51 protein-coding genes (2 of these 51 cut by a window edge) are annotated in these 57069 nt (G+C 60.8%); 22 read left to right on the top strand and 29 right to left on the bottom strand.

Features of this window, described 5'->3' with window-relative positions:
• The 7 genes from ACQZ5G_RS22840 to aztA form a co-directional block, all read right to left on the bottom strand.
• Positions 1-660, bottom strand: partial view of an ABC transporter substrate-binding protein gene (locus ACQZ5G_RS22840; RefSeq protein WP_174036736.1) — the 5' portion only. 600 nt of this gene lie to the left of the window's left edge; 660 of the gene's 1260 nt are visible here — the first part of the coding sequence; the start codon lies at positions 658-660; the stop codon falls past the left edge of the window.
• Positions 661-698: 38 nt separating this feature from the next.
• A complete protein-coding gene (locus tag ACQZ5G_RS22835) occupies positions 699-1871 on the bottom strand; it encodes a PLP-dependent transferase (protein ID WP_448738596.1) in 1173 nt (390 codons plus the stop codon).
• Positions 1868-2560 (bottom strand): FadR/GntR family transcriptional regulator, encoded by a 693-nt coding sequence (locus tag ACQZ5G_RS22830; RefSeq protein ID WP_003525094.1) that lies wholly within the window; start codon positions 2558-2560, stop codon positions 1868-1870. The genes ACQZ5G_RS22835 and ACQZ5G_RS22830 overlap by 4 nt, the downstream gene beginning before the upstream one ends.
• Positions 2561-2789: 229 nt before the next feature.
• On the bottom strand, positions 2790-3263 hold the full coding sequence (locus ACQZ5G_RS22825) for a ribonuclease H family protein (protein ID WP_338809148.1): 474 nt from the start codon (positions 3261-3263) through the stop codon (positions 2790-2792).
• A 125-nt stretch (positions 3264-3388) separates the two neighbouring features.
• Complete coding sequence (gene aztC, locus ACQZ5G_RS22820) at positions 3389-4414, bottom strand: zinc ABC transporter substrate-binding protein AztC (protein WP_448732186.1); 1026 nt, start codon at positions 4412-4414, stop codon at positions 3389-3391.
• A 28-nt stretch (positions 4415-4442) separates the two neighbouring features.
• Positions 4443-5309 carry a zinc ABC transporter permease AztB gene (aztB, locus tag ACQZ5G_RS22815; protein ID WP_135399193.1) on the bottom strand — a complete coding sequence of 289 codons (867 nt, stop codon included), beginning with the start codon at positions 5307-5309 and terminating at the stop codon, positions 4443-4445.
• Positions 5302-6129, bottom strand: coding sequence for a zinc ABC transporter ATP-binding protein AztA (gene aztA / locus ACQZ5G_RS22810; RefSeq protein ID WP_448738595.1), 828 nt, complete (start codon positions 6127-6129; stop codon positions 5302-5304). The genes aztB and aztA overlap by 8 nt, the downstream gene beginning before the upstream one ends.
• A 297-nt stretch (positions 6130-6426) precedes the next feature.
• Between aztA and zigA the strand changes: the two genes are divergently transcribed.
• Positions 6427-7632: a zinc metallochaperone GTPase ZigA gene (zigA, locus tag ACQZ5G_RS22805; RefSeq protein ID WP_448738594.1), complete on the top strand. Its 1206-nt coding sequence runs from the start codon at positions 6427-6429 to the stop codon at positions 7630-7632.
• A 156-nt stretch (positions 7633-7788) separates the two neighbouring features.
• On the opposite strand, the gene ACQZ5G_RS22800 is transcribed toward zigA, so the two are convergent.
• The 3 genes from ACQZ5G_RS22800 to ACQZ5G_RS22790 all read right to left on the bottom strand — a co-directional run bounded on the left by ACQZ5G_RS22800 (position 7789) and on the right by ACQZ5G_RS22790 (position 9697).
• Positions 7789-8226, bottom strand: coding sequence for a YqaA family protein (locus tag ACQZ5G_RS22800; protein WP_003523340.1), 438 nt, complete (start codon positions 8224-8226; stop codon positions 7789-7791).
• Between the two features lie 89 nt (positions 8227-8315).
• A complete protein-coding gene (locus tag ACQZ5G_RS22795) occupies positions 8316-8594 on the bottom strand; it encodes a hypothetical protein (protein WP_304983434.1) in 279 nt (92 codons plus the stop codon).
• The gene (locus ACQZ5G_RS22790) at positions 8591-9697 is read right to left on the bottom strand and encodes a CobW family GTP-binding protein (RefSeq protein ID WP_448738593.1); all 1107 of its coding nucleotides are present in this window, start codon (positions 9695-9697) and stop codon (positions 8591-8593) included. Before ACQZ5G_RS22790 ends, ACQZ5G_RS22795 begins: the two co-directional genes overlap by 4 nt.
• A gap of 338 nt (positions 9698-10035) precedes the next feature.
• On the opposite strand from ACQZ5G_RS22790, the gene ugpB reads away from it, so the two are divergent.
• The 4 genes from ugpB (at position 10036) to ACQZ5G_RS22770 (ending at position 14217) form a co-directional block, all read left to right on the top strand.
• On the top strand, positions 10036-11346 hold the full coding sequence (gene ugpB / locus ACQZ5G_RS22785) for a sn-glycerol-3-phosphate ABC transporter substrate-binding protein UgpB (protein ID WP_003523344.1): 1311 nt from the start codon (positions 10036-10038) through the stop codon (positions 11344-11346).
• Between the two features lie 69 nt (positions 11347-11415).
• Positions 11416-12297: a sn-glycerol-3-phosphate ABC transporter permease UgpA gene (gene ugpA, locus ACQZ5G_RS22780; RefSeq protein WP_448738592.1), complete on the top strand. Its 882-nt coding sequence runs from the start codon at positions 11416-11418 to the stop codon at positions 12295-12297.
• Between the two features lie 10 nt (positions 12298-12307).
• A complete protein-coding gene (ugpE, locus tag ACQZ5G_RS22775; protein WP_059757249.1) occupies positions 12308-13156 on the top strand; it encodes a sn-glycerol-3-phosphate ABC transporter permease UgpE in 849 nt (282 codons plus the stop codon).
• Complete coding sequence (locus ACQZ5G_RS22770) at positions 13156-14217, top strand: sn-glycerol-3-phosphate import ATP-binding protein UgpC (RefSeq protein ID WP_448738591.1); 1062 nt, start codon at positions 13156-13158, stop codon at positions 14215-14217. Before ugpE ends, ACQZ5G_RS22770 begins: the two co-directional genes overlap by 1 nt.
• A 72-nt stretch (positions 14218-14289) precedes the next feature.
• Here the strand turns inward: ACQZ5G_RS22770 and ACQZ5G_RS22765 are convergent, their stop codons facing one another.
• From ACQZ5G_RS22765 to odc2, 6 genes are all read right to left on the bottom strand, one after another.
• Positions 14290-14733, bottom strand: a complete 444-nt coding sequence (locus ACQZ5G_RS22765; RefSeq protein WP_448738590.1) for a glyoxalase superfamily protein — start codon at positions 14731-14733, stop codon at positions 14290-14292.
• A 209-nt stretch (positions 14734-14942) separates the two neighbouring features.
• Entirely contained in the window at positions 14943-15641 is a 699-nt protein-coding gene (locus ACQZ5G_RS22760) for an OmpW/AlkL family protein (RefSeq protein ID WP_448738589.1), read from the bottom strand.
• Between the two features lie 312 nt (positions 15642-15953).
• Positions 15954-17249: an MFS transporter gene (locus ACQZ5G_RS22755; RefSeq protein WP_448738588.1), complete on the bottom strand. Its 1296-nt coding sequence runs from the start codon at positions 17247-17249 to the stop codon at positions 15954-15956.
• 89 nt (positions 17250-17338) lie between these two features.
• The gene (locus tag ACQZ5G_RS22750; RefSeq protein ID WP_020813347.1) at positions 17339-17740 is read right to left on the bottom strand and encodes a MarR family winged helix-turn-helix transcriptional regulator; all 402 of its coding nucleotides are present in this window, start codon (positions 17738-17740) and stop codon (positions 17339-17341) included.
• A gap of 147 nt (positions 17741-17887) precedes the next feature.
• On the bottom strand, positions 17888-18457 hold the full coding sequence (locus ACQZ5G_RS22745; RefSeq protein ID WP_174057694.1) for a GNAT family N-acetyltransferase: 570 nt from the start codon (positions 18455-18457) through the stop codon (positions 17888-17890).
• A gap of 309 nt (positions 18458-18766) precedes the next feature.
• On the bottom strand, positions 18767-19900 hold the full coding sequence (gene odc2 / locus ACQZ5G_RS22740) for an ornithine/lysine decarboxylase (protein ID WP_003523360.1): 1134 nt from the start codon (positions 19898-19900) through the stop codon (positions 18767-18769).
• Between the two features lie 537 nt (positions 19901-20437).
• Between odc2 and ACQZ5G_RS22735 the strand changes: the two genes are divergently transcribed.
• Positions 20438-21331 (top strand): LysR family transcriptional regulator, encoded by an 894-nt coding sequence (locus ACQZ5G_RS22735; RefSeq protein ID WP_065117027.1) that lies wholly within the window; start codon positions 20438-20440, stop codon positions 21329-21331.
• A gap of 56 nt (positions 21332-21387) precedes the next feature.
• On the opposite strand, the gene ACQZ5G_RS22730 is transcribed toward ACQZ5G_RS22735, so the two are convergent.
• The 9 genes from ACQZ5G_RS22730 to ACQZ5G_RS22690 form a co-directional block, all read right to left on the bottom strand.
• Complete coding sequence (locus ACQZ5G_RS22730) at positions 21388-22341, bottom strand: substrate-binding domain-containing protein (protein ID WP_020810860.1); 954 nt, start codon at positions 22339-22341, stop codon at positions 21388-21390.
• A 72-nt stretch (positions 22342-22413) separates the two neighbouring features.
• Positions 22414-23415: an ABC transporter permease gene (locus tag ACQZ5G_RS22725; protein WP_448738587.1), complete on the bottom strand. Its 1002-nt coding sequence runs from the start codon at positions 23413-23415 to the stop codon at positions 22414-22416.
• Between the two features lie 50 nt (positions 23416-23465).
• Positions 23466-24989 carry a sugar ABC transporter ATP-binding protein gene (locus ACQZ5G_RS22720; RefSeq protein ID WP_448738586.1) on the bottom strand — a complete coding sequence of 508 codons (1524 nt, stop codon included), beginning with the start codon at positions 24987-24989 and terminating at the stop codon, positions 23466-23468.
• A gap of 201 nt (positions 24990-25190) precedes the next feature.
• The gene (locus ACQZ5G_RS22715; protein ID WP_448738585.1) at positions 25191-25814 is read right to left on the bottom strand and encodes a TetR family transcriptional regulator; all 624 of its coding nucleotides are present in this window, start codon (positions 25812-25814) and stop codon (positions 25191-25193) included.
• A gap of 118 nt (positions 25815-25932) precedes the next feature.
• Positions 25933-29067 carry an efflux RND transporter permease subunit gene (locus tag ACQZ5G_RS22710; RefSeq protein ID WP_304983443.1) on the bottom strand — a complete coding sequence of 1045 codons (3135 nt, stop codon included), beginning with the start codon at positions 29065-29067 and terminating at the stop codon, positions 25933-25935.
• Positions 29068-29078: 11 nt separating this feature from the next.
• Positions 29079-30269 (bottom strand): efflux RND transporter periplasmic adaptor subunit, encoded by a 1191-nt coding sequence (locus tag ACQZ5G_RS22705; RefSeq protein ID WP_448738584.1) that lies wholly within the window; start codon positions 30267-30269, stop codon positions 29079-29081.
• A gap of 407 nt (positions 30270-30676) precedes the next feature.
• A complete protein-coding gene (locus ACQZ5G_RS22700; protein WP_448738583.1) occupies positions 30677-32182 on the bottom strand; it encodes a diguanylate cyclase domain-containing protein in 1506 nt (501 codons plus the stop codon).
• A 166-nt stretch (positions 32183-32348) separates the two neighbouring features.
• Positions 32349-33173 (bottom strand): bifunctional allantoicase/(S)-ureidoglycine aminohydrolase, encoded by an 825-nt coding sequence (locus ACQZ5G_RS22695; RefSeq protein ID WP_262532643.1) that lies wholly within the window; start codon positions 33171-33173, stop codon positions 32349-32351.
• A 92-nt stretch (positions 33174-33265) separates the two neighbouring features.
• A complete protein-coding gene (locus tag ACQZ5G_RS22690) occupies positions 33266-34312 on the bottom strand; it encodes a class I SAM-dependent methyltransferase (RefSeq protein ID WP_448738582.1) in 1047 nt (348 codons plus the stop codon).
• A 316-nt stretch (positions 34313-34628) separates the two neighbouring features.
• Between ACQZ5G_RS22690 and ACQZ5G_RS22685 the strand changes: the two genes are divergently transcribed.
• Complete coding sequence (locus tag ACQZ5G_RS22685) at positions 34629-36623, top strand: putative bifunctional diguanylate cyclase/phosphodiesterase (protein WP_448738581.1); 1995 nt, start codon at positions 34629-34631, stop codon at positions 36621-36623.
• Positions 36624-36665: 42 nt separating this feature from the next.
• Here ACQZ5G_RS22685 and ACQZ5G_RS22680 read toward each other — a convergent pair whose 3' ends face one another.
• Complete coding sequence (locus tag ACQZ5G_RS22680; protein WP_448738580.1) at positions 36666-37742, bottom strand: Ldh family oxidoreductase; 1077 nt, start codon at positions 37740-37742, stop codon at positions 36666-36668.
• A gap of 91 nt (positions 37743-37833) precedes the next feature.
• Positions 37834-40527, bottom strand: coding sequence for a DNA translocase FtsK (locus ACQZ5G_RS22675; RefSeq protein WP_448738579.1), 2694 nt, complete (start codon positions 40525-40527; stop codon positions 37834-37836).
• Positions 40528-40901: 374 nt separating this feature from the next.
• On the opposite strand from ACQZ5G_RS22675, the gene ACQZ5G_RS22670 reads away from it, so the two are divergent.
• The 10 genes from ACQZ5G_RS22670 (at position 40902) to ACQZ5G_RS22625 (ending at position 48629) form a co-directional block, all read left to right on the top strand.
• Entirely contained in the window at positions 40902-42512 is a 1611-nt protein-coding gene (locus ACQZ5G_RS22670) for an ABC transporter substrate-binding protein (protein WP_448738578.1), read from the top strand.
• Positions 42513-42521: 9 nt separating this feature from the next.
• Positions 42522-43511, top strand: a complete 990-nt coding sequence (locus ACQZ5G_RS22665; RefSeq protein WP_448738577.1) for an ABC transporter permease — start codon at positions 42522-42524, stop codon at positions 43509-43511.
• A complete protein-coding gene (locus ACQZ5G_RS22660) occupies positions 43508-44338 on the top strand; it encodes an ABC transporter permease (protein ID WP_448738576.1) in 831 nt (276 codons plus the stop codon). The genes ACQZ5G_RS22665 and ACQZ5G_RS22660 overlap by 4 nt, the downstream gene beginning before the upstream one ends.
• Positions 44335-45138: an ABC transporter ATP-binding protein gene (locus ACQZ5G_RS22655; RefSeq protein WP_448738575.1), complete on the top strand. Its 804-nt coding sequence runs from the start codon at positions 44335-44337 to the stop codon at positions 45136-45138. Before ACQZ5G_RS22660 ends, ACQZ5G_RS22655 begins: the two co-directional genes overlap by 4 nt.
• Complete coding sequence (locus tag ACQZ5G_RS22650) at positions 45135-45914, top strand: ABC transporter ATP-binding protein (RefSeq protein ID WP_448738574.1); 780 nt, start codon at positions 45135-45137, stop codon at positions 45912-45914. Before ACQZ5G_RS22655 ends, ACQZ5G_RS22650 begins: the two co-directional genes overlap by 4 nt.
• 9 nt (positions 45915-45923) lie before the next feature.
• Complete coding sequence (locus ACQZ5G_RS22645) at positions 45924-47042, top strand: pyridoxal-phosphate-dependent aminotransferase family protein (RefSeq protein ID WP_448738573.1); 1119 nt, start codon at positions 45924-45926, stop codon at positions 47040-47042.
• Positions 47043-47200: 158 nt separating this feature from the next.
• Entirely contained in the window at positions 47201-47395 is a 195-nt protein-coding gene (locus tag ACQZ5G_RS22640) for a hypothetical protein (RefSeq protein WP_003523745.1), read from the top strand.
• 66 nt (positions 47396-47461) lie between these two features.
• A complete protein-coding gene (locus tag ACQZ5G_RS22635) occupies positions 47462-47944 on the top strand; it encodes a helix-turn-helix domain-containing protein (protein WP_080854625.1) in 483 nt (160 codons plus the stop codon).
• 14 nt (positions 47945-47958) lie between these two features.
• The gene (locus ACQZ5G_RS22630; RefSeq protein ID WP_003523747.1) at positions 47959-48363 is read left to right on the top strand and encodes a VOC family protein; all 405 of its coding nucleotides are present in this window, start codon (positions 47959-47961) and stop codon (positions 48361-48363) included.
• Between the two features lie 56 nt (positions 48364-48419).
• Positions 48420-48629 (top strand): hypothetical protein, encoded by a 210-nt coding sequence (locus ACQZ5G_RS22625; protein ID WP_448738606.1) that lies wholly within the window; start codon positions 48420-48422, stop codon positions 48627-48629.
• Between the two features lie 139 nt (positions 48630-48768).
• Here ACQZ5G_RS22625 and ACQZ5G_RS22620 read toward each other — a convergent pair whose 3' ends face one another.
• Positions 48769-50580: an IlvD/Edd family dehydratase gene (locus ACQZ5G_RS22620; RefSeq protein WP_003523749.1), complete on the bottom strand. Its 1812-nt coding sequence runs from the start codon at positions 50578-50580 to the stop codon at positions 48769-48771.
• A gap of 521 nt (positions 50581-51101) precedes the next feature.
• Here ACQZ5G_RS22620 and ytfQ point away from each other — a divergent pair.
• The 5 genes from ytfQ (at position 51102) to ACQZ5G_RS22595 (ending at position 56433) form a co-directional block, all read left to right on the top strand.
• On the top strand, positions 51102-52061 hold the full coding sequence (gene ytfQ / locus ACQZ5G_RS22615) for a galactofuranose ABC transporter, galactofuranose-binding protein YtfQ (RefSeq protein ID WP_003523750.1): 960 nt from the start codon (positions 51102-51104) through the stop codon (positions 52059-52061).
• 75 nt (positions 52062-52136) lie between these two features.
• On the top strand, positions 52137-53660 hold the full coding sequence (locus tag ACQZ5G_RS22610) for a sugar ABC transporter ATP-binding protein (RefSeq protein ID WP_448738572.1): 1524 nt from the start codon (positions 52137-52139) through the stop codon (positions 53658-53660).
• On the top strand, positions 53660-54703 hold the full coding sequence (locus ACQZ5G_RS22605) for an ABC transporter permease (protein WP_448738605.1): 1044 nt from the start codon (positions 53660-53662) through the stop codon (positions 54701-54703). Before ACQZ5G_RS22610 ends, ACQZ5G_RS22605 begins: the two co-directional genes overlap by 1 nt.
• The gene (gene yjfF / locus ACQZ5G_RS22600) at positions 54700-55680 is read left to right on the top strand and encodes a galactofuranose ABC transporter, permease protein YjfF (RefSeq protein ID WP_174036759.1); all 981 of its coding nucleotides are present in this window, start codon (positions 54700-54702) and stop codon (positions 55678-55680) included. The genes ACQZ5G_RS22605 and yjfF overlap by 4 nt, the downstream gene beginning before the upstream one ends.
• Before the next feature lie 18 nt (positions 55681-55698).
• Positions 55699-56433, top strand: a complete 735-nt coding sequence (locus tag ACQZ5G_RS22595) for a FadR/GntR family transcriptional regulator (protein ID WP_448738571.1) — start codon at positions 55699-55701, stop codon at positions 56431-56433.
• Positions 56434-56480: 47 nt separating this feature from the next.
• Here ACQZ5G_RS22595 and ACQZ5G_RS22590 read toward each other — a convergent pair whose 3' ends face one another.
• Positions 56481-57069 carry the final stretch of an MFS transporter gene (locus ACQZ5G_RS22590; RefSeq protein ID WP_448738570.1) on the bottom strand. It continues 629 nt past the right edge of the window, so 589 of the gene's 1218 nt are visible here — the last part of the coding sequence; its start codon lies beyond the right edge, outside the window; its stop codon occupies positions 56481-56483.

The following is a 57069-nucleotide window of genomic DNA, read 5'->3' as shown; positions in this document are numbered from 1 at the left end:
CTTCACCCAGCCGGGACTGTCGAAGGTGGAGGTGCCGTCCTTGGTGAAGAACTCGTTCGAGCCCGCCATGGATGCGCCGAACATGACCCAGCCATTGAGGCCGCCCGGGCCGCCGCGCAGGCAATAGCCATATTTGCCGGGAAGGGCCGCGACCTTCTTCGAGGCGTCGGCGAATTCGTCGAGCGTCTTCGGTGGCTCCTTCACGCCCGCCTGTTCCAGCAGCTTCTTGTTGTAGAACATGGCGCGGAGATAAAAGCCGTAGGGCAGCATATAGGCCGTGTCCTTCACGTCGCGGCCGAGTTCCAGCGTGCGGTCGCTGAGGCCCGCGGTGTGTTCCCACTTTGCGAGATAGGGCTCAAGGCTTTCGAGCATGCCGTTATTGGCATAAAGCGACAGCCATGTGTCGGGCATTTCCATCACATCGGGAATATCGCCCGCAGAGACCATGGTGGCGAATTTCTGGAAGGCCTCGCTCCAGGGAAGCGAGATGATTTCCACCTTGGTGCCGGGATTGGCGGCCTCGAATTTCGAAACGATGCCCTTCAGCGTTTCGGTGCGTTCCGGGCTGGTGATGACTTCCACCAGCTTCAAGGTCGTGTCCGCCAGCGCCGTTCCGGTCATCAGGGCGGTGAAGATTGCTGCTGTTACCAGTTTTTTCATGTCGTTCTCCCCTTTTTTGTCGTCGGTTTAAAAATGCGTCAGGCGGCGGTGGCCGCCTTGATCGCGGGTTCGAGATCGTTCCAGAGGGCTTCCGTGCCCTCCAGCCCGACATGCAGGCGCACCGAACGCGGGCTGATGCCGAAGGTGTGGGCGGAGTTTGGCTGCGCCTTCTGTTCGAGCACCACTTCGCCGGGGACGATCAGGCTTTCATGCCCGCCCCAGGAAACACCCAGTTTGAAAAGCTTGAGGCGGTCGGCAAAAGCGCGCACATCCACCCCTTCCCTGAAGATGAAGGAAAACAGGCCCGATGTGCCGTTAAGGCCGGGCGGCAGGCGGTTCGCCAGCCCCGGATGGCAGACCTTCTCCACCACATCCAGCGCCTGCAGGCGGGTAGCGATCTCAAGCGCCGATGCCTGATGCGCCTTCATGCGCAGCGGCAGGGTGCGAAGCCCGCGAATGAGCAGCCAGGCATCGAAGGGTGACATCTTGCCGCCGAGATAGGGATAGGTTTCCGCCCGGATGCGGTCGATCATCGCCTTCGAACCGGCCACCACGCCGGAGACCACATCGCTATGGCCGCCCAGATATTTCGATGCCGAATGCACGACGAGATCAACGCCGAGCGAAATCGGCTGCTGGAAGACCGGGCTTGCCCAGGAATTATCGATGACGGTGACGGCGCCATGCCGCTTGCCGATGGCCGCCAGCGCCCCGACATCATGCGCCTCCATCACCCAGCTCGTCGGGCTTTCCATGTAGAACAGCTTCGCACCCGGCATCGCCTTTTCAACCGCCGCCTCATCGCGGCCGTCGACATAGGTTACCTCGATATTCATGCGCTGCATGAAGGTGCCGAACAGGCGGAACGCATCGGGATAGACATGGCGCACGGCGACGATCCGGTCGCCCGGCGAAACGAAGGAGAGCACGGTGGAGGAAATGGCCGACATGCCGCTTGCAAAACCGAGCGCATCTTCCGCCCCTTCGAGCTTCGCCAGCATCTCTTCGAACAGCCGCACCGTGGGGTTCAACCCGCGCGTATAGACCGGTCGCACCTTTTCGCCGCGATAGGTGGAGACCATCTCGTCATAGCTGGAAAAGGTGAAAAGCGAAGTCTGCACGATGGGCGGCACCACGGCCTCAAAGGCGTGGGCCTCGTCATGCGCAACGATAAATGAGGCGGGATCGAAGAGATCGTTGCCATGGTTCATTTCGACATGTCCTTGATATCTTCCTCGACGACAGCGAGGATTTTCAATGTTTCTTCACGGGCGGTCTCGGCATCACCGGCGGCGATGGCGTTGAACAGCGTGCGGTGAAAGGGAAAGGAGCGGCTGGCGAAATCCGGCCGGTCAAAGGGTTTCGACCAGAAGCGTTCGAAACCTTCACGCATCTGCTCCAATAGCTGCTTGAACAGCGAATTATGCGTGGCATCATAGATGGAGAGGTGAAAGGCGAGGTCCGCCTTGCCAGAGGTTCCCTCGGCCAGATGCACCCGCTCCATCTCATCGAGCCGCGCTTCCATGGTGGCGATATCCTCGGGCGTGCGACGGCGCGCAGCGGCCATGGAGGCCTCGACCTCGATGCCGCGCCGTACCTCCAGCGTCATCAGCAGCGCATCGCGCAGGCTTTCGGCATCGATGGAAATCGGCATATGCACGGTGGCAGCGGAAATCGGCTTCAGCAGATAATTGCCGCTGCCCTTGCGGCTGTCGATAACGCCGAGCGCCTGAAACTTGCGAATGACTTCACGGATGGTGGACCGGCCGACGCCCAGCGCCGCCATTAGTTCCCGCTCCGCCGGCAGCCGGTCTCCCGCCTTCAGCCCTGCCCGCTCCACATAGTCGGAAAGCGCAGCCTCGACTTGGCGCACGCGGTCGCTCGGCGGAATCGGCTGCATGAGTTCCCGGCTGGACCTGTCCAAGACGCACCCTCTAAATTGGTCTGACATCTTACCATTTCAAACGGGATGTCGATTGTCAACCGGCAGGCGGCCGTGGGTGCGCACCATTCGGCTGGAGTCACGAAAGAATACCGGCGCAACCGCTCGATACAGAAAAAGGTCGAGACGGGAGATGGCTGGAGTGAAGAGGTTAAAGCGCCGAATCACGACAACTGATGGCTGCCGGCTAAATCACCGTCGCATGGGAAACGCCACGCGCCAAAGCATCGGCATGCTCGTTGCCGACAGTGCCGGAATGCCCTTTGCACCATTCTACAACCACATGGGGATGCCGCTCCAGCAGGCTGTCGAGCTGCTGCCAGATGTCCCTGTCGGGGATCGGTCTTCGCCGGGTGCGCTGGTTGGGCGTGATCCGTTTCCAGCCGTTGTTGCGCCAGATCGCCCTATAGCGGCGGCAGCCTTCGATGACATGAACGGCATCCGTCCAGAGCGTGACTGCCCGCGTTGGCGCCTCGGCGGCGATCCAGGATAGTGCGTTGAGAACGGCGAGGACCTCGAACGTATTGTTCGATGTGCCGACAGTCCTGCCTGAAGCGGAATGCACTTGGTGGCCCGCTTCATGAACCACGAACGCCCATCCTCCGGAACTGGAAGCATCGTCGAAGGAACCGTCGGTGAAGATGTGAAGCGCATCGGACATGGGGAGGCTTTTTAGCACCAATATGGAAATCGCTAAGGGAAGAGTTCCAGGGCCATTGCACGAACAAAAAAGCAGAGAGGGCGGCACAAGCCACCCTCCCCGAACTCACAGCGATATGGTCGAACTTACTGGCCGAGCACGGCCGCCGTGATCGTCTCGATATTGTGGTTGATCATGTCGATATAGGTCGCGGCCGGGCCGTCGGCAGTCGAAAGCGCGTCGGAGTAGAGCGTGCCGCCAACCTTCAGGCCGGTTTCGCTGGCGATCTGGTCGATCAGCCGCTTGTCGGTGATGTTTTCGACGAAGATCGCCGAGGCCTTGTCGTGCTTCACCTGGTCCACAAGCTTGGCGACATCGGCGGCCGAGGCTTCGGATTCCGTCGATACGCCTTCAGGCGCGAGGAAATTCAGGCCATAGGCATGCTCGAAATAACCGAAGGCGTCGTGCGAGGTGATGATGACGCGCTTTTCCGGCGGGATGGCGGCGATCTCGGTCTTCACTTTCTCGTTCAGAGCGACAAGCTTGGCGATATAGGCGTCCGAATTGGCGGTGTAGGTCGCGCAACCGGCCTTGTCGACCTCGCAAAAGGCGCCGGCAATGTTCTTCACGTAGATTTCGGCGTTCTTGATCGACTGCCAGGCATGCGGGTCGAACTCGCCGTGATGGTGATGTCCCTCATGGCCGTGGTCGTGATCATGGGCCTCGGCGGTCTCATGGCTGTGGCCGGCTTTCTCTGCCTTGTGGTCGTGACCTTCCTCTTCCTCGGCTTCCGGATGGGCGTGACCGGCCGGCTCTTCGGAAAGCTTGAGCGGCTCCACGCCCTTGGTCAGTTCCACCACCGGCGCCTTGGTGCCGCTGGTGTCGATGAGCCGCTTCAGGAAGCCTTCGAATTCCAGACCGTTGACCAGCACCACATCCGCCTTGCTGACGGCGACGGCATCGGCCGGGCGGGGCTCATAGACATGGGCGTCGCCATCCGGCCCGACCAGCGTGGTGATTTCGACACGGTCGCCGCCGACGTTTTTCGCAAAATCGGCGATGATCGAGAAACTGGCAACGACCTTGAGTTCGGCGGCGGACGCCTGCGCCATCAGAACCGGGGAGAGGGAAAGAAGGCTGGCGCAGGTGGCCAGACGGAAGGTTTTGAACATGAAGGTTCTCCTTTTTCGAACGCTGTTTTCAGGCCGTCCTGTGACGGCCGGAACCGAGAAGATCGCTGAGCACGCCGCGCGTGCCGATGAGGATGGAGAGCGCATAGATGACGCCCGCGGAAAGTATGATCGCCGGGCCGGATGGCAGCGACGCGTGATAGGACAGAAGCAGGCCGGCGAAGCAGGACACCATGCCGATGCCGATGGAAATGAAGCACATGGGTGCGACACGGTTGGACCAGAAGCGGCTGGCGGCGGCGGGCAGCATCATCAGCCCGACCGAGAGCAGCGTCCCCAGCGCCTGAAAGCCGCCGACCAGATTGAGCACGACGATGGCAAGGAAGAGGAAATGCACCGGGCTGCCCCAATTGCTGACCGAGCGCAGAAACAGGGGATCGAGGCATTCCGCCAGCAGCGCCCGCCAGAAGGTTATCATCACCAGAAGCGTCACGATGCAGATGCCGCCGATCAGGCCGAGCGCCTCATTGTTCAGCGCCAGCACCGTGCCGAACAGCACATGCATGAGATCGACGCTGGAACCGCGCCATGAGACGAGCAGCACGCCGAGCGCCAGCGAGATGAGATAAAAGGCGGCAAGCGACGCATCTTCCTTCTGGATGGTGAAGCGTGACACAGCACCGGCACCCAGCGCGACCAGAAGGCCGACGGCCAGCCCGCCGATGGTCATGGGCAGGATTTCCAGCCCGTAGAACAGAAACCCGACCGCCGCTCCCGGCAGGATGGCGTGGGACATGGCGTCGCCCGTCAGGCTCATGCGGCGCAGCATCAGAAACACACCGACCGGGCCGCAGCTGACGGCAAGGATCAGCGCACCGGCAAGTGCGCGCTGCATGAAGACATATTGGACGAAGGGTTGGATGAAGATATCAGCCATGGACATTCGAATTCGCGTGGGAGTGGGCATGGGAATGGGCGGATGCCGCCTGCGGACTTGCCCCGACGATCTGCGGCGAAGGCGCCTCGGCCGGCTCGCACCAGGGCGCATTCTCCTCCCACGCCTCGTGGAAATGCCGCGCCTGCCGAATGTTCTCCGCCTGCAGGACCTCGGCCGTCGGACCCAGCCCGACAAGCTTTCGGGCAAGGAACAGGGTCTCCGGGAAATGCTGCCGCACGAGCTGGAAGTCATGAAGGACGGCCAGAACCGTGCGTCCCTCCGCCACCCATGATTTGATCAGGACCATAAGGTCGGAAACAGTGCGCTCGTCGACGGCGTTGAAGGGTTCGTCGAGCAGGATCAGCTGCGCATCCTGCAACATGGCGCGGGCAAACAGGGCGCGCTGCATCTGGCCGCCGGAGAGCGAGTCGATATTGCGCTTTTCAAAACCGGAAAGCCCGACCGCCTCCATCACGCGGCCCATCGCCGCCCGGTCTTCGGGACGGTGGCGGCCAAGCAGGCCGCGTTTCGGCCAGAGACCAAGCGCCACCAGATCCCGCACCTGCGCCGGAAAGGAGCGGTCGAGTTCCGATTGCTGCGGCAGATAAGCGACGGACAGATTTGGGCTTACCCGGCATTCGCCTCCGAGCGGCTTCAAAATGCCGGCAATGCCTTTCATCAGCGTCGATTTTCCAGAGCCATTGGCGCCGACCACCGCAGTGAGTGAGCCTCTGGCAATATCGCCATTCAGATGATGCACGGCCGCGCGGCCGGCATATCCAAGCGTCAGGTTTTTGAAGGCGAGGCACGGATCGCTCATCGATCCCTCCGGGGCAGGATGTCATTCGATGGCCCTTGATATGTAATGTTATTACATTCGTCAAACGAATATGTAATGAAATAACATTAACTATCGGAAAGATACGTTGCGCTTCGCATAAGCAGCAGCCTCCGCATTGCGGGGACGCTTTTTTTCTGTTGCCCGTTGACAGGCTGCCAGTATGTAATGTTATTACGTTACAAAGCCAAGACGGGGTAGCACTGAACCCGTCGTTTCCAGATCGTGCGCGTGGTCGCCATGAGGTCCGCGCGAGCGTTGCCAAAGAACGAGGTCCATATGTCGCAAAAACTTCCCGTCACCGTGCTTTCCGGCTTTCTCGGCGCCGGCAAGACGACGCTTCTCAACCATATTCTCGCCAATCGCGATGGTCTGCGCGTGGCGTTGATCGTCAACGACATGAGCGAGATCAATATCGACGCCGCACTGGTGCGCGATGGCGGCGCCAATCTCTCCCGTACGGAAGAGCAATTGGTGGAAATGACCAATGGCTGCATCTGTTGCACGCTGCGCGACGACCTCCTGACGGAGGTGCGGGCGCTGGCCGAACAGGGGCGTTTCGATTACCTGCTGATCGAATCCACCGGCATCGCCGAGCCGCTTCCGGTCGCCGCAACCTTCGATTTTCGCGATGAAAACGGCCGCAGCCTTTCCGATGTCGCGCGTCTCGACACCATGGTGACGGTGGTGGATGCCGCCAATCTTCTCAACGATTACGGTTCGTCCGATTTTCTGGCCGACCGGGGCGAAACGGCGGGCGATGGCGACAACCGCACCATCGTCGACCTTCTGGTGGAGCAGATCGAATTTGCCGATGTCGTCGTCCTCAACAAGATCGGCACCGCGACGCCACAGGAACGGGACGCCGCCCGAAAGATCATTGTCGGGCTGAACCCGGATGCGAAATTGATTGAAGCCGATTTCGGCAAGGTGGCGCTGAATGAGGTTCTGGGCACCGGCCGTTTCGATTTCGCCAGGGCTGAAGAACACCCCCTGTGGTTCAAGGAATTGCACGGCTTCAAGGATCACATTCCCGAAACCGAGGAATATGGCATCCGCTCCTTCGTCTATCGCGCCCAAAAACCCTTCGACCCCGTGCTGTTCCAGCGCTTCATCGATCGCGCCTGGCCCGGCGTGGTGCGCGCCAAGGGCTTTTTCTGGCTGGCGACGCGTCCGCGTTATGTCGGCGAGATCAGCCAGGCCGGCGCATTGGTGCGTACCGGCAAGATGGGCCTGTGGTGGTCCGCCGTGCCGAAGGAGCAATGGCCGCGCGAAAAGCAGTTCCTCGATATGATGAAGCCCTATCTCGATCCGGTCTTCGGCGACCGCCGGCAGGAAATCGTCTTCATCGGCTCCGATCCGATGAACGAGGCGCGCATCCGCGCGCAGCTCGACGCCTGCCTGATCGATACCGAGGCATTCACACCGGATGCATGGCGGCACCTGCCCGATCCTTTCGCAAGCTGGGACAGGCAGGCGGCTTGATCGATAGCTACCGATGCGAAGCATCTGTAAGCCGTCACCCCGGACTAGGTCCGGGGTCCAGCGCGATCAAGTCCTTGATCGCGAGAGACTCTTTTCACGGCGCAGACGCGCCGTGGCTGGATGCCGGATCTAGTCCGGCATGACGGAGGAGAGGCTTTATAGAAAATTCAGCGTCACCAGCGCCAGAACGAGATAACGCCCCACCTTGGCGATGGTGACCAGCAGCAGGAAGACCGGCAGCGGTTCCTTCATGATGCCGGCCGCGACCGTCAGCGGATCGCCGATCAGCGGCGCCCAGCTGATGAGCAGGGACCATTTGCCATAACGACGATACCAGTTCTGGGCGCGCTCCAGTGCCGCCTCCCCGACCGGAAACCAGCGTTCATGCCGAAAACGCTCGATGCCGCGGCCGAGCAGCCAGTTCGCAAAGGAGCCGGCGACATTGCCGGCGCTGGCCACGGCGACCAGCAGCCAGACGGGCTGTGATTTCAGAACAATGAGGCCGGCCAGTGCTGCCTCCGACTGCATGGGCAGAATGGTCGCCGCGATAAACGCCGTCAGGAACAAACCCGCATATACCGCCAGATCGGCCATTGCCCGCCCTTCATCATCCGCGAATCTCACGGTTTGCCGAAGTGCCGGAAGACGCTCACGCCGTCAAGCGGGCGATATTTCGCACGGCCTTACGGCACATCGGCGGCAATGGCCCCGACGATATCGTGACGGGCTACATCCAGCAGCGCCTTATGAACCGACAATTGCCGGGTGCTGCCGGATACGGACAGAATGAGGATCACGGTTTCCTTCGGCGGGCAATTCGGCAGCGCGCAGGAGATCTCGTGGACGGAAACAATGTCGTCTTCTGAAAGAAACAACAGTTCCCGCGTCCAGTCCTTCATGATGCGGGCCTGCGAGACGATCGCAGAGCCGCTGCGCGCAAGCGGATTCGTTTTTAACGTCATCGGAATACCTTTCGCCCCGTCTGCGCGGCCAATGTCTCGAAGAGAGCGCGGATCGGCTGTTGCGGCATATCCATGCCGATCAGCACGATGCGCGTGGAACGATTGCCATCCGGCCAACGCTCCAGGCGGGTCAATGGATAAAGCCGGTGCTGCACCGCATGGGCGACAACCGGCCGCTCCGGGTCATCCGTCGCGCCGAAAATTCCCTTGAGCCGCAGCAGGCCGGAATGCACATTGCTGGTGACGAGCTCCAGAAACGTGACGATCGCCTGCGGATCGAAAGCGCCGTCAAAGGTCAGATCGAAAGCCTCGACCCCGACGCCATGGCGGTTGATATCGTGCTGGTGGGCGGCATGAAGGCTCAGCCTGTCGGCCGCAAGCCACCCCGGCGCATCCTCCGGCTTGCCGCGCAGCGAATAATCCGAGGCTGCAAATAACGACATCAGATCGAAGTCGGCGGCATTGCGGTCATGAAACGAGGCCGCAGGATTGAGATCGGCGAGGCTTTCCCGGTCCACGGCTGCGGCATCGGCAAGATCGGTTTTCGTCAGAACGATATGGTCGGCAAAGGCCAGCTGTTTCCAGCCTTCGATAAAGCTGTCGAGCATCGCCGGACCAGAGACAACGTCGAAAGCCGTGACCACGCCTGAAAGGTGGAAATGCCGGGCCACGATGTGATCGCGCAGGCCAAGCGCCGGCGTGCCGCCGGCGATCAGGCTGTTGATGATCGGCGCGGGATCGGCAAGGCCGGTGGTTTCGATGACGACCCGCGATACTTCCGGCATCATCCCTTCCAGAAAGGCCTGATGCAGCTCGTAAAGCGAGGTGCGGATATCGCTGGTGGCCGTACAGCAGATGCAGCCCGTCGTCGTTCTGAAATATCGTTCAGAACCCGTTCGCACCAGACCGTGATCGATGGGCACCGAGCCGAATTCATTGACGATGACCGCGGCATCGCGCATTGACGGCTCAGTCAGAAGCGCGTTCAGCAACGTCGTCTTGCCCGCTCCCAGAAAACCGGTCAGCAGGGTAACCGGCACCGTGCGGACAGGTGGCGCGACGGCCGAATCGTCCCTGGAATCGACCACCTTTTTCCGCTTCATTCCGAACACATCCGCACCTTCGACATCCATAAATTCGCCGCACCATAATACGTAATGTAATAACATATCAATGACGATTATTGGATTTCCGGCGGGAGCTGATCCCGCGCCGGCATGCCCCTAACAGCCGGGCGCATGAAAAAACCATGGAACGAAGGAAATGGAATAATAAATCCGTTTCCTTCACTTTCGTTTTAATCGTTCCACGTTCTCTTGCATTTTCGTTAGAGTTCGCTTTTAATCAGATCGCTAGTACAGAAAAGATCGCCCGCAGCCGGATCGAGGAGGAACGACTGCAATAAGGGGCTGTATCTTTTACTGTTTTCATAACGGGAGGAATGACCTTGAAAAAACTCAGCTACCGCCTCGCCGCGGCATCCGCGCTTTCGTTTTTTGTCACATCGAATGCATATGCAGTAACGGACATTCAGTGGTGGCACGCCATGACCGGCGCCAACAACGAGGTCGTGGATACGCTTGCCAAAGAATTCAACGATAGCCAGAAAGAATACAAGATCACGCCCGTCTTCAAGGGCACCTATCCGGAAACGCTGAATGCCGGTATCGCGGCGTTCCGCGCCAAGCAGCCGCCGGCGATCATTCAGGTCTTCGACGCCGGTTCGGGCGTGATGATGGGTGCTGCCGGCGCCATCAAGCCGGTGGCGGATGTGCTAAAGGAAGGCGGCTACACTTTCAACAAGGCCGATTATCTGGCCGGCATCGTGGCCTATTATTCCAAGCCTGACGGCACCATGCTGTCCTTCCCTTACAATTCGTCCTCGCCGATCCTCTATTACAACAAGGATGTCTTCCAGAAGGCCGGCCTCGACGCCGCCAACCCGCCGAAGACCTGGCCGGAAGTTTTCGAAGCCGCCAAGAAGATCAAGACCAGCGGTGCGGCCCAATGCGGTTTCACCTCCACCTGGCTCACCTGGATTCAGACCGAAAACTTCGCCGCCTGGAACAACGTCTCCTATGGCAGCAATGAAAACGGCCTTGGCGGCACGGATGTGAAGCTTGCGGTCAATGCACCGCTCTTCGTCGAGCATTTCCAGGCCATTGCCGATCTCGCGAAGGACGGCACCTTCCGTTATGGCGGCCGCACCTCGGAAGCCAAGCAGCTGTTCATGTCCGGCGAATGCGGCATCCTGACCGAATCTTCCGGCGGCCTTGGCGATATCGTCAAGACCGGCATGAATTACGGCATCGGCCAGCTTCCCTATTATGAGGGCCATGGTCCGCAGAACACCATTCCCGGCGGCGCCAGCCTCTGGGTCTTCGGCGGCAAGAGCGACGCCGAATATAAGGGCGTGGCCGAGTTCTTCCACTTCCTCTCCCAGACCAAGATTCAGGCACGCCTGCATCAGGTCTCCGGCTATATGCCCGTGACCATCGCGGCCTATGAGGAAACCAAGAAATCCGGCTTCTATGACAAGAACCCCGCCCGTGAAACGCCGCTGCTGCAGATGATGGGCAAGCCGCCGACAGAAAACTCCAAGGGCGTGCGTCTCGTGAACCTGCCGCAGGTGCGTGACATCATGAATGAGGAGTTCGAGGCGATGCTGGCCGGCAAGCAGGACGCGAAAGCGGCACTCGACAAGATCGTAGAGCGCGGCGATGCGGCCATCAAACAGGCTGCCGGCAACTAAACGATCCCCTGCCCCGCCCGCATCCTCAAAAGGGTGTGGGCGGCATTCCCATCTCATCAGGAGATCGCCGTGCAAAGCGTCGTATTCCCCAACAAGATCCTGCCCTATCTGCTGGTCGCGCCGCAGATCATCCTCACGGTGATCTTTTTCTTCTGGCCGGCAAGCCAGGCGCTTTACCAGTCGACCATGCGCGAGGACGCCTTCGGGCTGAACAGCAATTTCGTCGGGCTGGCGAATTTTTCCGCCGTGCTCTCAGACGAAAGCTATCTGAACTCGCTGCAGGTCACCGTCATCTTCAGCATCCTGACCGCGCTCGTCTCCATGGGGCTGGCGCTGCTTCTGGCGACGGCGGCGGACCGCGTGGTGCGCGGCAAGGGCTTTTACCGCACCATGATGATCATGCCCTATGCCGTCGCCCCTGCGGTGGCCGGCATGTTGTGGCTCTTCATGTTCAACCCGGCCATGGGCACCTTCTCCTACATTCTGCGCCGCAACGGCATCATGTGGGACCCGCTGCTCCACGGCGATCAGGCCATGCTGCTCGTCGTCGCGGCGGCTGCGTGGAAGCAGATCAGCTACAATTTCCTGTTTTTTGTCGCAGGCTTGCAGGCAATTCCTAAATCATTGCTGGAAGCGGCCTCCATCGATGGTGCGCGCGGTTCGCGGCGCTTCTGGACCATCGTTTTCCCGCTGCTTGCGCCGACAACCTTCTTCCTTCTGGTCGTCAACACGGTCTACGCCTTCTTCGATACCTTCGGCATCATCCATGCCGTCACGGGCGGCGGCCCCGCCAAGGCGACGGAAACGCTGGTCTACAAGGTCTATAATGATGGTTTCGTGAACCTCAATCTCGGCTCTTCCGCCGCGCAATCCGTGATCCTGATGGTGATCGTCATCGCGCTCACCGCCTTCCAGTTCCGCTTCGTCGAGAAGCGCGTGCATTACGGCTGAGGATTTCACAATGATTGAAAATCGCCCGGTCGCCCGCGTGATCGCCCATCTGATGCTGGTTCTTGGCATCATCATCGTGGCCTTCCCGATCTATTACACCTTCGTCGCCTCCTCCATGACGTCGACGGATATTATCCGCCCGCCCATGTCGCTTTTGCCCGGCGACCATCTCGGTGAAAACTATACCGACGCTATGGTCGGCGGTGTCGAAAGAGTGGTGGGCGTCAGCCTCGAGCGGCTGCTGTTCAACAGCTTCGTCGTGGCGCTCGCCATCGCCATCGGCAAGATCGTCATCTCGTTCCTGTCGGCCTTCGCCATCGTCTTCTTCCGCTTTCCCTTCCGCATGGGCTTTTTCTGGATGATCTTCATCACGCTCATGCTGCCGGTGGAAGTGCGTATTCTGCCCACCTACAAGGTTATCGTCGATCTTGGGTTGATCGACACCTACGCGGGACTGACGCTGCCGCTGATGGCGTCGGCCACGGCAACCTTCCTGTTCCGGCAGTTCTTCCTGACCATTCCCGGCGAGCTGGTCGAGGCGGCACGCATCGACAATGCAGGGCCGTTCCGCTTCATGCGGGATATTCTGCTGCCGCTGTCGAGAACCAATATCGCCGCCCTTTTCGTGATCCTGTTCATCTATGGCTGGACCCAGTATCTCTGGCCGCTGCTCGTGACCAACGACGCCAAGATGAACACGATCATCATCGGCCTCAAGCGCATGGTGGATTTCACCGACGCTTCGACGCCCTGGAATTATGTGATGGTGACGGCGATCCTCGCCATCATCCCCCCGATTATCGTTGTGGTGCTGATGCAGCGCTGGTTCGTCAAAGGTTTGGTGGAGACCGAAAAGTAATGGCAAAAATTGCGCTGAAAGACGTCCGCAAGGTTTATGGCGGCAATGTCGAGGCCATCAAGGGCGTATCGATGGACATCGCCGACGGCGAAATGATCGTGCTCGTCGGCCCCTCCGGCTGCGGAAAATCCACCCTGCTGCGCATGATCGCCGGGCTGGAAGGCATTTCGGGCGGCCAGATCGTCATCGGCGACCGCGTCGTCAACGATCTCGAACCCTCCGACCGCGACATCGCCATGGTGTTCCAGAACTATGCGCTTTATCCGCATATGACGGTGCGCCAGAACCTTGCCTATGGCCTGAAGAACCGCAACACGCCGAAGGAGGAGATCGAACGGCGCATCACCGAGGCGGCCAAGGCGCTGGAGATCGAACAGTTCCTGGAGCGCAAGCCGCGCCAGCTTTCCGGCGGCCAGCGCCAGCGCGTGGCCATGGGCCGCGCCATCGTGCGCAAACCGGCAGCCTTCCTGTTCGACGAGCCGCTCTCCAACCTCGATGCCAAACTGCGCGTGCAGATGCGTGTCGAAATCCGCCGCCTGCAACGCTCGCTCGCCACCACCAGCGTCTACGTGACCCATGACCAGATGGAGGCTATGACGCTGGCCGACCGACTGGTGGTGTTGAATGCCGGCCGCATCGAGCAGATGGGCACGCCGATCGAGCTTTACGAAAAACCCGCGACCACCTTTGTCGCCACCTTTATCGGCTCGCCCTCCATGAACCTGCTGAGCCATGGCGCGACATCGGCAAATGGCTCTTCCGGCTGGTCGGTGCAGGGAACCGCGGCATTGCCGCAGGGCGTCGCCACGCTCGGCATCCGCCCCGAAGACATTACCCTTGCCGATGAAGCCCCCGCAGACGCCGCCTTCACCGGCACCGTGCAGGTGGATGCCGTTGAACTGGTGGGGGCGGAGAGCTACGTGCACGGCTCCTTCGCCGACGGCACAACAATCGTCTTCCGCGTCCACGGCCGCTCTCAGCTTCGCATCGGCGAAACGCTGAAGATTGCCGCCCAGGCGAAGGATTTTCACCTGTTCGATGCGGCGGGAAAGAGAAACTAAGCCTGCCGCCGAAAAAGGGACACCCGCCACTCGGCGGGTGCTCGCACTATTGCAAGAATCTCCGGCAGCTCTTTACCAGACGAGCTCCACCTGCGGCCGACCGTTGGAGGTTTTCTCCACCGTGCGGCCGGACGTATCGACGTTGCAATGAACGCGCTGCCGGAACGCGGAAAAGCTTTCGAAAGTCACCACATCCACGGGATCGTCGAGATGCAGGGTCAACCGGTAGCGTTCGGGATCGCCGCCGAGCGCCTGCACGCCCAGAACGGAGGCCACGAAGGGTTGGCCGAGGTAAAAACCTTCCACTCTTGAACCCAGAAGATAGGGGTTGAAGGCGGGGCGGTTGCCGGCCGATGCGTGGAGGGTGTTCCAGTCGCGGAAGCCATATTGCGCGGCGATGAGTTCCAGCGCCTTCGAATGGGTGATTACCTGCCCCTCACCTTCAAGGGCGGCGCGCAGGCGTTTTGCCTGTTCTTTCAGCCCCTCAAGTGCGGGAAGCGGTTTGGACACGTTCATAACGGTTCTCCAACATGCGCATGCCGACTATTCCGAAGGGGGTCCGCGTTGCCATCGACGACATGCAAAACATGGGATGACCGTTATTGAAGAAAGAGCTTCACCAGGGGCGCAAGCGCCTGCGGACGGCCGGGGCTCTTATGCCCGTGGCCGTCCCTATAGCCCAGAAAGCACCGCCCGTCAAAGGCGGCGCTTAACCGATCCCGCAATCAGAAGCGATAGGTGATACCCGCGCCGATCAGCCACGGATCGAGCTTCGCCTTGCCGCTGATCGGCGTGCCGCCGAGTTCCGCCGTCCAGTCGGTCTTGAGGAAGATCTTCTTCACGTCGAAGTTCACGCCCCAATGCTCGTCCAGCATATAGTCGAAACCGACCTGCACGGCTGCACCGACCTTGTTCTTGACATCGAGATTGCTGAAACCGGGCTTTTCCGTCTGGTCATAGAACAGCGAATAGTTCACGCCCGCGCCGATATAGGGCTTGAAAGCACCGAAATCGGTGAAGTGATATTGCAGCGTCAATGTCGGCGGCAGCAGCCACGTCTTGCCGACCGGCGTGCCGGCCAGCACACCCTCGCCATTGATCTTGGCATAGGTGGTGCCGAGGATAAGCTCTGCGGCGAAGTTTTCGGTGAAGAAATAGCTGATGTCGAGTTCCGGGATCACGGTGTCCGAATAGGACAGGCCCGCTCCCGGCAAACCGTCGACGCTGCCGCTGTCATGGGTGATGACGCCGAGACCGCGCACGCGCAGCATCCACGGGCTTGCCGCCGCAATCGCCTCTTCGGCGGTGGGGGCCGGCGCTGCCTGGGCCAGATCGGCAGCCATCGCATCGGCGGATACCAGCATGGCCGTGACACCAACTGCGACACTGGCAAGCAAGGCGGTTTTTTTGTTTCCGTTCGTCATTCCATCTCTCTCCTATAGCGCACCGCAGCCGGGCAAGTCCCCGGAACCGGCTGATGACGGCGGGCTTTCGCGAATCTTCGCCTGCCGCAACCGCTTGGGGCCACTATGACGAAGGGAGGGGCGGGCCGATTGAGATGGATCAAAGCGGAACGCCGATCATGGATCGGAACGATTAACCGGCAAGCATTGTGACAATTACGCAACAAGTGCCGTCCAGCGATCGTGGAGCTCGTGCAGAACGCGCCCGGCAGATGCCGGAAAAATACGAAAAAGGCCTGCAAATGCAGGCCTCCTTCCAGTGCATCACCTCTATCACGCGGCCTGCGGCGTCAGTGTTGCGGAGCCCGGCTTGCGCAAAAGCAGAACCGAGACGGCCGCGATCATGCACATCAGACCGGCAATCTGCAGCGCGGGCATATAGGTATCGAAGTCGCTCTTGAAGAAACCGGCGCCAAAGGCGGCGGTGGCGGCTCCCAGCTGGTGGCCCGCAAACACCCAGCCGAAAACGAGACCGGCCTTTTCGCGCCCGAAATTCTCGGCAGCGAGCTTCACCGTCGGCGGCACGGTCGCCACCCAGTCCAGACCGTAAAAGACGGCGAAGACCGAAAGCTCCACGAAGCTGAACCCCGAGAATGAGAGATAAAGCAGGGACAGCCCGCGCAGACCGTAGAACCAGAACAGCAGGAAACGATTGTCGAACCGGTCGGAAAGCCACCCGGCGAAGATGGTGCCGAAGAAATCGAAAATGCCGATCACCGCCAGCGTGCCTGCCGCCGTCACCGCAGCCATGCCGAAATCGCCGCAGATCGAAATCCAGTGTGTCTGGATGAGACCGTTGGTCGAAAGCCCGCAGACAAAGAAGGTGCCGAAAAGCACCCAGAAGACGGGGTTGCCCGATACGCTCTTCAGGGTCACCAGCGGTGATACCAGTGTGGCGAGAAGATTGTGATCCTGCTTGACCGGCTTTGCCACCGCTGTCTCGCCATAGGCCGGCAGGCCGACATCGGCAGGATGATCACGCATCAAAAGCAGGACGAGAACCATGGCGGTGGCGATCACGGCAACGGACAGGGTCAAGGCGGTTCGCCAGCCATAGGCTTCCGTCACCGCCGCCAGCAGCGGCAGGAAAACCAGCTGACCGGTAGCGTTGCTCGCCGTCATGAGGCCGATCACCAGTCCGCGGCGCTTGGAAAACCAGCGTGTCGCCACGGTGGCGCCCAACACCAGCGCGGTCATGCCCGTGCCGACGCCGATCACCACACCCCAAAGCAGCAGCAATTGCCATACCTCGGTCATGAAGAAGGAGGCGACAATGCCGCCCATGATCAGGGCAAGCGCGGTGGAAACCACCTGCCGGACGCCGAAATGATTCATGAAGGCAGCGGCAAAAGGCCCGAGCAGGCCAAAAAGCACCAGCCTGACGGCCATTGCGGAGGAAATATCGGCGATATCCCAGCCAAATTCCTGATGCAGCGGCTGGATCATCACCCCCGCGGACCCCATGGCACCGGCGGTGGCCAGCATGGTCAAAAAGGTGGTTGCGGCAACGAGCCAGCCATAATGCAGATTTCTGCCGGCCATCCAGCTGGCGAGGCGTGTGGAGAGCATGTTCAAATTCCCTTTCCAGCGGCCGCGGCCGATATTATACGGGTATATACCCTGTATTGCGGGCAGATACCCGCTTATGTCCCCAAAAATCACAGGGCTGCGAGCAGTTCCTGCAATTGTGCTGTCTTCTCAGGCCCAAGCCGGGCCTCGATTTCATCCTGCACCCCATCCCAGAGCGGCGCGCCCGCTTTCAGGATCGCGTGGCCTTCCTTCGTCACGGTCAGCATCGCTTCCCGCTGATCCTCGCCGTGACCGATGGCCACCAGACCCATGCGAGCCAGCACCTTGGCGTTGCGGCCGACGGTGGAACGATCCAGTTCCACCCGGGCGGCCAGATCGGTCAACGAAACCGGCGCCGTGCGGTTGATGTTCCGCAACAGGCTGAACTGACCGATATTCACGCCAAGCGGCGCCAAGGCCTCGTCATAATAGGACGAAACCTTGCGGGATGCTTTGCGCAACAGGATGCAATGGCAACTATCGTTTGGCATTTGTCTCGGGTATATACCCGTAAATTTCTGTGCGCAAGAGGCGCCCCGAGAAATTATCGGCGAGCAACGGCCGGCCCCATGGCCATAGAGCAGAAACAATAAACCCCGGCTTTGGGCCGGGGTTTGATATCAGCAGCGAGGCCAGTCTCAGGCCGAGAGCCTGCGGCCGCTTGCCACCAGCAGGCCGGCAGCGCCTTCAAGCCAGCCGGATTTCAGTTCCAGCGCCAGGAAACGGCTGCGCTCGAACGGGCCGGGCATGATGAGGTGCTGGGCCTTGTCGGCGAAAAAGCCGAAGCGCTCGTAATAAGGTGCATCGCCCACCAGAAGAACCGCGCCGTGGCCGCGTTTGGTGGCTTCGGCAATGGCGGCGCGCATCAGCGCCGAGCCGATGCCTTTGCCCTCATGGGCGGCATCGACGGCCAGCGGGCCGAGCAGCAGGGCTTCGACGGCGCGACCTTCTCGGGAGATGCCAGCCTCGACGTTCCACAGGCGCACCGTGCCGATGACATGGCCGTCCTCATCGCGGGCGACGAGCGCCAGGCCTTCGGCCGGAACGCGACCGGCGCGCAGCTTTTCGGAAGACTTGCGGCGGCGGCCGGCGCCCATGGCGCGGTCCAGCAGGTTCTCACGGGCGACGACATCGCCCGGATTTTCCTGATCGACATGAAATGTCTGCGGCGTGAAAAATGCCCGTACCGAATTCAAAAGAGCGGCCATCCTTGGCCTCCCGTCACACTACCGCCCACACGCGGCCCTTGATGAAAAATTGGTGGAGCCGTTCCGGCCCGCCGACACGCTTTCCTCGGCTGGAAGAGGTGCAGCAAGCAGGGATTTGCGCATCAGCACAATCGGCAAAGCCGGAACGGAAGCTTGGTCGAGACGCCGCCCTGCTCAGCGGATGGCGCTCGGACTTTTAAGGAGCATCGGATTTTCCGAAAACCGCGTAACGCTTTTCGGTTCGATGCTTCAGATCATTTTGTCACATTTCCGGGCGGAAAACCGGGGGCCACTTTTCCTGGAAATGCTTTAGATGACGTAGGCCTTCAGCGGCTCGAAACCGTTGAACGCGACCGCCGAATAGGTGGTCGTGTAAGCGCCCGTGCCTTCGATCAGAACTTCGTCGCCGATGGTCAGCGAGACCGGCAGCGGATACATGTTCTTTTCATACAGCACGTCGGCGCTGTCGCAGGTCGGGCCGGCCAGAACACAGGGCTCCATCTCGTCCTGATCGCGCTCGGTGCGGATCGGGTAACGGATAGCCTCGTCCATCGTCTCGGCGAGACCGCCGAACTTGCCGATGTCGAGGAACACCCAGCGGTGGTTGTCATTGTCGGACTTGCGCGACACGAGAACGACTTCCGCCTTGATGACGCCGGCATTGCCGACCATGCCGCGGCCCGGCTCGATGATCGTCTTCGGGATCTGGTTGCCGAAGTGCTTGCGCAGCGCCGTGTCGATCGCCTGGCCGTATTCTTCGGCAGCCGGAACGTCGCGCAGGTACTTGGTCGGGAAACCACCGCCCATGTTGACCATCTGCAGGTGGATGCCCTGCTTGGCGAGCGAAGCGAAGACGCGCTTGGCATCGGCCAGCGCCGCATCCCATGCGTCGAGATTCATCATCTGCGAACCGACATGGAAGGACACGCCATAGGACTCGAGGCCGAGCTGGTGTGCATAGACCAGAACGTCGACAGCCATCTGCGGCACGCAACCGAACTTGCGCGACAGCGGCCATTCGGCGCCTTCGCCATCCGTCAGCACGCGGCAGAAGACGCGCGCGCCGGGAGCGGCACGGGCAACCTTCTCGACTTCCTCATGGCTGTCCACGGCGAAGAGATCGATGCCGAGCGCATGGGCGCGTGCAACATCGCGTTCCTTCTTGATGGTGTTGCCGAAGGAGATACGGTCAGCCGTCGCACCGGCATCGAGCGCCATCTGGATTTCAGCCACGGAGGCGCAATCGAAGTTGGAGCCGAGCGAAGCGAGCAGCTTCAGGATTTCGGGAGCCGGGTTTGCCTTGACGGCGTAATAGATGGCGCTGTTCGGCAGGGAATGCCGGAAAGCGTTGAAATTGTCGCGCACGACGTCGAGATCAACCACGAGGCAAGGGCCTTCGGGACGTCGGGTCTTGATGAAGTCGAGAATGCGTGCAGTCGTCATCGATGTATTCCCTGTTAAACCGGCTCCGGAAAAATCCGGAGGACAAAGGACGCTCGAGATATGCATTCGAATCAGCCGGTGGAGGCGCAGAATCGATAGCATACGCTCAAGGCGCGAATGTGAACGATGCCCTGCCAGAGCATCATTCGGCTTTGTCTGCCATGGATTGGAGGGAATGACCCGACCGCACTTCAGGCAATGATGGTGTGCCTCTTTAGTACCCCGGCTGATGGAAAGCCGGCAGAGAACCAGAAAGGCCCGCACCGTCGTTGCTTCGTATGTCCTCGCATTTTCCGGTTGGCCGGAATAGCGACTGGAGGGGTTAGTTCCAGGTACCTTACCTAAATCCTCACCACATCGAGGAATCGGCGGACACACATGGGCACGTGCGACTTTGGGCAGCACGGGAAATAAGAATATTCGCAGTCATAATCAAGAGGATTTTTTCACCAAAGAGCGGATTTTTTCGGCAGTGAATTAAGGGTTGAACAGTCCGCCCTCGCCGTTCAATTATATGGAACGAACTGGAGGATTTTCATGGACACGCTCACCCGCATCCGCGCCTTTATCGATGTCGTCGAAGCGGAGGGTTTTTCCGCCGCGGCGCGCAAGACGGGGCGTTCCAAGGCGCTTCTGTCCAAATATGTGCGGGAACTGGAGGACGATCTCGGCGCGCTGCTCCTCAACCGCACCACCCGGCAGTTCTCTCTGACGGAAGCCGGGCACACCTATTACCGCACCGCTTCCGATATTTTGAAGGAGATCGATAACCTTGCCGATCTGGTGCGCGAAAAGAATGCCGATCTGAAGGGCAAGCTCAGGATTTCGGTTCCCCGCACCTTCATCGATGCCGATGTCGGCCAGAGCCTGATCGATTTCGCCAAGGAAAATCCGGAACTATCGCTGGAAATCGTCGCGGAAGACCGATTCGTCGACCTGATCGAGGAGGGTTTCGATCTTGCGGTTCGGATAACCCGGCTGGAGGATTCCGGTCTCATCGCCCGCAAGCTTTCCGATTTCCGGGTCTATGCGGTGGCGACGGCGGATTTCGTGGCGCAACACGGGCCGCTTGACGGGCCGCAGGACTTCTCCCGCGTTCCCTTCATCATCGACACCAATACGCGGTTTCACAATACGGTACGGTACCTGGAGCCGGATGGCGGTTCGAACTCCGTCACCATCAGCGGACCGATCGAGGTCAACAGCCCGCAGGCCACGCTGCGCGCCGCCCGCGCCGGGCTCGGCATTGCCATGGTGCCGGATTTCATCGCCAGACCCTATATCCAGTCCGGCGAGCTGGTGACGCTGTTCGACGATTATATTTCCAAGGACAGGGGTATCTATGCGGTCTATCCGCATCGCCGCTACCTGCCGGCCAAGGTGCGCAGCTTCGTGGATTATCTCTCGGCCTGGTTCAGGAAGAACGGGTGAGCCACGAAATGAAACGCCCGCCTTGCGGCGGGCGTCGGTGTTAGCGGAAAATCAGATCAGAACGGCGAATCCGGGAAGTAGAACTGCTCGGCATTGTCCTTGGTGATGAGCGTCGCATCGAGGATATATTCACCCGCGACCGGCACCTGATCGTAGAAATGCCCGGCTGTCAGCTGCATGGCGGTCGCCACCATTGCCGGCGGGTAGAGCACGTCGACCGGCACTAGCTTGTCGCCGTCCATGACCTTCTTGATCATGTCCTTGGAACCGGCGCCCGCGACGATATACTGGATATCGGTGCGTTTCGCCTGCTGGATGGCTTCCAGCACGCCGATAGCCATGTCGTCATCCTGACACCAGACCACGTCGATCTTCTTGTACTTGGTCAGATAGTCCTGCATCACGCGGAAGGCGTCGTCGCGGTTCCAGTTGCCGTACTGGCGGTCGAGAACCTTGACGCTGGAACCGGCGATGCCCTTGTCGAAACCGTCCTGACGCTGCTGATCGATCGGGATCGGCAGACCACGAATGACCACGACTTCGGCGTCAGGCGTGGTCTTCTTGATGTATTCGCCGGCCACCTGGCCAAGTGCGGGGTTGTTGCCGGCAACGTAGAGATCGCGGATCGAATTGTCGTTGACGCTCGGCGCGCGGTCGACCAGCGCGACGAAGGTGCCCTTGTCCTTGATCTCCTTGATGGCGTTGACCAGCGGATCGGGATCGGACGGCAACACGACCAGCGCATCGAGCCCCTGCACGGCAAGGTCCTGCAGCGCATTGGCCTGATTGGCGGCGTCCGGCGACGTCTTGACGATGACGTTGAGCCCCGGATGTTCCTGCATCAAAAGCTTCGCCACACGCTCGGCATGGTAGACGACGCCCGCCGTCCAGCCATGGTCCGCCGCTGGAATGGAAACGCCGATGGTGACCTTCTTGTCCTGCGCATGCGCTGAAGCGGCAAGCACCGTGGCCAGCGCGGCAAAGGCCACGCCGATGAATTTACTACGCATAGTCTCTTTCCTCCCAAGACCGGGGCGTTCCTCCTTCGACCGCGCCTGCCCCACATGGCGCGGCGTGATACGTCACCTGCGGCTGAGCGAACGCTGCACCAGCATGGCGATGATGATGATGGCCCCCTGAATGGCGCCGATCAGATATTCGCTGACGAAGTTCGACAGGATCATGATGTTGCCGACGATCTCCAGAATGAAGGCGCCGCAGATCGTCCCCCAGATGCGCCCTACCCCGCCCCTCAGCGCCGTGCCGCCGACGACGACGGCGGTGATGGCCTGCAACTCCCACAACATGCCTGTCGTGGCCGAAGTGGAGGCAAGACGCGGCACGTAAAGCAGCACCGCAACGGCGACGCAGAGCCCCTGCACCACATAAGCGATGGTGCGCACCCGCGCGACCGAGATGCCGGAATAACGCGCCACATCCTCGCTCGACCCTACTGCGGTCAGATGCCGCCCGTAACGGGTGCGGTAAAGCACGAAGGCGGCTATTGCCGCAGTGACGAAGATGACGATGACCGGCACCGGCACGCCAAGGACATTGCCGAAATAGACCGGACGATAAAGCGTCTGGATTTCCGGATTACGCAGCGTGATCGCGCCGCCCTGCGACAGCCATGTGGTCAAGCCGCGATAAATGCCCATGGTGCCGAGCGTGGCGATGAAGGGTTCGATACGGCCGACGGTGGTGATGAGGCCGTTCGTCAGCCCGCAGGCAGCCCCGATGGCGAGCGCCAGCGCCATGGCGGTGAGCAGCATCAAAAGCGGACTGGCGATGACGCCGCTATTCATGAACAGGATCATCAGGCTGGCGACGAAAGCCACCATCGCGCCAACCGAAAGATCGAGCCCGCCCGATGTGATGACGTAAGTTGCGCCGAGCGCGATGATGGCGATGAAGGCGCTGCGGGTGATGACGTTCAGGAGATTGTCGATGCCGATGAAATTGGGATTGGCGATGGTGCCGAGAACCAGCAGCAGGGCCAGCGCCACGAAAGGCGCGACGGCGCGCAGATCCCAGTCCTTCGAGGTCTTCGGCGTTTTGCCGTTGTCAAATGCGGCCTCAGTCATGTTTCCCCTCAGTCTCTTTTATCAGGCCATGTTTCCCGGCACACGGGCGCTCAGGCGGGTTCCTGCGTATGAACGCCCGTCGCCAGCGCCACGATGTCGTTTTCGGTCATGCGCTCACCCGTCACCTCGCCGACGATCCGGCCCGAACGCATCACCAGAATACGGTCGCAGATGCCGATCAGCTCCGGCATTTCCGAGGAAACGACGATGATCGAGCGCCCCTCATCCGCGAGCCTGGCGATGAAGCGGTAAATCTGTTCCTTGGTGCCTATATCGATGCCGCGCGTCGGTTCGTCGATGATGACGATGGACGGATCGATGAGCATCATCTTGGCCAGCAGCAGCTTCTGCTGGTTGCCGCCGGAAAGCTGGCCCGCCAGCAGATCCTTGCGGCCGGTGCGGATATCGAAATCCCGGACCGCATCATCGAGCGCCGCCGTTTCCCGGCGGGTATCGATCTGAAACAGCCGGCTGAATTTCTTCAGCGAAGCAAGCGTGAGATTGACACGCAAATCCTTGGTAAGCAGCAGGCCCTTGCCCTTGCGATCCTCGCTCAGATAAACGATGCCGGCCTTCTGGCTGTCTTCCGCCTTTGCGAAATGCACCGGCCTGCCGTGATGACTCACCGTTCCCCGACCGGCGCGCAGGCCGAGTATTCCTTCCATGAGCTCCGTTCTGCCCGCGCCGACCAAGCCGGCAAAACCGAGGATTTCGCCCCTGCGCAGGCTGAAACCGGCATCCTGAGCATAACCCGGAACAGTAAAATGCTCCACCTGCAGAACCGGCTCGTGCTCGCCGCCGGCGGTGCGGTCCGGATAAAGCTTGGCGACATCACGCCCCACCATCAGCCGCGCCATATCGGCAGGCTCCAGCGCCGATGCCGGATGGGAGGCGACCAGCCTGCCGTCTCGCAGAACCGTCACCCGGTCGGCGATCTCCTTCACCTCCGGCAGACGATGCGAAATGTAGAGCACGGCCACGCCCTTTGCCCGGATGTCCCTGATGACATTCAGCAGCGCATCCGTTTCGATGGGCGTAAGGCTCGCCGTCGGTTCATCGAAAATGACCACACGATGCGGCACCAACAGAACGCGGGCGATCTGCACCAGCTGCCGCTGGGCAATCGACAGGCTGCCGACAATGGCGTCCGGATCGATCGTACCGCCGAGATCGGCGATTGCCTTGCGGGCGCCGGCGCGCATGGCGCGGTCGTCCACCATGGCACCCCGGCGCATTTCGCGGCCGAGATAAATGTTCTGCGCCACCGTCAAATCCGGGGCCAGCAATATTTCCTGATGCACGAGAACGATGCCGCGATGTTCGGCATCCACCGGACCGCTCAGCGTAACGGCTTCGCCATCGAGGCGGATTTCGCCGCCCGACGGCTTTTCATTGCCAGCCAGCAGCTTCATCAGCGTCGACTTGCCGGCGCCGTTCTCGCCAATGATCGCGTGGACCTCACCGGCCCGCACCGTGATCTCGATGTCCTTGAGAACCTGTACCGGCCCGAAAGACTTGGACAGCCCAACCGTCCGGATAAGGGCGTGGTCTGGAGATTCGTCAGCAAAAGCCATGTGCCGTCACCGGAATCCGGTGTGAACGGACGGCGTTTGCCCCTTGATTTTATCTGAAACGACCATCTGCGAACTCCTCCCAAAGCTCGAGGAAGAAGCTAGCGTCCGTTTTGAGGTACGTAAAGCAAATTTCGCTGGTGTTTTAGAATGCACTCAAATTTGACCACAGGAACCGCAAGCCAGAAGGTCGCGAAAGTCCCGTCATGACGCGGAGGAGCGCTGGAACCCCTTCATCAGACGGTGCACGGCTTCAGCACCCTCCTTGGCCAGATCGAAACGCTTGCCGAACAGCAGCCAGTCGGAGCACATGCCTTTAAGCAGCCAGTAGAGCGCGTCGAGCGCAGAGTCCGCCGTCCAGTTGTCGTTGAATGCACCTTCCGCCTGCACCCGCGCGAAAGCGCCCTCGAGCCGATCCTTGTGATACCGGTCCAGTTCCTCCTGCGCGTGCAGCACCGGGGCGAACTCATCGGAGTAATTGGTGCGCAGGCTGATGGTCATGATGCGCTGGCGTTGCTCATCTTTTGAAAGAAGCGTCAGCCATTTGCAGGCCGCTTCCTCGATTTTGGCCAGTAGAGCCAGGCCCTTAACGTCGGGGTCGCCGAAATCGAGAAGATCTGATTCCGGCAGGGACACCGATTGATAGAGGCCGATAAAGAGATCGCTCTTGCTGGAAAAATGCCAGTAGATCGCCCCGCGCGTAACGCCGGCCGCAGCCGCCACCTCATCCAGAGAGCTGTTGGCCACGCCCTTCTTGAAGAACACCCGCTCGGCAGCGGCAAGGATCGCCTGACGGGTCTCTTCTGCCTCGGCCTTGGTTCGGCGCATGCTGATGTCTCCTTCCAGTCGCGGCACGGCGCTTTCGCACCGTGCCTTATTTGCGGTGCCGGGCTGTCAGTCAGATGAACGCATTCACGTGACTTTTCGCCCAGCCGTCACACCCGTTTTATTCCGCCGGCGATACCGCGTCAGCAGCAATCTCATTCTCCTTCTTCCGATCCCCGAAAATCTTCATGACGAAGACGAAGAAGACGGGAACGAAGAAGATCGCGAGGATCGTCGCAGAGATCATGCCGCCGAGCACGCCGGTACCGATGGCGTTCTGGCTCGCCGCACTGGCGCCCGAAGCAATCGCCATCGGCAGCACGCCGAGCGAGAAGGCAAGCGACGTCATCAGGATCGGCCGGAAGCGGAGATGCGCCGCCTCCACCGTCGCATCATAGGTGGATTTTCCTTCCGCCCGCAAATCCTTGGCGAATTCGATGATCAGGATCGCGTTCTTGGCGGACAGACCGATGATCGCGACGAGGCCTACGAGGAAGTAGACATCGTTCGGCATGCCGCGGAGCATCACCGCCGCCACCGAGCCGATGACGCCGAGCGGCACCACCAGCATGACGGAGAGCGGAATGGACCAGCTTTCGTAAAGTGCTGCCAGCAGCAGGAAGACGAACAGAACGCTGAGCCCGATCAATGCCGGCGCCTGCGACCCGGACTGGATTTCCTGCAGCGACTGGCCGGTCCATTCGAAACCGAAGCCGCTCGGCAACTCACCAGCTAAGCGCTCCATTTCGGCAATGGCGTCACCCGACGAATAACCGGGTGCGGACTGGCCGCCGATACGGACCGCCGGATAGCCGTTGTAACCGACCACCTGCGAGGGACCGCGCACCCATTCCACCGTGGCGAATGAGCTCACCGGCACCATGCCGCCATTGGCATTGCGGACGTTGAGGTTCAAAAGATCCTCCGTCTTCATGCGCTGGCCCTGTTCCGCCTGCACCGTCACGCGCTGCATGCGGCCGGCATTGGGGAAGTCGTTGACGTAGGATGAGCCCATATTGGCCGAGATGGTGGCGTTGATGTCGCTGAAGGTGACGCCGAACGTATTGGCCTTCTCACGGTCGATGATGAGATTGACCTGCGCCGCATCCGGCATGCCTTCGATGCGAAGGCCGGCAAGGATGGGGCTCTGACGGGCGGCAGCCATCAGTTGCGCACCGGCGGCGCTGAGAGCCGCCTGTCCCGCGCCCGAGCGATCCTGCAGGCGGAAGGTGAAGCCGCTGGAATTGCCGAGGCCCTGGATCGGCGGCGGCGACAGCGCAAACGACATGGCGTCCGGAAGACCCCACAGCTTGGCGTTGACGCGTGCCGATATGGCGGCGGCGGAATCGTTCGGTCCGCGTTCGCTCCAGTCCTTCAGGGTGGCGAAGGCGAGACCCGCATTCTGGCCGGAGCCGGAGAAGGAGAAACCCGAAACCGCAATCACACGATCCACCGCCGGCTCTTCCATGAAGATCTTTTCGATCTGCTGGATGGATTGCAGGGTGCGGTCGCTGCTGGCTTCCGCCGGCGCCTGAATATCGACGATCAGGTAGCCCTGATCTTCGTTCGGAAGGAACGAGCTCGGCAGCTGCATATACGCCCAGCCAAGACCGACCAGCAAAGCCGCGTAGATGACCATGAAGCGACCGGAACGCTTGATGATGCTGCCGACGGACGAGGAATATTTGTGCGACGCCTTGTCGAAGCCGCGGTTGAACCAGCCGAAGAAGCCCTTCTTCTCATGGTGTCCGGCCTTGATGGGCTTCAGGAACGACGCGCAGAGCGCCGGCGTGAGCGACAAAGCAAGGAAACCCGAAAACAGGATCGACACCACCATGGTCAGGCTGAACTGCTGATAGATGATACCGACGGCGCCCGGGAAGAAGGCCATGGGCACGAACACGGCGGTCAGCACCAGCGTGATGCCGATGATCGCGCCGGAAATCTGGCCCATCGCCTTGCGGGTGGCCTCCTTGGGCGACAGATGCTCTTCCGCCATGATGCGCTCGACATTCTCGACGACGACAATCGCGTCATCCACCAGAATGCCGATGGCGAGAACCATGGCGAACATGGTCAGAACGTTGATCGAGAAACCCGAGACATACATGATGGCGCAGGTGCCGAGCAGCGCCACGGGCACCACCAGTGTCGGGATGATCGTGTAGCGGATATTCTGCAGGAAGACGAACATCACCACGAAGACGAGGATGATCGCCTCCACCAGCGTGTTGATCACCTTCTGGATGGAGATTTTCACGAAGGGGCTGGTGTCATAGGGAACTTCATATTCCAGACCCGGCGGGAAATAACGCGACAGCTCCTCCATCGTGGCGCGAACGCCCTCGGAGGTCTGCAGGGCATTGCCGGTGGGCGAAAGCTGCACGCCGATGGCGGCGCTCGGCTTGCCGTTCAGGCGGCTCGAGAAGTTATAGCTTTCGCCGCCCACTTCCACCCGCGCGACATCGCGCAGCCGCACGGAGGAGCCGTCCGGATTGGCGCGCAGCACGATGGAGCCGAACTCTTCCGGTGAGGTCAGCTGCCCCTGCACGTTGACGGTTGCGGAAATCTGCTGACCGATGGGATTTGGCGATGCGCCGATGCGGCCAGCGGCAACCTGCGAATTCTGCGCCTGAATGGCGCCGATGACGTCGTTCGAGGTGAGGCTGAGGCCCAGCATCTTGTCCGGGTCCATCCAGATACGCATGGAGCGCTGGGTGGCGAAGAGCTGCGCGCTTCCGACGCCGGGAACGCGGCGCAATTCGCCGAGCACATTGCGGCTGAGATAATCGCCGAGACCGATGGCGTCCGTGTTACCGTCGACGGAGGTGAGCGCCACCATCATCAGGAACGACGTGCCCGCCTGCTCCACGCGCAGGCCCTGCTGCGTCACCGCCTGCGGCAGGCGGGGTTCGACGCGCGCAATGCGGTTCTGGACCTCCACCTGGGCTTCACCGATGTTGGAGCCCGGCGCAAAGGTGACGTTGATGGAAATGCGACCCGAGGATTCCGACGTCGATTCGAAATAGATCAGGCCTGGAACGCCGTTCAGCTCTTCTTCGATGGGACGCGTGACGCTCTGGTAAATATCTTCCGGCGACGCGCCCGGATAGGTCGTCGAGACGGAGATCTGCGGCGGGGCGACATTCGGATATTGCGCAATCGGCAGCATGGGAATGGCGAGCAGGCCCGCCAGCATGATGAAGATGGCGACGACCCAGGCAAAAATGGGCCGATCGATGAAAAAACGTGCCATGAAATCGGTCCTTATTGCTTCTGAGCAGGAGCCGCGCTCTCGCTGTCAGCGGCGGTTGCGACATCGGCCTCATCGGACCACGGTTCCGGCTTCACTTTCGCGCCCGGAGCGGTCTTCTGGAAACCTTCGGCCACGACGCGGTCGCCATCCTTCAGGCCCTCGGAAATCACCCAGCGATCGCCGATGGAGCGGCCGACGCTGACACGACGCTGCTCGACCGTGTCTTCGGCATTGACGACAAGCACGCTCGCCTGCCCGCCGGCATCGCGCTGAACCGCCTGCTGCGGCACCGCGAAGGCCGCCTTCTGGATACCCTGCTGGATCTGCACGCGGACATACATGCCCGGCAGCAGATCGCCGTTCGGGTTGGGGAATTCACCGCGCAGCGTCACCTGACCGGTGGTTTCATCCACCGCCGCTTCGGAAAACAGCAGGCGGCCGGGCAGCGGGTAACGGCTGCCGTCATCGAACAGCAGGTTGACTTCGGCTTCGTTCGGGCCGGTCATCAGCTTGCCGTCCTGCAGGGCCTTGCGCAGGCGGATGAGATCGGCCGCCGGCTGGGTGAAGTCGGCATAGATCGGATCGAGCTGCTGGATCGTCGCCAGATTTTCAGAGCCGGCGGCGCTGACGAGGGCGCCTTCCGTAATGCGCGCGCGACCGATGCGGCCGCTGATCGGGGCTTTGACATCGGCATATTGCAGATTGAGCTTCGCTTCCGCGACACCGGCTTCGGCCACGGCCACCTCGGCATCGGCCTGCGCCAGCTGGGCGATGGCGTTGTCGAATTCCTGCTGGGAACCGACGTTGGAACGGCGCAGCTGCTGCTGCCTGTCGGCCGTCTGCCGCGCCTGAAGCTGCGCGGCCTGCGCCCGGCGCAACGTGCCCTCGGCGCTGTCGACGCGCACCTGGAACGGCGCGGGATCGATCCGGTAGAGAACATCGCCTTCCGTCACCAGCGAGCCCTGTTCGAACACCCGCTCCACGATGATGCCGGAGACACGCGGGCGCACTTCGGCAAGCCGCGTCGGCGCAATGCGTCCGGGCAATTCGTTGGTGATGGGCAGTTCTTCCTGGCTCACCGTCACGATCTTCACCGCACCGGGCGGCGGCGCGCCGGGCGCAGACGCCTGCTCATCGCTACATCCAACCAGAACGATGCCCGTCAACAACACCGCCGCGATCTGCCCCAATCTCTTCGCCATACTGCGCTCCGAATCCATAAAAAATGTCACATTTACATACATACTAAGACGTATGTAAAAATTCGGCAACGAAATTGTTGCAGCGCAAAAGCCGTCTCACGCGCTTGTGAAGGTGCGTGAGACGGCTTGCGGAGAGCGCTGTAATTGGGAAAGGAGGACTAACTGGCGTCCAATGCAGGACATATCGCGAAGAGCCGGACGAATGAAGCTTTCCGCTGCTTCCGTCACGTCCAAACCACCGCTGGGCGGTTTAGATTACGGGGATAAACATTCTCTCGACGTCATCCTCGTGCCTGTCCCGAGGATCTGCAACCGATTGATTTTTATTCGACCTAATTAGATCCTCGGCATGGGGCCGAGGATAACGTCGGGGCTAAGGGAATGCCCCACGACGCTCTCACTCCCCGTTAGGACAGACGCTTCAGCGAGGAGGCTTCCGACTGTGGGTCAGGTTTCGTCATGTCGTTATTGTCGGCGGATCTGCTGCGCAGGGCCGCATAATAGGCGTTCTTCTGCTCGTACATATTCATATCGGCGCGGCGCACCAGCGATTCCATCGTCTCGCCGGCCTCGCTGGTCGCCACGCCGAGCGACAGGCTGAGCGGCGCGCTGGAATAGAACTGGTTGTTGATCTTCAGCAATTCATAAACGGTCTCGACCATGGCGGCGGCCACCTGCCTGTCGGCGCCGGGAAGAAGGATGGCGAATTCGTCGCCGCCAATGCGCGCGGCATGGTTCGGCGCGGTCACCACGCCGTTCAGCACCTCGCCCACACGCCGCAACAAAGCGTCGCCGGCATCGTGTCCCAGCCTGTCATTGGCGTCCTTCAGGCCGTTGAGATCGATGACGATAGCCGAAACCGGCCTGAGCGCGCTGCGCTCCAGCCGGTTCAGCTCATCCGAATAGAAGGCGCGGTTGTGCAGCTTGGTCAGCACATCGTGCTTGCCGAGATATTCGAGATAGGCTTCCGCCTTCTTGCGCGCGGTAATGTCCGTCAGCGCCACCTGCACCAGCGACCAGTCGCGCTCATGGCCGGGGAAAACCGAAAAATGCAGGAGCACATGCCGCTCCGACCCGTCAAGCGCGTAATTCACCACCTCGCGATGGTGGGTGAGATTGCCGTTCCAAAGCTCCATCAGCTGTTCCCGGAACGGCTTTTCCATCTCGCCGCGGAAAATATCGCCAAGCCGCTGCAACAGAACCTGCCGGTCCGGCGCGCAGAACAGGTCGAGCGTCGCGCGGTTGACGTCGATGACGCGGATTTCGCTCATGCATTGCCGCACGAATTCGGGATGCACATCCATGAACACGCGGAAATCGACGATGCCGCGGTCCCTGACCTCCTCGATCAGCCGCCGAACCCGGCTGAAATCCTCCACCCACAGGGAAACGGGCGAATGTTTGAACATGCCTTCGGCGTAACGGCGGTTGAGAAGCTCCTTGCGGCGCGCCTCCTCCCGCTCCGTCACATCCTCGGTGGTCAAAAGCAGGCGTCCGAGGGTTTCTTCGTGGCCGGGTATGACCGCGCCGCGCAACTGGATATCCAGCCGTTTGCCGCCGATTGAATAATTGACCGCATTGCTGGTGAATTCCGTCTTGCCCGCCCAGAGTTCGGAAAGCTCGTTCACATGGCTCTCCAGCATGTCGTCGCGAAAAATCCGGTGGAGATTGTCGACGAGATGCGCCTGATCGCGGGCCTCGAACAGTTCCAGCGTCCTGGCGTTGACCTTGATCACGCGGATTTTCTGTGAGCAGGCCGCCACCCTCGATAAATCCTCCAGAAGAAACGCCCGGATATCCTCGACGCCCTGCGATCGCCAGATATCGAACTGGCTTTTCACCTCGCTGAAATCCTCGATCCACATCGCCACGGGGGCAAGATTGAAGACATTGGTATCGATTATCTCATTCATACGGGAGGTCTTCTCAAGGATAGCAGGCGAATGCCGAAACGGTGCGGCACAGCGATAGCCGTCCGCATAACCGGATTTATTAGTGATATTCGATTTAACGCAAGCATTTATCGCGCAAACCGCCGGATTGCGCGATAATTCATGGGTTTTGCGGATATGACGCCTGTTACCAGAGCTTCACGTGCCGGTTCACATCCTTATAGAGCAGGTAACGGAAGCGGCCCGGTCCACCCGCATAGCAGGCCTGCGGGCAATAGGCGCGCAGCCACATGAAGTCGCCCGCCTGCACTTCCACCCAGTCCTCGTTCAGCCGGTAGACGGCCTTGCCTTCCAGCACATAAAGGCCGTGTTCCATCACATGGGTTTCCATGAAGGGAATGGTCGCGCCCGGCTCGAAGGTGACGATGTTGAGATGCATGTCGTAACGCACGTCTTCCGGATCGATGAAGCGGGTCGTCGCCCATTTGCCGTCCGTATCCGGCATGGCCGACAAAGCGTGCTCATCCTCATGCGAAAAGATCGCCGGCGGCGGCTCCAGCCCGTCAACCGCCTGGAACGCTTTGCGGACCCAGTGGAACTTGACGGGCGCCTTGCCCGAATTGCGAAGCTGCCAGCGGGAACCGGCCGGCAGGAAGGCGAAGGAGCCCTCCCGCAACGCATGCTGCACGCCCTCGAATTCCACGGTCATTTCGCCGTCAACGACGAAGATCGCCGCTTCGGCCCGCGCGTCCGGTTCCGGCCGGTCGCTGCCGCCGCCGGGCTGAACCTCGACAATATATTGCGCGAAGGTTTCAGAAAAACCCGTCATCGGTCGGGCGATGATCCAGGCCCGGGTGCCGGTCCAGTGCGGCAGCACGCTCGTCACGATATCGGACATGACGGTTTTGGGGATGACCGCATAGGCGGTCTTGAACACCGCCTTGCTCGACAGAAGTTCCGTCTGTCCCGGCAGACCACCCATATCCGAATAATATCTCTTCATTTCAGCCATTCCATTCTGCAACGCATTCGGCGCGGATTCTTAGGCCCGCGCCGAGGTTTAATCAAATGGTTATTGGCAAGCAGAGACTGGCCCGAAGAACGTCACACCTTCTTACGCATCGTGGCGTAGACGATATTGTGGTTCTCGCCGAAAAACACATCCGCCTCGATGCTCGCAGGATCGGCGCTGGCATTGACGATCCGCCACATATCCGCTTTCGAACGCAGCAGCAGCGCCCAGTTCATGAAGGTTTCCATGTAACCGTCGACGACGATGTCCTCCGAGAAGTTGGCGAAGAGGAACATGCCGCCGGGCTTCAGCATTTCCATGCAGCGCCGCGTGAGTTTGATCGCCACGCGGTCGTTCAGATAATCGTAGAGACCGGCCGCGTAGATCAGGTCGAAAGTGCCGAGTTCCTGCGTGCGCAGGACGATATCGCGCACGGAACCGTCGATCGCCTCGATGCAGCTGCCGTTGAAATCGCGGGCGACGGAACCGACGCTCAAGGGGTCCTGATCGAGCGCCACCCAGCGCTTGATTTTGCCCTCTTTCAGCGCCACGGAGGCATCCGCCTCGCGCAGATGGCCGGAAGCGATGGTGAGGATTTCCGCCTCATTGCCATGCCGGGCCGCAGCCTCATCGACGAACCGCGTCAGCAAGTCGCGCCGCTCACGCACGGCAACCGAGGAGCTGGCATCCTTGGTGTAATCGTAAAGGGCCGCACCGAGCGGCGTGGCCTTGTTCACCAGTTCGGCAACACTGTCGTGGCCATAAATGAAATCGAGCAGCTGCGCATCGCCCGAATAACCCCGCGGCTTTTCGAAAGACCAGCGCGTGAACGGGTCCTCCAGAAAATGGGCGGAAACGGGGTGATTCTGTACAAGCGGAATCAGTTCAGCCCACACGCTTGAGTGGAGCTTTTCTCGCAGACCGTGAAGTGCACCCGCCGTCCGATGTATTATCTCACGTGCTGAAACACGATTGTCGAATTGCTGTTGTGCCAATTCGAGAATGAGCGCCACCTCTGCTTTCGCAACTGCGAACTGCTCATCGAATGTTTCCGTTCTGCGTGCAAAAATCTCTTTTGCGACAGTATCCGGGGTAATCAGACTTGCCCCGTCAAGATTTTTCTTCTTTACCCGCACCACTTCAGCCTCCAGTATTAACACATTGTTAACTATACGTTTCTGGGAGGCGGAAGGCCACTCGCTTTCGATTTTTGAGCGGTGTAGGGATACATTAGTAGATTAGCGTATTTTTTTGGTCACACTCGTGAGGACGGGAGAAAGCAGATACGCGGTTTAGTGAAACTTAATGTTGCGAACGTATGATGCGTTCTTCCTTTCCATGTTCTCCGCACACATCGGCAGAGATCGACGGGAGCCCGCACTGGGTGCGACAGCACACGGAAAAGTGGAATAAGCAGTTACTTAATAAAGTATACGCAACACTATGGGAAAGTGCATGAAGCACACATTGGGAGAGGTGAGTGGACAGCAAGACTATCGGCGGCCGGACTCCCGGTTTTCTGATGAACTTCTTGCCCTTTACCAGCAGGAAGGTGAGCGCAGCCGCCGCGGTTCGATCCGGCGGGGCCTGTGGACCGCTGTCTTCATCTATCTGCTGTTTGCCGCAACCGACATCATTCTGATACCCGACGTCGCTTTTTACACCATTATCGCACGCTTCGCGGTCGTCCTGTCATCCCTGCTGACGCTGGAAATCCAGCTGCACAGGGGCGCCAGCACCGCAGCGCTCGACCTTACCTGTGCGACCGCTCTCGTCATGGGATATATCGGCTGGCTGTTGCCTTCGCTGCTGACCGACAATACCGAAAACATGTCCTATTACATGGTTTTCGGGGCGATCTTCATGATGGGCGCCAATCTGTTTTTCACCTTCCGCTTCCATCTGTCGCTGGTGTCTTCAGGCATCATTCTCGTTACCTATTTTCTGGCGGCCACGCAGTTTCCCGAAGACAGCTTCTACAAGTTCGCCTTCGGCACCTTCTACATATCCTGTTTCGTCTTCACATCTTACGTAAACTGGAACCTGAACCGGGAGCGTTACCACGTCTTCGTCAACGGGCTGGAGGCGAAGGCCCAGCAGAAGGCGGCCGACGAACGTGGCCAGGCGCTGCTGCGGCTTTCCAATACCGACTCCCTGACGGGCCTGCAGAACCGCCGCGCGATAGACCACCATCTGCGCCTGCTGTGGGACAACTGGATCAGGAAGGAAGAAGGCTTTGCCGTTTTCCTGATCGACGTCGACTTCTTCAAAAAATACAACGACCGTTACGGCCACCAGGAAGGCGACAAGTGCCTTGTGACGGTGGGCACCGCCCTGCAGGATGCGATCATCGAACACGGCGCTTCCATCGGCCGCTATGGCGGTGAGGAATTCATCGTGCTGGCGCCATTCAAGTCCAAGCAGCAGGTGGGTGAGCTTGCCGAGACGATCCGCCACACCGTTGAAGACCTGTCGCTTGCGCATGACCAGCGCCGGGATGGCACCTTCATCGTCACCGTCAGCATCGGTGCGTCCTTCACCCGCCCCAATCCGGACGGCAAGCTGGAAAAGATCATCAATGAAGCCGACCGCGCGCTCTATATTGCCAAGGGCAACGGTCGCAACTGCATGAAGCTGTTCGATCCCGATGATCCGCAGACCAGCGACGAGACGGAGAACATTGCCGCCCTGCTGAAAATCGCCATCGCGGAAAATCTCGTTTCCCTCGTCTACCAGCCGATTCTCAACATCTCGACCAACGAGACCGCGGGGGTCGAAGCGCTGATGCGGCTTCGCCTGCTGGATGGCAATCCAGTCGCACCCGGTATTTTCATTCCGATTGCCGAACGCACCGGCACGATCATGGAACTGGGCCTGTGGACCATCAAGACCGTCTGCAAGCAGATACTGGCCGATGACAAGGTGGCCGTCGTCAGTGTCAACGTGTCGCCGATGCAATTGAAAAATCCGGGTTTCGCCACCTCCGTGGCGGCCATTCTCGTGGAGGCGGGAATTGCCGGCAACAGGCTTGCCTTCGAAATCACCGAAGGCGTCGACATGGAAATGCATTCGGACGTGCTGCGTTGTCTGAACGATCTGAAAACGCTCGGGATCAATATCTGGCTGGATGATTTCGGAACGGGTTTTGCCGGCCTTTCGTGGCTGCGCATGACGGATTTCGATACCGTCAAGATCGACCGCTCCTTCCTGCACGACAGCAAGACCCCGCGTGGCCGGGCGATGCTGCAGGACATGATCCGCCTCATCCGCAATCGCGGCCACAAGATCCTGATCGAAGGCGTGGAGACCGAGGAACAGCTGAGGCTCGTGCGTCAGATGGAGATCGACTACGCGCAGGGTTATTATATCGGTCGCCCCATCGGGGCCGAAAGGCTGGGCGCGGCGGCAGCGCCCTATCCGCGCCCGAACATGCTGCTGCGCCCAGCCTAATCCTGTATGACGGCGGAATGCCGCCGTCAGCCGCAGGCCGCTTTAATGATAAGCGGGCGGATTGACCGAGAATTTTGCAGCAAGCTCCGAGAAGGCCGCCCGCGTGACGGGATCGACAGGAGCCCCTTCCCTCTCCCGCCTTGCCGCCACCGCCCACTCCCGGTCACCCGGCGCCATGACCTTGCAATCCTCCCGCACGGGAGATCCGCGCAGGACCTCGAGATAACGTTTCATGCCCTCGTCGAACACCTCGCGTTCCAGGAAGGCTTCCGGCTTCAGCGCCAGAACGAAAGCCCCAAGCCCGCGCGGCGTGGAAAATTCCGGCCCGCCCATGGGAGCGATATCGAAGCTGAGTTTCATGCCCGTGAGAACAGCGCTGAAAATCTCGACCATTCCCGCAAGTGCTGCCCCCTTGAAACCGAACTCGCCGCCGACCGGGGCAAGCATTTCAACGGCATGGGGATCGCGCGTATCGACACCATCACCATCCGAGGCAACACCCTGCGGCAATTGCTGGCCGAGGCTCCGGTAAAGCAGGACACGGTTATAGGGCACCGCACTGGTGGCCATATCCAGCAGCCAGGGCATGTCATCCGCCGCCGGCACACCGATGGCGATGGGATTGGTGCCGTGGAAACGCATGGCGCCATCGTGCAGGCGCACGAAACTGTCGGAGTTGCAGAAGGTGAGGCCAATATAGCCCTGCCGCGCCGCTTCCAGCGCATATGCGCCGGCCGGGCCGAAATGCGATGAGTTGCGGATCGCCACCGCGCCAATGCCGAATTTTTCCGCGAGCGCCATGGCGCTGTCCATCGCCGCATAGGTGGCGCGGGCGCCATGGGCGTGGTCGGCGTCGATCGTCTCCACCGCGCCGAAGCCCGAAACGCGGCGGATCTGCGGCCGCCGATTGAGACGCCCGCCTTCGAGCGCGGTAATATAATGTGCGAGCAGGCGCACACCGTGGCTGTCTACACCGAGCCTTGTGCCGTGCATCATGGCGCGCGTCGCCGCATCGGCCGTTTCGTCATCGGTGCCGGCGGCCAGGAAAACGGTGCGGCAAAACCGCTCCAGCTCATCCAGACTTGCCAGAACGGTGGCTTTTTCATTGCTGTGCGCCATGAGGGAATCCTCCCAATTCCAGAATCCATGCCGCACAAGCTATTCACGGGGCGCGTTTTTGCAATCGAATATCGCGCGCCCGAAGGCTCAATCAGTCTTCCGCTCCCATGGCATCGTAAGAAGAGCGTTCGCCGGCGATAATCGCGCGTTTGCCGACATGGTTGGCAGGCCCGACAATGCCTTCCTGTTCCATGCGCTCGACCAGCGAAGCGGCACGGTTATAGCCGACGGACAGGCGGCGCTGAATATAGGAAGTAGAGCACTTCTTGTCGCGCATCACCACCTTGACGGCCTTTTCATAGAGATCGTCGCTATCGTCCTCACCCATGGCGGTCTTGTCGAAAACAGCGGCTTCTTCTTCCACCTCCTCGTCGGTTTCGTCGGCGTCTTCGGTAACGGTACCGAGATATTCCGGACGTCCCTGCGTCTTCAGATGCGCGACCACCTTTTCCACTTCCTCATCCGAAACGAAAGGACCGTGGACACGGGCGATGCGGCCGCCGCCCATCATGTGCAGCATATCGCCCTGGCCGAGCAGATGCTCCGCGCCCTGTTCTCCAAGGATGGTGCGGCTGTCGATCTTCGAGGTCACCTGGAAGGAGATGCGGGTCGGGAAATTCGCCTTGATCGTACCGGTGATGACATCGACCGACGGGCGCTGGGTTGCCATGATAAGATGGATGCCGGCAGCACGCGCCATCTGCGCCAGACGCTGGATCGCACCTTCGATTTCCTTGCCCGCGACCATCATCAGATCGGCCATTTCGTCGACGATGACGACGATATAAGGCATGGCCGTGAGGTCCATTTCCTCCTGCTCGTAGACCGCTTCGCCGGTGGCGCGGTCGAAGCCGCTCTGCACGTTGCAGAACACCGTCTCGCCCTTGGCGCGTGCGGCAGCGGCCCTTGCATTGTAGCCGTCGATATTGCGCACGCCGAGACGCGACATCTTGCGATAGCGGTCTTCCATTTCGCGCACGGCCCATTTCAGCGCCATGACCGCCTTTTTCGGATCGGTAACCACAGGCGTCAACAGATGTGGAATACCGTCATAAACGGAAAGCTCGAGCATCTTGGGATCGACCATGATGAGACGGCATTCTTCCGGCTTCAAACGATAGAGCAGCGACAGGATCATGGTGTTGATGGCGACCGACTTGCCGGAACCGGTGGTGCCGGCGACCAGCAGATGCGGCATCTTCGCCAGTTCGGCGATGACAGGTTCGCCGCCGATGGTCTTGCCCAAGCAAAGCGCAAGCTTCTGGCGGGTCTCGGCGTAGTCTGTCGCTTCGATCAGTTCGCGCAGATAAACCGTCTCGCGCACCGGGTTCGGCAGTTCGATGCCGATGACATTGCGGCCGGGCACGACGGCGACACGGGCCGAGAGCGCCGACATGGAGCGGGCGATATCGTCCGAGAGACCGATGACGCGCGAGGACTTGACGCCGGGGGCGGGTTCGAACTCATACAGCGTGACGACGGGGCCGGGGCGGACATCGATGATCTCGCCCTTGATGCCGAAATCCTCCAGCACGCTTTCGAGAAGCCCGGCGCTCTGCTCCAGCGCTTCCGGCGTCATGGTCGTGGTCTGCTGAACGCGCGCCTCCTGCAGAAGATCGATGGAGGGGTATTCATATTCCCCCTCGGCGAAGACAGGTGCTTCGCGGAACATCGGCTGCGAGGCTTGGATGGGCGCGCGCGGCGTGAAGCGCGGCTCGGCCGCAATTCTCTCAACCGGCTGAACCTGCTCCACAGGTCTCGGCGTCTCGACAACCATCGGCGCTTCCGCGACGGGCGGCGGTGCGGCTTCCTGTTCCGCGACCGGAAGGGCGGCAGGAACGACGGACTGGCGCACGCCGATCTCGCGGTAAAGCCGGATTGCGGAACCGCCCGGCACGGTGACGACCGGAGGTTCGGACGAAAGCACGATCGCAGCGGCTGCCGGCGACACGACGGCGACCGGCGCGACTATCGCTGGCGCCGTGACGACCGAATTTGCAAGAACGGCGCGCGTGGACGCGGAAACGCCCTCTCCGGCACTGCCCGGCAGATCGAGCGTCATCACTTCCCAGAAAAGCTCATCCGGCAGATGGGCGGCGAAAGCAGGAATGACGGCCTGAGCGGCCTCGACAGCAGGCGCGACGGATTGCGGCTGAACCGACGGGAATATCTGCGGCACGGGCGCTTCCACGGCTACGGAGATACCCTCCTGAACCGGCATTTGCGCAGCGGCAGCCGCCTCTTCCGCCTGCTTGCGAGCAAGCTCCAGCCGCAATTTGTAAGTCAGCGCCCTGGCGCCCCGGGCCTCCGGCGGCTGCGGCAGAAACGGCATGCGCGGGGGCGGCACGCGCTGCTCCGCCGGCTTCACGACGGGTTGGGAGACAGGAGCAACCTCCTCCTGCACAGCCTGCTGCTGCGTCAACGTTTCCTGCTCCACCGTTTCAAGTGGAGCGGCAGCCGGGATTTCTTCTTCCGGAATATTGGGTGTCTCGACAGGCATGCGCCGGGCAAAGGCGCTTTCCGGCGTGCGGGTGAAACGCACATTCGGGCCGAGCACGAAAGCATTCTGCCAGCCGGGCATTTCGGCGCGGCCTTCAATGGCGTCGGCTGCGCTGACATCGGCATTCGGCCGGGGTGCCGCGCCGGCGTTCATTCCCGCCGTCTGCTGACCGGCAACCGACTGGCCGCCGGCATGACGAGCCTTCTCGCTCCCCTCCCCTACGCTATTGGACGAATTCTGGAATCTGGATCGGGAGAAACTCATGGCAGCGTGCACACTCATCATAAACGTACATATTTCGGTCTCCCTGAAATAGAAAATAAAGGTTAATTACCCCTTTCCAAACGGGATCATCGCGGGAGATTTTCGCTCCGCCCACAGGCGCAACGGGACACACACGGCCGAAACGCCGGCGTCCCAACCACCTAATTTCATTGCGCTAAATCAAATTTCCGGAACATCGCCGCCGGCAGGACCGCAGCAGGAGAAAAGCGCATTGCCGCCGGAAAGCATATTGTTTCCGCAAAGGCCCACGCAACGTAAAATCATTGCTGTAAAGCCCGCGAATTAACGTGGACACTGCCGAGGTTGCAGTCTTAAGATCGGCCGCCGCGGACCAAGTGGAAAGGCCCGCCCAGCCCTCATTTCCGGAGTGAATCATGTCGCCTGTCCACCTGTCCCGCCGCTCGCTTCTCAAGACGTCACTCCTTCTTGCCGCAACCACGGGTTTGGCGGGCATCGCCGCCGCGCAGCAGGCGGCACCCGGCGGAAGGCTGATCGTGGCGGCCGATTCGGAGCCGAAGAACCTCAACCCGGCGATCGTCGCCTCAAACGGCGTTTTTTATATTGCCAGCAAGATCGTCGAGCCGCTGGCCGAAGCCTCCTTCGATGGTAAGGACGGGCTCACGCCGCGGCTTGCCACCGAATGGGAGGGATCGGATGACGGTCTCAGCGCCACTTTCAAGCTGCGCGAAGGCGTGTCCTGGCATGACGGCAAGCCGTTTACCTCGGCGGATGTTGCCTTTTCGGCGCTCTCCATCTGGAAACCGCTGCAGAATCTTGGACGGCTGGTTTTCGCCAATCTGGAGAAAGTGGATACGCCGGATGAACACACGGCGATTTTCCGCTTCTCCAAGCCGACGCCCTTCCAGCTCATCCGCAACGCGCTGCCGGTCGTTACCAGCGTCGTGCCGAAACATCTTTATGAAGGCACCGATATCGCCACCAACCCGGCCAATACCAAGCCGGTCGGCACCGGGCCTTTCGTCTTTGCCGAATACAAGCCCGGCGAATATTATCGCCTGACCCGCAATCCCAATTATTGGGGCAAGGACGAACCGCAGCTCGAAGAGATCATCTACCGCGTCCTGCCGGACCGGGCGGGTGCGGCCTCCGCGCTCGAAGCAGAGGAAATCCAGCTCGCCGCCTTCTCCGCCGTGCCTCTGGCCGATCTCGACCGCATCTCGAAGGTGGCGGGCATCAAGGTCATTGCCGATGGTTACGAGGCGCTGACCTATCAGCTGGTGGTCGAAATCAACCATCGCCGCAAGGAACTGGCCGATCTCAAGGTCAGAAAGGCCATCGCCCAAGCCATCGACAAAAAATTCGTCATCGACAAGGTCTTCCTCGGTTACGCCACGGCATCCACAGGCCCGGTGCCGAAGAATGCTCCTGAATTCTACACCGACGATGTCGAGACCTATGATTTCGATGTGGCCAAGGCCAATGCCCTGCTGGACGAGGCGGGTTATGCGCGCGGCCCGAACGGAACACGTTTCTCGCTGAAACTTCTGCCGGCGCCCTATTTCAATGAAACCAGGCAGTTCGGCTCCTATCTTCGTCAGGCATTGCAGGAAATCGGCATCGATGCCGAGTTGGTCAATAATGATTCAGCCGCTCACCAGAAGGCTGTCTACACCGATCATGCCTTCGACCTCGCCATTGCGCCGCCGGTCTTCCGCGGCGACCCGGCAATTTCCACCACCATTCTCGTGCGTTCCGGCATTCCGGCGGGCGTCGGCTTCTCCAATCAGGGCGGTTACGAGAACAAGACGCTGGACGAATTGATCGACAAGGCGGCGATAACGGTCGATACCGCCGCGCGCACGGCGCTTTACAAGGATTTCCAGAAGCAGGTCGCCGCCGATCTGCCGCTGATCAACGTTGCCGAATGGGGCTTCATCACGGTGGCGCGCGATACCGTCAAACATGTCGCCAGCAATCCCCGCTGGGCCGTTTCCAACTGGGCGGATACGGCGGTCGATACGTAAGGACGCATCGTGAAGCGTGCGGTAACATTGCTGAAGCGAAGGGCAGTCAGCGCCATTCCGGTGCTGCTGATCGTTCTCATCTTCACTTTCGTACTGCTTGAAAATGCATCCGGAGACGCGGTAGACGCCTATCTCGTCTCCATCGGCGGCGGCGATGCCGGGCTCAGGGATGTGTTGCGCGAGCAATATGGCCTGAACGGTTCGGTATTTGCCCGTTTCTGGCTCTATGCCAGCTCGGTGCTGCGGCTCGATCTCGGCTGGTCGCTTGCCTTCGACCGGCCGGTGCTGGGGCTGATCCTCGAGCGGCTGCCGAACACGCTTCTCCTGATGGGCAGCGCCACCGCATTCGCCTTCATCCTCGGCACCGGGCTTGGCATCGTGGCCGGTGCGCGTCCCGGCGGGCTGACGGATCGCGTGCTTTCAACGCTTTCGCTGGCGCTTTACGCCACGCCCGGCTTCTGGCTCGGCCTCGTGCTGGCCATCGTCTTTGCCGTTCAACTCAAATGGCTGCCCACCTCAGGCATCGAAACCATCGCCTCGGGCAAGCAGGGATTTACAAGGGCGCTCGATATTGCCCGCCATCTCGTGCTGCCGGTCGCCAGCCTCGGCCTTATTTATCTCGCGCTTTTCCTGCGCGTCATGCGCACCGCCATGGCGGCGGTCTGGCCGCTGGATTTCGTGCTTTTTGCTCAATCCAAGGGACTTTCCAGGAGACGGATCGTGCTGCGCCATGTCGCGCGCAATGCCGCTCTTCCGCTTGTCACCGTGCTTGGCCTGCAGGCCGCAACCATGCTGGGCGGCAGCGTGGTGATCGAAAGCGTCTTCGCGATTCCCGGTTTCGGCCGGCTGGCGCAGGAGGCGGTCAGCGGTCGCGATACGCCGCTTTTGATGGGCATTATTCTGACAAGCGCCGTCTTCGTCATCCTCGTCAATCTCGCCGTCGATATTGTCTATGCCGTTCTCGATCCGCGCATCGGCAGCGGGGAGCGACAGGCATGAGTTTCGCTCTCCGGCTGCTGCGCAGTTTCGAAGGCGCCACGGGCACCATCATTCTGGTGCTGCTTGCCATGACAGCGCTTGCCGCCCCCCTCCTCTTTCCGGGCGACCCGCTGGCCATTGTCGGCGAGCCGCTGATCGCGCCCTTTACGGACGCCGCCCTGCCGCTGGGCACCGACCGGCTGGGCCGCAATGTGCTGGCCGAGCTTGCCCATGGCGCGCAGGCCTCCCTTCTCGTCGGCATGGGCGCCGCCGCCGCCGCGCTGGTGATCGGCACCGTCATCGGCACCATCGCCGGATTTGCCGGCGGTCTCGTGGATGAAACATTGATGCGCGTCACCGACGCCTTCCAGATCGTGCCGAATTTCCTGCTCGCGCTCGCCTTCGTCAGCACCATCGGCCCTTCCATGCCCGTCGTCATTCTCGCCATTGCGCTCGGCGCATGGGCGGATCCCGCGCGGCTGATGCGGGCGCAGGTGTTGAGCATCCGCGAGCGCGACTACGTGCAATCCGCCCGCGCCATCGGCATGCATCCGCTGGAAATCGCCTTCCGGCAGATTTTACCGAATGCCCTGCCGCCGGTTCTGGCGTTGGCCGCCATCATCGTCGCGGCAGCCATTCTCACCGAAGCGGCACTGTCCTTCCTCGGACTTGGCGATCCCAATATCGTCACCTGGGGTTCGATGATCGCCGAAGGCCGCAACGTCCTGCGCTCGGCCGCGTTTTTGTCCGTCATCCCCGGCATCGGCCTTCTGGTCACGGTTCTCGGCGTCTACCTTCTCGGCGAAGGTATCAACAGGGCGATGGCGACGAGGAGACAAGCGCCATGAGCGGAAATGCGCTGTGCCGGATCGACGATCTCAGCGTTTTTTATGCGGCGGGCGATGCGCCGGCATTGCAGAATGTTTCGCTGACGATCCGGCAGGGGCAGAGGCTGGCGATCATCGGCGAAAGCGGTTCGGGAAAATCCACGCTCGGCAGAGCCATTGCCGGGCTTCTTCCCGGCAATGCGCGGGTTTCCGGCGATATTTCCTGGAGCCGCGATAACGGCCTGTTTCACGCCAGGCCACAGCCGGGGCGCGATATCGGCACGATCTTTCAGGATACCGGCGCGACGCTGAACCCGGTTCTCACCATCGGCGAACAGGTGGCGGAAGGCGCCGTGCGGCATCTCGGCCTGTCATGGAGGCAAGCGCGCGATCTTGCCCGCGACCTTCTGGACCGGGTGCGGCTGCCGCATCCCTCCCATCTGCTCACCGCCTATCCGCACCAGCTTTCCGGCGGCCAAAGGCAGCGCGTGGCGATTGCCGCTGCCATTGCCGCCAGTCCTTCGATCCTGATTGCCGACGAGGCCACGAGCGCGCTCGATACGGTCAGTCAGGCCGCCATCGCCACGCTGCTGGACGATCTGGTGCGGCAGGAAAACAAAACGCTGGTCTTCATCACCCATGATATCGGCCTTGCTTCCAGCCTTGCCGACGAGATCGCGGTTCTGCGCGCGGGGCTGCTGGTGGAACACGGCCCGACGCGGCGGATGCTTTCCGCACCCAGCCATGACTATACGCGTGCGCTGCTTGCCGATTATCTCGATCTCTCCACCCCGCCGCTCATCAGCGAGGCCGCGTCATGAACGAAGCCCTTCTGAGCGTCGACGGACTGTCGAAAACCTATCGCACCGGCGCAAGAACGGTGGCGGCACTTTCCGACATCTCCTTTTCGCTTCAGCCCGGCGAGACCCTGGGGCTTGCCGGTCCCTCCGGCTGCGGGAAATCGACGCTGGCGCGCATTCTGATGCGGCTGATCCCGGCCGATGAAGGCACGATCCATTTCAAAGGCCACGACTGGCTGGCGCTGGGCAGCGGGCAGCTTCGCGCCGCCCGCCAGCATATGCAGATGGTGTTTCAGGACACGCATGGCGCCTTCAATCCGCGCGCCAGCGTCGAGGATGCCATCGGCGAACCGCTACGCATTCACCGCATGGTCAAAAGACGCGAGCGTGCGGCGGAAATACGCCGCCTTCTCGAGCGCGTGGGCCTGCCCGCCAGCTATGCCGGCCGTTCGGTCTTCGAGCTTTCCGGCGGCCAAAGGCAGCGTGTCGCGATTGCACGGGCCATTGCGCTCAAACCGTCGCTTCTCATTCTGGACGAAGCCGTATCCGCGCTCGATGTTTCGGTTCGCCGGCAAATCCTCGAACTGCTGGTGGAAATACAGCGCGAGACGGCCGTTTCCTGTATTTTCGTTTCCCATGATCTCGCAGTCATCCGGGCCGTCTGCCACCGCGTCGCCATCATGGAAGCGGGGCGGATCGTTGAAATCGGCAGGACGGGAAATATCGTCTCGGCACCGCAATCCTCGACCGCCAGAACCCTGATCGACGCCGCACCGCGCCTGACCATTGCCACGTAAGGAAAAGACATGCCCGTTCCAGATTATGCATTGCTGCTCGACCCACCCGCTTTTCCCGCGGAGCATTACGCCATTCTGGCTGACCGGCTGGCAGCCTTGATGGGCACGAGGAACGACGTCCTTCTCATACAGGCGGAAGCCGTGCTGGCACTCGAGGCGGCAGCGACGAGCCTTGCCCGACCGGGCCTTAGAGCGCTCAACATCGTCACCAGCCCCTATGGCGCATGGTTCGGCGGCTGGCTCGCGAGAGGCGACGCGACGGTGCGCAACCTGACCGCCAGCCCGGCAAAACCGGTCACGCTGGAAGAGGTGGAGCGGGCGCTGAACGAGGGTCCGGGCTTCGATCTTCTCGCCATCGTCCATGCGGAATCGGCAAGCGGCATTCTCAACCCCCTGCCCGCCATTGCCGCGCTCGCTCGGCAAAGGGGCATCGTGACCCTTGTCGATGCCGTCGCCTCCATCGGCGGCCATGCCTTCGAGGTCGACCGGCTGGGCATCGATATCGCCGTCATCGGCCCGCAAAAGGCGTTGGCCGGCCCGGCCGGGGTTTCCGCCATTTCCGTCAGCGAAAAAGCGTGGGAGCTTCTTTCCCATGGTGAGGCGCCGGAAAACTCCATGCTCTCGCTTCTGGACCAGAAGAAGCTCTGGCTCGATTCCGGCCGCGGCGCGCTGCCCGGAACGCCTGCTCCACTGGAATTCTACGCGCTGGAGGCCGCCCTCGACCGGATAGAGGCGGAAGGTCTGGCATCCGCCAACGAACGTCACGAAAGGGCGGCGGCGGCCACCCGGAACGGCATCAGGGCGCTCGGTATCCCGACCTGGGTGGAAGAGGCACACGCCTCCGCCCTCGTTTCCACGGCGATCCTGCCGGATACCGTGGAAGCCGGAGCGTTCCTCGCTGCTGCATCCCAAAAGCAGGGCGCTGATCTTTCCGCCGGTGTCGGCCCCGGCGCGGAACGGCTGATAAGGCTCAATCACACCGGTCGGCGGGCGCATCCGGAGGCGGTGAAAGCCAATATCGCGGCCTTCTCCAGTGCCCTGAAGAGCCTCGGCCATGCCGCAGATACCGATTCCGCACTGGAAGCGACTGAAAAGGTCTATTCTGACGCCCCTGCGAACGGCGTTTAACGCCGTTAATAAACGTTCATTGCGCCAAATCCGGCAGCGTTGGAATGTCAGTCACGACATTGTTGTTAAAAATGGTAGACAAATTCCTCGGCCAATCTTGACGAAATCATGGCAACGCGCGAAACTTAACGCTACGTTAACTCGCGTGAAGAAGGGAAATGGCCATGGTAGCAGGGTTCAACATGCTCTCCTTTGACCTCTTTGGCATCGGCCGAAGGATGCCCGTCGTCAATGAGCGGGTGGAGACCGAGTTTCAGGACAAAACACCGCGCAGACCCGATGACGAGTCGCACGATGACGACCGCGATCAGGAATATGAACTGTTCTTCTGGTCGCTTTATCCGGTGATCTGAGCCATTCACAGCGGCTTGCAGCCATGAACCTTGCCAAGCACCGCCGGTTCATTCAATGATTGCCGCATGCGCCGGCCCGAAAAGAACTCTGCGAACAGAGACTTGCAACTGTTGCGCCGCCTTCTGCGGGCCAAGGATCATATGGACGCGGCGCCCCATGAGGCGTGGCCTGTTTCACGCCTTGCAAGCGTCAGCGGGGCCTCACAGGCGCACTTCGCGAGATCGTTTCGCGATGCTTTCGGCATACCCCCTCACCGCTATCTGCTGACCCGCCGCGTGGAGCGCGCCGTGGCGCTGTTGCGTGACACGGACCTTCCGATCATCGAGATCGCGCTGCAAACCGGCTGGAACAGCATCGGCACGTTCGGCCGTGTTTTCCGCGACGTGACGGGGGAAAACCCGAGTGAATTGCGGCGCAGGATGCGGCTTTTGCCTGCCGACCTTGAGCAGGTTCCCCATTGCTTCGTCAGCGCCGCGCATCGTCCCCATCTCACAATCGCAGTTTCGGAGAAGCGCCGGCGAACGGAAAGCGGTAGGCACGGTGAGTGAAAGGGAGATAGCTCATGAAAAATGGTGTTCAACTTGTCGGGCTTTATGTTCATGATCAGGACGAAGCGCTGCAATTTTATGTCGAAAAAGTCGGATTTCGTCTGCATACGGACGCACGCAACGGCGATTATCGCTGGTTGACCGTGCAGCACCCGGACCAGCCGGATTTCCAGCTGGGCCTGTTTCGGCCGCAGGCCCCGACCGTTGATGAGGCGACGGCGCAGGATCTGAATGAAGCCGTGGCCAAAGGCGCCATGCCGCCGCTGGTTCTGGTGGTCGAGGATTGCCAGAAAGCCTTTGACGCCATGCACAAACGCGGCGTCGAATTCACCCAGGAACCGATCGCCCGCTACGGCTCGGTGGATGCGAGCTTCCGCGATCCTTCCGGCAATGGCTGGAAGCTCGTTCAGGCCCGCTAAAGCGCCGATGTGTCACATTCCATCATGGATGTTTTTTCTTGGGGGCGATTTTGATCTTGCGAAACTGGATAAGGCAGGGCCATCGGTGGCTGGGCATTCTGCTGACCGTCACCATTCTGGCGAACTTCGCTTCGATGGCCTTCGGCCCGACGCCACCGATGATCGTTTATGCTCCGCTGGTGCCGCTGACTTTGCTTGTTTTCAGCGGGCTTTACATGTTCTTCCTGCCATATCTGGGAAAGCCGCCAGCCCCATCGGAGAAGTAGGCAGGTAAGCAATGATGCTATCGCGCTCTTCGGCCACCCGCACGGTTCACGCGGTTGCGAAGCACGGTATTCAAAATGTTTCAGCCCCGGGTTTTACCCCGGGGCTGATTAAAAAGCGGTCGGACGAAACGGCCTTGCCTTAGTGGTTGTCGCGCGGCAGGCCCTTGGTCTGGGCGATGCGCTGATACTTCACGGCCGGCTCCAGAACCGCGCCGGTTTCCATCTGGCTGACGATACCGCGCTGGATTTCCTGCCATGGCGTCTGGTGATCGGGGAACTTGTAACCGCCCTCGGCGGAAAGCGCCTCGTAACGCTTGGCCAGTTCCTCGCCGGAAATCAGGATATCCGCCTTGCCGCGGCCCACATCGATGCGGACGCGGTCACCCGTCTGCAGGATGGCGAGGCCGCCACCGGCCGCCGCTTCCGGGGAAGCGTTGAGGATGGACGGGCTGCCCGACGTACCAGACTGACGACCATCGCCGATGCAGGGCAGCGAATTGACGCCTTCCTTCAGAAGATAATCCGGTGCGCGCATGTTCACCACTTCCGCCGCACCCGGGTAACCGATGGGACCGGCGCCGCGCATGAAGAGGATGGTGTTGGCGTCGATCTTCAGCGACGGATCGTCGATGCGGTGATGGTAGTCCTCCGGACCGTCGAACACCACGGCGCGGCCTTCGAAGGCTTCCGGATCGTTCGGGTTGGAGAGGTAACGGTTGCGGAACTCTTCCGAGATCACGCTGGTCTTCATGATGGCAGAGGAGAACAGGTTGCCGCGCAGAACGCGGAAGCCGGCGCGCTCCTTGAGCGGCTGCTCATAGGGGCGGATGACCTTCTCGTCCTCGATGATCGCGCCACGGCAGTTTTCGCCGATGGTCTTGCCGTTGACGGTCATGGCGTCTTCCATGATCAGTCCCTGGTTCATCAGCTGGTTGACGACAGCAGGAACACCACCGGCATGGTAATAATCCTCGCCGAGATATTCACCGGCCGGCTGCAGGTTGACGAGCAGCGGCACGTCTTCGCCATAGGTCTGCCAGTCATCCACCGTCAGCTCGACGCCGACATGGCGGGCAAGGCCGTTCAGGTGGATCGGCGCATTGGTGGAACCGCCGATGGCCGAGTTGACGCGGATGGCGTTGATGAAGGCATCCTTGGTCATGATATCGGAAGGCTTCAGGTCTTCCTTCACCATTTCGACGATGCGCAGGCCGGTCAGGTAGGAGACTTCCTGACGGTCGCGGTAAGGCGCCGGGATGGCGGCGGAGCCCGGAAGCTGCATACCGAGCGCCTCGGCAAGCGAGTTCATGGTCGTCGCCGTGCCCATGGTGTTGCAGTAACCCGTGGAGGGAGCCGACGAGGCGACGAGCTTGACGAAACCCTGGTAATCGATCTCGCCCTTCGCCAGCAATTCGCGCGCCTTCCAGACGATGGTGCCGGAACCGGTGCGTTCGCCACGGAACCAGCCGTTCAGCATGGGGCCGACGGAAAGGGCGATGGCCGGAATGTTGACGGTGGCCGCCGCCATAAGACAGGCAGGCGTGGTCTTGTCGCAGCCGATGGTCAGGACGACGCCATCGAGCGGATAGCCGTACAGCACTTCCACGAGGCCGAGATAGGCAAGGTTGCGGTCGAGACCGGCGGTCGGGCGCTTGCCGGTTTCCTGGATCGGATGCACCGGGAATTCGATGGCGATGCCGCCCGCTTCACGGATGCCTTCGCGCAGGCGGTTCGCCAGTTCCAGATGGTGGCGGTTGCAGGGCGAAAGGTCCGAACCGGTCTGCGCAATGCCGATGATCGGGCGGTCGGACTGAAGCTCAGCCTGGCTGAGACCGAAGTTCATGTAACGCTCGAGATAAAGCGCGGTCATATCCGCGTTTGCGGGGTTGTCGAACCACGCGCGCGAACGAAGCTTGCCTTGGGTTGCGGGCAGATTGTCGGATTTGGTCATGATGCGGTCTCCAGCCGGAAGTGGCCAACGGTAAAATATTACGAAATGCGACAAGCTTATGTTGTGCGCAAGGAAAATGGAATCAGCTTTCGGAGATCACGCATAACCGACAGTGAGAGCCCAGACGAGTAGACTTGGGCTGCTCTGCGGCTTTAACCGAATATTTTTCGGCATTTACGACCATCGCAGGATTGCGCAAAGGAATCTCCCTCCCTCTTTTGCCGATTGAACTCCGATCACAAGACCCAAAATTCCGGCAAAAATCGTTTTCTTATTTGTATTACTATTAGACACGACCATATGCTGTCAAGCGCTATAGCGGTGTGAGCAGCAGCAGTGCCGGTTGTTCGAACTACAAAAGATGAATCTTTTATCCATTTGATATTAATTGATATATTTCAAAATCCGAGACCAGACACACCATTCTGAAATTGAAATATGCGAAAATGCCTCTTTTCAAGAGTATTACTATATGCTCATAGTGTCTCCGTCACGCTGACATCATCTCTGGGAGGATTAAGATGAGAAAAGCTCTCGCGACAGTTACTGTCGCCGTTTCGCTGTGCCTTGCATCAAGTGTTTCCGCCAAATCGCTTACCGTCGGTTTCTCGCAGATCGGTTCGGAATCCGGCTGGCGCGCGGCTGAAACCACCGTCACCAAGCAGCAGGCAGAGAAGCGCGGCGTCACGCTTAAATTCGCCGACGCGCAGCAGAAGCAGGAAAACCAGATCAAGGCCGTTCGCGGCTTCATCGCGCAGGGCGTCGATGCGATCCTGATCGCGCCGGTCGTCGCGACCGGATGGGATGCCGTGCTTAAGGAAGCCAAGGAAGAAAAAATCCCTGTCATCCTGCTCGACCGCCAGATCGAGGCTCCGGACGATCTTTACCTGACCGCCGTAACCTCCGATCAGGTTCATGAAGGCAAGGTTGCCGGCGACTGGCTGGTCAAGGACGTCGGCTCCAAGGATTGCAAGGTGGTAGAACTGCAGGGCACGACCGGCTCTTCGCCCGCCATCAACCGCAAGAAGGGCTTCGAAGAGGCTATTGCCTCGCACAAGAACATCAAGATCGCACGCTCGCAGACGGGTGACTTCACCCGCACCAAGGGCAAGGAAGTGATGGAAAGCTTCATCAAGGCCGAAGGTGGCGGCAAGGATATCTGTGCTGTCTACGCCCACAATGACGACATGGCCGTCGGCGCGATCCAGGCGATCAAGGAAGCCGGCCTGAAACCCGGAACCGACATCAAGGTCGTTTCCATCGATGCCGTGCCTGATATCTTCAAGGCCATGGCGGCCGGCGAAGCCAACGCCACCGTCGAACTGACGCCTGACATGGCCGGCCCCGCCTTCGACGCGCTCGAAGCCTATCTGAAGGACAAGAAGGCCCCGCCGAAGTGGATTCAGACCGAATCCAAGCTCTATACGGCGTCCGACGACCCGATGAAGGTCTACGAGGCGAAGAAGGGTCTGGGTTACTGATACCCCATTCTTCGGAAGGAGCGGCGCGTCGTTCGTGCCGCTCCATCATGGCATTCTTCATGCGGAACCTGCTCAATGTCCGAAACGGCACCACTTCTGGAAGCACGCGCCATCGGCAAATCCTTTCTGGGGATCACGGCGCTCGATGGCGTCGATTTTTCGCTTGGACATGGTGAAATCCATGCCCTGCTCGGCGAAAACGGCGCGGGTAAATCGACGCTCATCAAAATCCTGACCGGCGTTTATCACCGCGACAGCGGCTCGATCTTTCTGGAGGGTGCAGAGATTTCGCCCGCCAATGTGGGCGAGGCGCAGGCGCTCGGCATCGGCACGGTCTATCAGGAAGTGAACCTTCTCGAAAACCTGACGGTTGCCGAAAACCTGTTTCTCGGCCGCCAGCCGCGCCGCTTCGGGCTGATCGACCGCGGCACGATGCAGAAGAAATCGCAGGCGCTGCTTGCCCAATACGGGTTGTCCATCGACGTCAACGCGCTTCTCTCCAGCTATTCCGTCGCCATCCGGCAGATCATCGCCATTGCCCGCGCCGTCGATCTTTCCGGCAAGGTGCTGGTGCTGGACGAACCGACCGCCAGCCTTGACGCCCATGAGGTCGAGATGCTGTTCGGGGTTTTGAAAAACCTGCGCGCCCGCGGCATCGGCATCGTCATCATCACCCACTTCCTCAACCAGGTCTATGATATCGCCGACCGGGTGACGGTGCTGCGCAACGGCCGTCTCGTCGGCACCCGCGACATCGGCAGCCTGCCGAGGTCCGAACTTATTTCCATGATGCTCGGTCGCGAGCTTCAGCACATTACCCACGACCATCAGGCGACCGAAGATACGGTTGCCGAGGGCGAGCCGCCGATCCGTTTCGAAGGTTATGGCAAACGCGGCAGCATCGCGCCCTTCGATCTCGGCATCCGGCCCGGTGAAATCGTCGGCGTCGCCGGTCTCCTTGGCTCCGGCCGAACCGAAACCGCCTTCCTGCTGTTCGGCATCGACCGGCCCGATACCGGCACGGCGACAATCGACGGAAAGACGGCGGCGATTTCGTCTCCTGAAGCCGCCATCTCGGCCGGGTTCGGCTTTTGTCCGGAAGAGCGCAAGACCGATGGCATCATCGGCGACTTTTCCGTCACCGACAATATCGCGCTGGCGCTTCAGGCCCGGCAGGGCTGGGCCCGGCCGCTGTCGCGCCGGCAGAAAGCGGAACTGGCCGAAAGCTTCATCAAGTCGCTCGATATCCGCCCGGCCGATCCCAACCGGCCGATCAAATTCCTGTCCGGCGGCAACCAGCAGAAGGCCATCCTGGCGCGCTGGCTCGCCACCCATCCCCGGCTGCTGATCCTCGACGAGCCGACACGCGGCATCGATATCGGCGCGCATGCGGAAATCCTGAAAATGATAGAAAAACTCTGCAGCGAAGGCATGTCGCTCGTCGTCATCTCTTCGGAACTGGAAGAACTCACCGCCGTCGCACACCGTGTCGTGGTGCTTTCCGACCGCCGTCATGTCAGCGAGTTGAAGGGTGGCGACGTGACCGCCGACAACATCATGCGGGCGATTGCCGACGCGGCAAACACGGAGGCGGCATGATGGCAGCAGTAACACGACGCCTGAAAAGGCTTGCGCCGCAGCTTGCCGCGCTCTTCATCATTCTGGCAGCGATAACAATCCTTTCGCCGGGTTTCCTGCATGTCTCGTTCCAGAACGGCAGGCTCTATGGCAGTCTGGTGGATATTCTGGTGCGTGCCGCACCGGTTGCGCTTTTGACCATCGGCATGACGCTGGTCATCGCCACCAAGGGCATCGATCTGTCCATCGGCGCGGTCATTGCCATCTGCGGCGCGGTCGCCGCCACGCTTATCAGCAACGGCCATTCCATTCCCTCGGTCATCGTCATTTCGCTTGCGGTAGGCATTGCCTGTGGCCTGTGGAACGGCGTGCTTGTCGCCCTGCTCGACATACAGCCGATCATCGCCACCCTGATCCTGATGGTGGCGGGGCGCGGCATCGCCCAGCTCATTACCGAAGGCGTCATTCTCACCTTCAACAATGACAGCTTTTCCGCCATCGGTTCCGGCTCGTTCGCGGGCATTCCGCTGCCCGTCATCATCTGGGTCGCGGCCGCACTGCTGATCGGCCTTCTGGTGCGCAAGAGCGCGCTCGGTTTTCTGATCGAGGCGACCGGCATCAATCGCCGCGCGGCAGCGCTTGCCGGGGTACGGGCCCGTTTCCTCTTGTTTTTCGTCTATGCGGTTTCCGGCCTCTGCGCGGCCATCGCCGGCATGATCGTGACCGCCGATATTCGCGGCGCGGATGCCAACAATGCCGGGCTTTGGCTGGAACTGGACGCCATATTGGCGGTGGTCATCGGTGGCACCTCGCTGAATGGCGGGCGCTTCTCCATCACCGCCTCGCTGATCGGCGCGCTGATCATCCAGACCATCAATACCGGCATTCTCGTCTCGGGCTTCCCGCCGGAATTCAACCTCATCATCAAGGCCGGCATCATCATGGTGGTGCTGACGCTACAATCACCGGCGATCATGACGGTGCTTGGCTTCGTGAAAGCGCCCAAGCCACACGCTAAACCGGCCGCCGCCAATGGCATGACCAAGGAAGGAACCGCGCGATGATCCACAGCCGCAACCTGCCCTTCCTCACCACCCTGACGATCTTCGTCATCGCCTATCTCCTCTGCGTGCTGCAATATCCGGCGATCTTTTCCACGCGGGTGATCGGCAACCTTCTGACCGATAACGCCTTTCTCGGCATCGCGGCCGTGGGCATGACCTTCGTCATCCTGTCTGGCGGCATCGATCTCTCCATCGGTTCGGTCATCGCCTTCACCAGCGTCTTCGTCGCCGTCATGGTCGGTACCTATAACATCCATCCGCTGCTCGCCTTCGCCATCGTGCTGGTTGTCTCGACATTGTTTGGCTGCCTGATGGGGGCGATGATCCGCTTCCTCGCCATCCCGCCCTTCGTGGTGACGCTGGCGGGCATGTTTCTGGCGCGCGGCGCAGCTTACCTCATCTCCACCCAGTCCGTGCCGATCTCGCATCCGTTCATCGATGCGATACAGGGCTTTTATTACCGCTTCCCCGGCGGCGGCAGGCTGACGGCGCTGGCCATGCTGATGCTTCTCGTCTTTGCTGCCGGCATGCTGATCGCCAGCCGCACCCGCTTTGGCGCCAATGTCTATGCGCTCGGTGGCAACCCACAATCGGCCGAGCTGATGGGCGTGCCGATCGGGGCGACGACCATCGGCATCTATGCGCTTTCCGGTTTCCTGTCGGGCCTCGCCGGCATCGTCTATACGCTCTACACTTCGTCAGGTTATTCGCTGGCGACGGTGGGCGTGGAACTCGACGCCATCGCCGCCGTCGTCATTGGCGGCACGCTTTTGACCGGCGGCACGGGGCTGGTGGCGGGAACCTTCATCGGCCTTCTGATCCAGGGCTTGATCCAGACCTACATTGTTTTTGACGGGACGCTTTCCTCCTGGTGGACGAAAATCGTCATCGGTGTGCTGCTTTTCGTCTTCATCGTGTTGCAGCGCGCAATCATCTGGTATTCAAACAGGAGACTGGCCGGACCGCATCCGGCATAATTGCCAAGGGAGGCTTGCTTGGGGCTGCTCGAAACGACGATAAGCGGGCGAAAACGCCGGAACAGCCACGCCCATGTGGTCTCCGAACTTGGCAGCGCCATCGTCTCGGGCAGAATTGCGGAAGGCTCCCTGCTGCCCAATGACGCGGAACTTTCCATGCGCTTCGGCGTCTCGCGCACCGTGCTGCGCGAAACCATGAAGACGCTGGCGGCCAAGCGGCTGGTGGAGCCCAAGGCGAAGGTCGGCACCCGCGTTCTCGATCGTTCGAGCTGGAACTTCTTCGATCCGGATGTGCTGGGCTGGCGCTGCGAGGCCGGCATAGACCAGGAATTCGTCACGCATCTGGCGGAGATCCGCCTGGCGCTGGAACCGGCGGCGGCAGCGGCGGCGGCCCTGCAGGCCTCCAATGACGATATCGTTTCGCTTTACGTCATCGCCGCCAAATTCGACAATCCGAAACATACGCCGGAAAGCATCGCCAAGGTCGATCTCGAATTCCACCTTGCCGTGGCGTATATGTCCGGCAATCCCTTCATGCGCTCGGCAAGCGGGCTGATCGAAGCAGCACTTGCCATTTCCTTCCAGCTCTCTTCGCCGGCCGCTTCGCCGGGCACCATCGCCGAAATCGCGTCCAATCATCTGCGTATCGTGCATGCGATTGCAGCGCGTGACGCGGATGCGGCGGTGAAAGCCATGCGCCACGTGATCGAGGTCGGTAAAGACCGGACGCAGAAGGCGATCAAGACGGTTTGAGGAGGACTAGGACCCGCAGGAATGCGGGTCCGTTTTTCTTCGACCAATTACCCCTGCGATGCCTCGACCTGCGGCACCACGCCACGGCGCGACGCCATCAGCGATGCGCCGAGAAGGGCGGCAATCGCCACGAAGACGAAAACCATCGTCGCCCCCTGAAGATCGATCAGCAGGCCGCCCAGAACCGCACCGCTGGAAATGGCGATCTGGAATGTGGTGAGCAGCAGCGCGCCGGCGCTTTCCGCCTCATCGGAAGCGGCCCGCGTGATGAAGCTCTGCACACTGACCGGAAGCGCACCGAAGGCAAAGCCCCAGGCGGCGATGGCAAGACCCGCAACGAGGGGCGAAGCACCCGCAACGACCAGAACGGAAGCCGATGCCGCGATGAGAGTCGCGGAGAACGTCACTGCCCATGCCGTGTTTTTCTCGGAGAGGAAACCGCCGAAAAGATTGCCGAAAAAGCCGCTGACACCATAAACCAGAAGGACGAGGGAAATCGCCTCGACGCCAAGAAGCGTCACATCTTCCAGGAATGGACGGACATAGGTGAAACCGGCAAAGTGACCCGCAACGATGAACAGCGTCGTCAGAAGGCCGATCCGGACCTGCGGCCGCTGCAACAGCCGGAACATGGTG

This window comes from Agrobacterium sp. 22-214-1 (assembly GCF_053522465.1).
The sequence above is the reverse complement of the archived record's forward strand: the minus strand, read 5'-3'. Positions and strand labels throughout refer to the sequence as shown.

What these genes read in the sequence shown, in the direction of transcription:
- ACQZ5G_RS22640 (WP_003523745.1), top strand. Translation starts at nt 47,201, where the DNA reads ATGGCCATGGTAGCAGGGTTCAACATGCTCTCCTTTGACCTCTTTGGC.
- aztA (WP_448738595.1), bottom strand. Translation starts at nt 6,129, where the DNA reads ATGAGCGATCCGTGCCTCGCCTTCAAAAACCTGACGCTTGGATATGCC.
- ACQZ5G_RS22770 (WP_448738591.1), top strand. Translation starts at nt 13,156, where the DNA reads ATGGCAAAAATTGCGCTGAAAGACGTCCGCAAGGTTTATGGCGGCAAT.
- ACQZ5G_RS22685 (WP_448738581.1), top strand. Translation starts at nt 34,629, where the DNA reads ATGAAGCACACATTGGGAGAGGTGAGTGGACAGCAAGACTATCGGCGG.
- odc2 (WP_003523360.1), bottom strand. Translation starts at nt 19,900, where the DNA reads ATGACGACTGCACGCATTCTCGACTTCATCAAGACCCGACGTCCCGAA.
- ACQZ5G_RS22765 (WP_448738590.1), bottom strand. Translation starts at nt 14,733, where the DNA reads ATGAACGTGTCCAAACCGCTTCCCGCACTTGAGGGGCTGAAAGAACAG.
- ACQZ5G_RS22835 (WP_448738596.1), bottom strand. Translation starts at nt 1,871, where the DNA reads ATGAACCATGGCAACGATCTCTTCGATCCCGCCTCATTTATCGTTGCG.
- ACQZ5G_RS22755 (WP_448738588.1), bottom strand. Translation starts at nt 17,249, where the DNA reads ATGCTCTCCACACGCCTCGCCAGCTGGATGGCCGGCAGAAATCTGCAT.
- ACQZ5G_RS22720 (WP_448738586.1), bottom strand. Translation starts at nt 24,989, where the DNA reads ATGGCTTTTGCTGACGAATCTCCAGACCACGCCCTTATCCGGACGGTT.
- ACQZ5G_RS22825 (WP_338809148.1), bottom strand. Translation starts at nt 3,263, where the DNA reads ATGTCCGATGCGCTTCACATCTTCACCGACGGTTCCTTCGACGATGCT.
- ACQZ5G_RS22715 (WP_448738585.1), bottom strand. Translation starts at nt 25,814, where the DNA reads ATGCGCCGAACCAAGGCCGAGGCAGAAGAGACCCGTCAGGCGATCCTT.
- ACQZ5G_RS22645 (WP_448738573.1), top strand. Translation starts at nt 45,924, where the DNA reads ATGCCCGTTCCAGATTATGCATTGCTGCTCGACCCACCCGCTTTTCCC.
- ACQZ5G_RS22725 (WP_448738587.1), bottom strand. Translation starts at nt 23,415, where the DNA reads ATGACTGAGGCCGCATTTGACAACGGCAAAACGCCGAAGACCTCGAAG.
- aztC (WP_448732186.1), bottom strand. Translation starts at nt 4,414, where the DNA reads ATGTTCAAAACCTTCCGTCTGGCCACCTGCGCCAGCCTTCTTTCCCTC.
- ACQZ5G_RS22610 (WP_448738572.1), top strand. Translation starts at nt 52,137, where the DNA reads ATGTCCGAAACGGCACCACTTCTGGAAGCACGCGCCATCGGCAAATCC.
- ACQZ5G_RS22795 (WP_304983434.1), bottom strand. Translation starts at nt 8,594, where the DNA reads ATGACGTTAAAAACGAATCCGCTTGCGCGCAGCGGCTCTGCGATCGTC.
- ACQZ5G_RS22735 (WP_065117027.1), top strand. Translation starts at nt 20,438, where the DNA reads ATGGACACGCTCACCCGCATCCGCGCCTTTATCGATGTCGTCGAAGCG.
- ugpE (WP_059757249.1), top strand. Translation starts at nt 12,308, where the DNA reads ATGATTGAAAATCGCCCGGTCGCCCGCGTGATCGCCCATCTGATGCTG.
- ACQZ5G_RS22660 (WP_448738576.1), top strand. Translation starts at nt 43,508, where the DNA reads ATGAGTTTCGCTCTCCGGCTGCTGCGCAGTTTCGAAGGCGCCACGGGC.
- ACQZ5G_RS22650 (WP_448738574.1), top strand. Translation starts at nt 45,135, where the DNA reads ATGAACGAAGCCCTTCTGAGCGTCGACGGACTGTCGAAAACCTATCGC.
- ACQZ5G_RS22620 (WP_003523749.1), bottom strand. Translation starts at nt 50,580, where the DNA reads ATGACCAAATCCGACAATCTGCCCGCAACCCAAGGCAAGCTTCGTTCG.
- ACQZ5G_RS22745 (WP_174057694.1), bottom strand. Translation starts at nt 18,457, where the DNA reads ATGGCCGCTCTTTTGAATTCGGTACGGGCATTTTTCACGCCGCAGACA.
- ACQZ5G_RS22705 (WP_448738584.1), bottom strand. Translation starts at nt 30,269, where the DNA reads ATGGCGAAGAGATTGGGGCAGATCGCGGCGGTGTTGTTGACGGGCATC.
- ACQZ5G_RS22695 (WP_262532643.1), bottom strand. Translation starts at nt 33,173, where the DNA reads ATGGCTGAAATGAAGAGATATTATTCGGATATGGGTGGTCTGCCGGGA.
- ACQZ5G_RS22730 (WP_020810860.1), bottom strand. Translation starts at nt 22,341, where the DNA reads ATGCGTAGTAAATTCATCGGCGTGGCCTTTGCCGCGCTGGCCACGGTG.
- ACQZ5G_RS22750 (WP_020813347.1), bottom strand. Translation starts at nt 17,740, where the DNA reads ATGCCAAACGATAGTTGCCATTGCATCCTGTTGCGCAAAGCATCCCGC.
- zigA (WP_448738594.1), top strand. Translation starts at nt 6,427, where the DNA reads ATGTCGCAAAAACTTCCCGTCACCGTGCTTTCCGGCTTTCTCGGCGCC.
- ugpB (WP_003523344.1), top strand. Translation starts at nt 10,036, where the DNA reads ATGACCTTGAAAAAACTCAGCTACCGCCTCGCCGCGGCATCCGCGCTT.
- ACQZ5G_RS22605 (WP_448738605.1), top strand. Translation starts at nt 53,660, where the DNA reads ATGGCAGCAGTAACACGACGCCTGAAAAGGCTTGCGCCGCAGCTTGCC.
- yjfF (WP_174036759.1), top strand. Translation starts at nt 54,700, where the DNA reads ATGATCCACAGCCGCAACCTGCCCTTCCTCACCACCCTGACGATCTTC.
- ACQZ5G_RS22800 (WP_003523340.1), bottom strand. Translation starts at nt 8,226, where the DNA reads ATGGCCGATCTGGCGGTATATGCGGGTTTGTTCCTGACGGCGTTTATC.
- ACQZ5G_RS22710 (WP_304983443.1), bottom strand. Translation starts at nt 29,067, where the DNA reads ATGGCACGTTTTTTCATCGATCGGCCCATTTTTGCCTGGGTCGTCGCC.
- ACQZ5G_RS22655 (WP_448738575.1), top strand. Translation starts at nt 44,335, where the DNA reads ATGAGCGGAAATGCGCTGTGCCGGATCGACGATCTCAGCGTTTTTTAT.
- ACQZ5G_RS22830 (WP_003525094.1), bottom strand. Translation starts at nt 2,560, where the DNA reads ATGCAGCCGATTCCGCCGAGCGACCGCGTGCGCCAAGTCGAGGCTGCG.
- ACQZ5G_RS22630 (WP_003523747.1), top strand. Translation starts at nt 47,959, where the DNA reads ATGAAAAATGGTGTTCAACTTGTCGGGCTTTATGTTCATGATCAGGAC.
- ytfQ (WP_003523750.1), top strand. Translation starts at nt 51,102, where the DNA reads ATGAGAAAAGCTCTCGCGACAGTTACTGTCGCCGTTTCGCTGTGCCTT.
- aztB (WP_135399193.1), bottom strand. Translation starts at nt 5,309, where the DNA reads ATGGCTGATATCTTCATCCAACCCTTCGTCCAATATGTCTTCATGCAG.
- ACQZ5G_RS22675 (WP_448738579.1), bottom strand. Translation starts at nt 40,527, where the DNA reads ATGATGAGTGTGCACGCTGCCATGAGTTTCTCCCGATCCAGATTCCAG.
- ACQZ5G_RS22700 (WP_448738583.1), bottom strand. Translation starts at nt 32,182, where the DNA reads ATGAATGAGATAATCGATACCAATGTCTTCAATCTTGCCCCCGTGGCG.
- ACQZ5G_RS22635 (WP_080854625.1), top strand. Translation starts at nt 47,462, where the DNA reads ATGCGCCGGCCCGAAAAGAACTCTGCGAACAGAGACTTGCAACTGTTG.
- ACQZ5G_RS22670 (WP_448738578.1), top strand. Translation starts at nt 40,902, where the DNA reads ATGTCGCCTGTCCACCTGTCCCGCCGCTCGCTTCTCAAGACGTCACTC.
- ACQZ5G_RS22760 (WP_448738589.1), bottom strand. Translation starts at nt 15,641, where the DNA reads ATGACGAACGGAAACAAAAAAACCGCCTTGCTTGCCAGTGTCGCAGTT.
- ACQZ5G_RS22680 (WP_448738580.1), bottom strand. Translation starts at nt 37,742, where the DNA reads ATGGCGCACAGCAATGAAAAAGCCACCGTTCTGGCAAGTCTGGATGAG.
- ACQZ5G_RS22790 (WP_448738593.1), bottom strand. Translation starts at nt 9,697, where the DNA reads ATGAAGCGGAAAAAGGTGGTCGATTCCAGGGACGATTCGGCCGTCGCG.